The sequence below is a fragment of the Bradyrhizobium mercantei genome (assembly GCF_001982635.1).
Taxonomy (GTDB): domain Bacteria; phylum Pseudomonadota; class Alphaproteobacteria; order Rhizobiales; family Xanthobacteraceae; genus Bradyrhizobium; species Bradyrhizobium mercantei.
Map to the genome: position 1 here is coordinate 1 of NZ_MKFI01000004.1, position 56,860 is coordinate 56,860.

Consider the following 56,860-nt stretch of genomic DNA (forward strand, 5'->3'; position numbering starts at 1 on the left):
CGCGCGTTTATGTCGAGGCCATTGCGCCCTTCGAATACGCTCCGACCGACATTGTTCGCCGTGTCCAGGAGGGTGGCCACGTCAGCTTCCTTGGCCGCGCCGTCAGGCTGCCGAAGGCCTTCCGCGGCAAGGCGGTCGCGTTCCGCCCAACTGTACAGGATGGCGTATTCGACGCCGTGTTCAGAACCCAGATGATAGCAACTATCGACATCCGGCCCCTCGCCCGCGGAGCTGAAAGTGTCCACGATGTCTCCGAACACCCGTCCACCATCTCCCCGGTCTGAACACCCGCAAGGGGAGAGGGAGCCTGGCCACAGTGCTCACCTGACTGGATGAGCCACCTCCGTCGACCTATCCCGGCATGAACCCGAACGCCTTCTCGAACCTTCTCGCATAGACCGGCCAGACCTCGGGATTGATGATGCGCGGCGGGCGCTTGCCGTCGAGCGCGTCGAGGATCTGTTCCGCCGCGATCCGGCCCATGTTCATGCGCGCTTCGCGGGTGACGCCGGCGGTGTGCGGGCTCGCCAGCACATTGTCGAACTGCAGCAGCGGATGATCCGGCGGCGGCGGCTCCTTGGCCCAGACGTCGAGGCCGGCGCCGGCAATGCGTTTTTCACGCAGCGCGTCCTCGAGCGCCTTCTCGTCGTGGATGAAGCCGCGCGCTGTTGTAACGAAGTAAGCGTGCGGCTGCATCAGCGCGAACTCGCGTGCGCCGATCATGCCCCGGCTCTTGTTGTCGAGCGGACAGGAGATCGAGACGAAATCGGCGCGACGCAGGAGATCGTCGAGCTCGACCTTCTCCCCGCCCCGCTTCGCCATCTCGTCGGCTGTGAGATAGGGATCGTAGGCGATCACCTTCATGTGCAGCAGGCCCTTGCACAGCTCGGCGATGCGGCGGCCGACATTGCCGAGACCGACGATGCCGACGGTCTTCTCCTTCAGCTCGTTGCCGATCAGGTCGTTGCGGTTGACATTGGCCTCGCGCCGCAGCCTGCGGTCGGACTGGATGATCCGCTTCGACAGCGTCAGCATCATGCCGAGCGCGTGCTCGGCGACCGAGTTGGCGTTACCGCCGGATTGGTTGACGACCAGCACGCCCGCCGCGGTGCAGGCCTCGACATCGACGGGGTCGAAGCCCGCGCCGTTCGACGACACGATCAGAAGGTTCGGCGCGCGCTTCAGCAATTCGGCATGGGCATGGAAGTGCGGCGCCAGCTCGTCGCGGGCCGCGCCGATCTGGTAGGCATGCGCATCGGCGAGAACGGGTGCAAACGCGGCCTCGGGCGTCTCGTTCTCCAATCGATCGAGCCGGACATCCGGCCGCTTCTTCAGGATATCGACGTAGATCTCGTGGGCGAGGTATTTGACGTAGAACACGCGCTTGTTGTTGACGGTCATGTCTTCGAGCAGCTTTCAGTTGGGGAAGCCATAGAGTCGTGCGGGATTGTCGACCAGGATGCGGTGGCGGGTGGCCGCATCCGGCGTCCATTCGTGAAACAGGTCGAGCAGGTGGCCGGCGTCGGGCATCTCGCCCTCGACCCGCGGATGCGGCCAGTCGCCGCCCCACACCAGCCGTTCAGGGTTGGCCGAGACCAGCGCCTCGTGGAACGGCCGCGCATCCGGATAATCCGGCGCGCGCTGGCTCAAGCGATGCGCACCGGACAGCTTGGCCCAGCACCAGCCCTCGTCCACCGCACGCAGCAGGCTCTGGAAGCCGGCGGTGTTGATCCCGGCGCCGGCATCGGTGCGGCCCATGTGATCGACCACGACCGGCAGGCCCAGCGCCTTCAGTGCCGGGATCGTGTCGGGCAGATCCTTGACGTCGATCCAGAGCTGCAGATGCCAGCCGAGCTCGGCCATCACGGGAGCATGCGTCCCGGCAACGCCAAGCGGAATGCCGCCGCGATAGTGCAGCTGTCCGCCGCGGAAGAAATGGTTGAAGCGCAGACCGCGCACGCCAAGCACGTGCCATTGCCGCAGCGTGCCGGCCGCGACGTCGGCATCGGCGACCGCGACACCGCGCAGCCGCGCCGGCTCGCGCTGCAAGGCGTCCAGCATCGCCGAATTGTCGTGGCCATGCGCACTGCCCTGCACCAGCACGCCGCGGGCAAAGCCGAGCGCATCGAGCATGCCGAGATAGCTCGCAAGCGGCGCGTCGGGCGGCGTGTAGCTGCGATCGGCTGCATAGGGAAAGCGATCCGCCGGGCCGAACACATGCGCGTGCGTATCGCAGGCCTTTGGCGGCAGTTTCTCTCTTGGCGGCGTCACCGGACGCGGCGGCAGGCAGGCGGGAATCTCTGACGCGGCCATCGTCTACTCCGCCTTCATGCCGGCGGCCTTGATGATCGGCCCCCATTTGTCGTAGTCGGCCTTGATCTTGGCGGCGAATTTATCGGGCGTGGAGCCGATCGGGATCGCGCCGAGCTTGCCGAGCCGCTGCTTCACATCATCGGTGCTCACCGCCGCGACGAAATCGTGTGAGATCTTCGCGACAAGATCTGCGGGCATGTTGCCGGGCCCGAGCAGTCCCCACCACACCTCGGTGTCGTAGCCCGGCACGGTCTCCGACATGCTGGGCACCTCAGGCAGGAACGGCGCGCGCGAGGCGGTCGTCACCGCCAGCGCGCGGACGGTGCCGGCCTGCAACTGCCCGACCGATTCCGGCCCGTTGTTGAACGACATCGGAATCTGCCCGCCGAGCAGATCATTGATTGCGGGCGCGCCGCCCTTGTAGGGGATCGCGCTGATCTCGATCTTGGCGAGATTGTTGAGCAGCTCGCCGGCCAGGTGGGTCGAGGTGCCGTTGCCGGCATGGGCGAACGACAGGCTGCCCGGCTTCGCCTTCGCCGCCGCGATGACGTCGGCGACCGACTTGAACGGCGAGTCCGCGCGCACCAGCAGCACGTTCGGCGACGACGCGAGCAGCGAGATCGGCGAAAAGTCCTTGAACGTGTCGTAGGGCAGCTTTGGATAGAGGAACGGATTGGTGGCGTGGCCGCTCGCCACCATGATCAAATTGTAGCCGTCGGGCGCTGATGTCACGATCGCCTGCGAGGCGATCACCCCGCCGGCGCCCGGCCGGTTCTCGACCACGATCGACTGCATCCAGGATTTCGAGACCACTTCGGCCAGCGTCCGCGTCAGCACGTCGACGCCGCCGCCGGGTGGATATGGAACGAGAATATGAACGGCCTTTGCCGGATACGGCTGCGCGGACGCAAGGCCGGCCGCAACCATGGCCGCTGCCGCAATGGCGGTCCGCCAGACCCATCCGGCCATCGACGCCTCCCGTCCCTTTGTCGTTTCGTCCCTTTGTCGTTACCGCCTGTATCGCACGCCGGTCCGGCGCTGCGATGGCCGAATTCCGCAGATCGCGTTGCGGCCGCGGCATGTTGACAATCGCAGGCACCGCGTCAAGTTTCGATCCGCAAGCGAACATCAGCGTCGCATAGGCAGGGAGAACAGGATGGCGGCCGCGGAACAAGCCTCGTCCCAGAAGTCGGCGAGCACCTGGCACGGCATCGTGCTGCAGACGCTGAAACGGAACGAGATCAAGCTCGTGCCCTATGTGCCCGACCGGGTGCTGACCACACTGATCAAGGACCTGCACGCCGATCCCTATTTCACGACATTTCCGACCGCGCGCGAGGAAGAGGCCGTCGGCATCGTCTCCGGCGCCTGGATGGCCGGCATGCGCGGCGCCGTGCTGATGCAGACCTCGGGCTTTGCCACGCTCGCCAACGTGCTCGCCTCGCTCGCGGTGCCCTACCAGATCCCGCTGATCATGTTCGTCTCCGAGCGCGGCACGCTCGGCGAATTCAACTACGGCCAGGCGCTGGTCTGCCGCACCATGCGTCCGGTCTTGGATTCGCTGGCGATGGAACACCACACCATCACACGACTCGACGAGCTCGAATTCATCGCCGACCGCTCGATCAAGCAGGCCGTCACCACCCAGGCGCCGGTGGCGCTGATCCTCTCGCCGCTGTTGACCGGCGGCAAGACCTTCGACAAGTGAGATCAGCCATGACCAGCACCCACGCGCGCAACACCAAGGTGATGAACCGCTTCGACCTCACCCGGCGCCTCGTCGCCGGACTGAAGGACGAGGCCGTGATCGGCGGCATCGGCAACACCAACTTCGATCTTTGGGCCGCCGGACACCGGCCCGAGAATTTCTACATGCTGGGCAGCATGGGGCTGGCGTTTCCGATCGCGCTCGGCGTGGCGCTGGCGCAGCCGAAACGCCGCGTGTTCGCGCTCGAAGGCGACGGCTCGCTGCTGATGCAGCTGGGCTGCCTCTCGACCATCGCGACGCTGGCGCCCAAGAATCTCACCATGGTGGTGATGGACAACGGCATCTATCAGATCACCGGCAGCCAGCCGACCCCGGCTGCCGGCCATACCGATATCGTCCAGGTCGCAATCGCCAGCGGCCTCGCCAACAGCTCCTGGGCAGCCGACGAGGACGATTTCGAGCGGCTGATCGAGCAATCGAAACAGGCCGCTGGCCCGACGCTGATCGGCGTGCGCATCGACGACAAGCCCGGCACCGGCACGACAAGGCGCGACCCCGTGCAGATCCGCGAGCGGTTCATGAACGGGATGGGCGTGCGGCAGTTGCTGTAGGTGCAGCGACCGCCGCGCTCAATTCATCCGCAGCTCGGTGATGTGCCGGGGATCCGGCTTCAGCTCGCCGCGTTCGACGCGCTTGACGATGTCGGTCAGCGCGGCGTTGGCGTTGCAGGCGATGCCGAGCTTCTCGCCCTCGCGCACCACTAAACCGTTGAGGAATTCGATCTCGGTGCGGCGGCCCTTCTGCATGTCCTGGCCCATCGAGGGGCGCTGCGCCGATGAGGTGCGCCTGGCATCCTTGAAGCGCTGCTCGTCGCAGGCGCGCGTTGCGGCCTCGTCGCCCTCGCCGGCACGGGCGATCGTCTCGGGCGGCAGATGCAAGATCTCTTCCAGCTGATAGCCCTGCGCCTGGCCGACGCGGATCGCCTCGCTGCCGAGCCGAGTGGAGAAGCGGCGCAGCGGTTCGCTTTGCAGCACCTCGCCGCCCGCTAGTCCAGTGCAGGCCGACAGCCCGTTGCCCATCACATTGGCGACCAGCTTGGACCAGCGCTCGCCCCAGAGATTGGCGGTCACCTTGGCGCTGTCGGAAAAGCCGACCAGCCGGCACACCTCCTCCGCCCGCGCGGTGATGCGGCCATGCACCTCGCCGGCGCGAAACACGGTGTGGGCGGCTCCGCCCTTGCCGGCGCCGCGGTGGATATGGCCGGGCTCGGGCAGATTGACGGTGATGCTGCTCGCGATGCAGCCGAGCGTCTTGCCCCAGCCGACGATGCCGGCGATCGTCTCCTCGTTCATGCAGTTCTGCAGCGAGACGACGTAGCCGTCGGCCGCCAGATATTGCCGGATCAGCATGGTGGCCCAGGCCGTGTCGTAGGATTTCATGCAGACGAAGGCGATGTCGACCGGCGTTTCCTTGGCCAGTTGCTGCGCGTCGGTGACATCAAGCGCGCGCACCGACACCGAGAATTCCGCGACATCCATCGCGTGTGTGACGCGCAGCCCGTGCTTGCGCATATGCTCGACATGCGCGGGCCAGGGATCGATGAAGGTGACGTCCTCACCCGCCTGCACCATATGCGCACCGGCGTAGCCGCCGACCGCACCCGCGCCGACGATCGCGATCTTCCGACCCATGTTTCCATCCCCTGGTCTTGTCCGAGGCAGACGCTTGCCGCGTCCGTTGCCGGGCAGTCTAGGGGATCGGCCGCTCAGGCCAACGGCCCGCTTCATGAAAAAAGCGCGCCCGTGCCATGCCGGTATTCATGGGACCTAGGGAAATCCCCGCGGGCGATCGGCCCGCGGGGATGTCACAGTCAGAAATCCCGGCGATCAGTCGATGATCTTGACGATCCGGCGGGTGCGCGGCTCGACGATCACGCGGCGGTCATTGACGACCGCATAGCGATACTCAGTGTAGCGCGGCACCGGGTGCAGCACGACGGTGTCGGGCAGCGGCTCGCCGACCACGACGCGCTCGCGCACCACGACCGACGGCTCGCCGCGCGGGATCGACGTGATCACCGCATTCGGAATCTCGAGGCCGGCGCCGACCGCAGCACCAACCGTGCCGCCGACGATCTCGCCGACCGGGCCTGCAATCTCGCCGCCGGTCCGCGCACCGTTCGCGGCGCCCGCGGCAGTAGTGGACTGCGCGAAGGCCGAACCGGACGCGAGCAGCGACGCAGCAGCGACAAGGGAAACAGCAAAACGCTTGTTCATCATTCTCCTCCTCCGAGTTGATCGACGCACCTCAACATCGCGGGGAATGAGAACGTTCCAGTTCCAGCGCAGCAACTTGCGCGCAAATATCAGTTCCGCCGCAACTCGCTGCAGTTCCGGCAACATGAGAATTCCGCTCGCGACACTGTCCGAAGCGGCATTCATCGCCGGTTCATTTTCAGAGCCAGGATGCGGTCATCGTCGGCAAGGCTTCGAGCCCCCAGTTGAGGAGTTTGAATCACGGGCGTCCGGCCAAACCGCAACACCTCCGGCGCGGCCCGGTTCGGCGCTTACGCGCAGAAGCGGACATCAACCTGCCGAGAATCCCTGATGAATCCGTCGAAAATACCCCCAAGCGGATGCGTTTGAGGGGCGAGACGTTGCCATTTCGACGAGAATTCGCGTATGCATGACGAGTAGGATCGTAGTGTGAGGAATTCAAATGACGATGGAGCTGAAGGGCGCAAGTGGCGAGGGATTTGCGACGATCGCCGCTGATGGTCGCGTGCTGGATTGCTGGTTTCTTCGGCTAGGCCTGGTTGAGGCGGCCGACAAGGCGGCAACGGTGCGGCTGACGAGCGACGAGATCAGCAAGACGTTGGGTGAATCGGCGGACGGATTTGCGCGGCACGACGACATCCGCAATGTCGACATCGTTCCCATTCGTACGGAAATCGGCTCCCTAGCATCTGCGCCGACCGATGTGCACGACGCATATCTTCGGCTCCATCTCCTGAGCCACCGGCTCGTCCAGCCCAATTGCCAGAACCTTGATGGAATTTTTGGTCTGCTGCCCAACGTTGCCTGGACGACACTCGGTCCCTGTGAACCCTCTCGTGTCCCGGAAGCGCGGATGCTGGCGCGAAAGCGTGGCCTTCCTTTCGAGGTGACGGGCGTGGATAAGTTTCCGCGCATGACTGATTACGTCACGCATGCGGACGTGAGAATTGCAGATGCGGATCGCGTCAGGCTCGGAGCCCATTTGGCTCCAGGCACCACCGTCATGCATGAGGGCTTCTGCAATTTCAATGCGGGCACGCTCGGTCCCTGCATGGTCGAAGGCCGGATCAGCGCCGGTGTGGTTGTGGGACGCGGCAGCGACATTGGCGGCGGAGCGTCGATCATGGGCACTCTGTCCGGCGGAGGCAAAGAGAGGATCACGGTTGGCGAGCGCTGCCTGATCGGAGCCAACGCCGGTATCGGCATTTCATTGGGTGACGATTGTATCGTCGAAGCGGGCTGCTATGTCACGGCAGGCGCGCGCATCCTTCTGGAAGACGGCCGGGTCCTGAAAGCCAAAGAACTCTCGGGCCACAGGGGCCTTCTGTTTCGTCGTAATTCCCAGAGCGGCGCGCTTGAGGCGACCCGACGCAAAGGAAATTGGGACGGCCTCAACGCGCAACTTCACGGCTAGCGCCTTGGTTTAAGGCTGGCGCGCGCCGCTCATTGCGGCGGCTTTCGCGCGGCGCGCCGTCTTGGCGGCGGCGCAGCCACAGGCTTGATGCGGGTTCGCGTCGTCCCGCCCTTGGACTCGATCTCGAAAGCATTGGTCCTGCGCACCAGCTCGCTCAAGGTGCGGAAGCCGTATGTCCTTTGATCGAAATCCGACGCGACATTGGCAAGCTGGCGTCCAACCTCGCCGAGCGTCACCCAGCCGTCTTCGCTGGCCATCTGGCTGATGACCTTCTTGAGGATCGGCGTGGCAGCCTCAGGGGGCTGCAACGGCTGGGAACGCGCGGCCGCATCCTGATTGCTGGTCACGCCGCCGCGCAAATTCTCGGTGTAGACGAACCTGCGGCAGGCCTGCCGGAAACTCTCCGGCGTCTTCTGCTCGCCGAACCCGAACACGTCGATGCCGTGCTCGCGGATGCGGGCGGCCAGACGGGTGAAATCGCTGTCCGACGACACCAGGCAGAAGCCATCGAATCGGCCGCTGTGCAGCAGGTCCATCGCGTCAATCACGAGCGTGATGTCGGATGCATTCTTGCCGGTCGTGTAGGCGAACTGCTGCTGGGGGATGATGGCGTGCTTGGACAGAATGTCGGCCCAGGCCCTGGACCTGGGATTGGAGAAGTCGCCGTAGATGCGGCGCACGCTGGCTTCGCCGATCTTGGCAATCTCCTCGAACAGCCCATCGGCGATCTTCGCAGATGCATTGTCGGCGTCGATCAGGACGGCGAGACGGGGCGAACGGAGTTCGGACGGCATGGCTGTTCTCGGCTGGGCGGCGATGGATCAAGACTCGCACATCGCGCGTCCCACGCATAGACCGGCTGCCGGACGAACGTCACGGCAGCCTCGAGGCGGCGTGGATCAGATCACCTCGCCGAGGTCGATCGCGCGCCTGGCGAACTCGATGGCCTTCTCGGCGGTGATCGCGTCCGCCGTCGTCGTCGCCTCGTCGCGTACCGACGGCGGAGAAGCGATCCGGATCTTCTTGCCGTTCGACCGGCGAATCGTCGCGCGCCAGCGGTCGACGTCACGCCGGTAGGCATCGATGACAAAATCCCGATAGGTGACGCCGCTCATCAGCGGTTGAATCGACGGCGTTTCGTACGCCGGCGGCCGGCTTGCGATGTCGCGCACCATCTCGACGATCGTCTCGACAGCATGCTCACGCGCGACGCCGGTCGCGTCCCTGAGCAGATAGTTCACCGCCGCGCCGATCTGCGCCCTGGCGCGATCGTCGCTCGCAAAATCCGAATCGAGCTGAATTGACATGATGGGGAAAGCGCCTCCGTGCAACCTGAAGACGTTTAGTCGGCCTCCCATTAAGGCCGGATTATCGGTTAGCCCCCGATTTCTCGGATGCCGTTAACCGGGTTTTGATGCCGCTCCGGAACCCGTCCGGAGCGGCATCAAGCGTCGGATCAGATCACAGCAGGCCCGCGCCGCGCGCCCACTTGTACTTGGCGCCCAGCACCTCGACCGGCAGTTCGGTCGAATAGGCGTAAGCCGGGATGCCGTTCTGGTAGAGATACTCAGCGGCTTCCTCGACCTCGACGTCGCCGGCGAGCGAGGCCACGATCGGCTTCACGAAGCCCTTGGCCTCCATCTCCTTCTTCACCTCGACCATGTTGCGCGCGAACACCATCGGCGGCGTCACGATGGTGTGCCAGTAGCCGAGGATCAGCGCGTGGATGCGCTCGTCCGACAGGCCGAGCTTCACGGTGTTGACATAGGTGATCGGCGGCTCGCCGCCGGTGATATCCACAGGATTTCCAGCCGCGCCGAACGGCGGGATGAACTTGCGGAACGCCGCGTCGAGATCCGGCGGCATCTGCATCAGCGACAGGCCGTTGTCGACCACGGAGTCCGAGAGCAGCACGCCGGAGCCGCCGGCACCGGTGATGATCAGCACGTTCTCGCCCTTCGGGGTCGGCAGCACCGGCACGCCGCGGGCGAACTCCAGCAGCTGCCGGAGCGAACGCGCGCGGATCACGCCGGACTGCTTGAACACGTCCTCGTAGATCTTGTCGTTGCCGGCAAGCGCGCCGGTGTGCGACGACGCCGCCTTCGCGCCGGCCGAGGTGCGGCCGGCCTTGAGCACGACCACCGGCTTCTTCTTGGAGACGCGCTTGGCGGCCTCCGCAAAGGCGCGACCGTCCTTCAGGTCCTCGCAATGCTGCGCGATCAAGTTGGTGTTGGGATCCTGCTCGAAGAAGGCCAGCAGATCGTCCTCGTCGATGTCGGACTTGTTGCCGAGGCCGACGATCGCCGACACGCCCATCTTCGCCGAGCGCGAGAAGCCGATGATCGCCATGCCGATGCCGCCCGACTGCGACGACAGCGCGGCGTGGCCCTTGACGTCATAGGCGGTGCAGAACGTGGCGCAGAGATTGGCCGGCGTGTAGTAGAAGCCGTAGATGTTCGGCCCCATCAGGCGGATATTGTACTTTTTGCCGACCTCAACGATCTCGGCCTGCAATTCCGGCGCGCCGGCTTCGGCAAAGCCCGAGGGAATCAGCACCGCACCCGGGATTTTCTTCTCGCCGCATTCGGCGAGCGCGCCGGCGACGAACTTCGCCGGGATCGCGAACACCGCAGTGTCGATCACGCCGGGCACGTCCTTGACGCTCTTGTAGGCCTTGTAGCCGAGAATCTCCGCGGCCTTCGGATGGATCGGATAGATCTCGCCCTTGTAGCCGCCGTTGATGAGGTTCTTCATCACGGAGTTGCCGATCTTGCCGTCCTCGGCGGAGGCGCCGATCACGGCGACGCCCTTCGGCTGCATGATGCGGCTCATCGCCGCGACGATCTCTTCGGTCGGACGCGGCGCCGGGCGCGGCTTGTAGTTGAAGTCGACCACGATGCGGACGTCGGCCGCGATCGCGTTCTTGCTGGTGGCGAACACCGGATTGAGGTCGAGCTCGACGATCTCGGGGAAATCGCTGACCAGCTGCGACACCTTGACGATGACGTCGGCGAGCGCCTCGCGGTTGACGGGGTCGCCGCCACGCACGCCCTTCAGCATCTCATGGGCCTGGATGCCGTCGAGCATCGACAGCGCGTCTTCCTTGGTCGCGGGCGCCAGGCGGAAGGTGATGTCCTTGAGGATCTCGACGAGCACGCCGCCGAGGCCGAAGGCCACCAGCTTGCCGAACGAGCCGTCGGTGATGGAGCCGACGATCACCTCGGTGCCGCCGCCCAGCATTTGCTGGACCTGGATGCCCTCGATCTTGGCGTCGGCCTTGTACTTCTTGGCGTTGGCCAGAATGGTCTCGTAGCTCTTCTCGGCATCGGCCGCGCTCTTGACGCCGACCACCACGCCGCCGGCCTCGGTCTTGTGGAGGATGTCGGGCGAGACGATCTTCATCACCACCGGGAAGCCCATGTCGGAGGCGACACGGGCGGCCTCGGCCGCGGACTTGGCGACGCCTTCCTTCGGCACCGGAATGCCGTAGGCATCGCAAACCACCTTGCCTTCGGGCGCGGTGAGGCTCGTACGCTTGTCGGCCTTGACCGCATCGAGAATTTTGCGGACCGCATCCTTAGAATTTGACATTGGCTTCCTCCTGGGACAATTTCGTGGCATTTGGTATGCCAAAAACGTAATTGTCAAGGTGGGTCGTCCCCCAAAAATGCCGAAAAATAAGCACGTCTTGACATCCTGGTATTTGGCATGCCAAAAATCTAGGGTAATTTCTTCTGCTAAGAAGACGTCTCCAAGAGGAGGAGACGAGTCGTGCCAGAACCGAAACAGACCAAGGCGTCGCCCACCATGGCTGACACAGATATCGCCATCGTCCGGATCGCGCCGGAGACGAGCTTCAAGAACAAGGCCTATGAAGCCTTGAAGGAAGCGATCCTGAAGATGGACATCTACGCGACGCCGGAGCCCGTGATGCTCGACGAGCGCGCATTGTCCGAGCGCCTCGGCGTCAGCCGCACGCCGATCCGCGAAGCGATCGCGATGCTCGAGCAGGACGGCTTCGTGAAGACCGTGCCGCGCCGCGGCATCGTCGTGGTCCGCCGCACCAAGGCGGAAATCGTCGACATGATCCGCGCCTGGGCGGCGCTGGAGAGCATGGCGGCGCGCCTGATCACGACCACCGCGCGCAAGAAGGACATCTCGTCGCTGCGCGACTTCTTCAAGGACTTCAGCGACGACCGCCTGCCGCAGGACAACATCGAGGAATATTCCAGGGCCAACATCGCCTTCCACCAGGCGCTGATCTCGCTGTCGGAATCGCCTGTGCTGGTCGATCTCACCAATGACCTGCTGCTGCACGTGCGCGGCTATCGCCAGCTCACGATCGGCCGCAAGGACCGCACCGCGACCTCGCTGCCCGAGCATCTCGGGATCATCGAGGCACTGGAAGCGCGCGACACCGAGCTCGCCGAAAAGCGCGCCCGCGATCACACACTTGGGCTTGCCGCCTATGTCGAGGCGCACGGCCAAGAACTGTTCACTTAGAGAGCACTGTTCACTTAGGTTTTAGAGTTCACTCACGCTTCAGACGACGAATAGATCGTCCGAACAAGAACGATCAGGGAGATGATGCCGATGCTGAATACCGCTGTGAAGTCCGAGGCACCGGGCACCGAGCAAGAGCTGACGGATGGCTTCCATCTCGTCATCGATGCGCTCAAGCTCAACGGCATCGACACCGTTTATGGTGTGCCGGGTATCCCGATCACGGACCTGGGCCGCATGGCCCAGGCGGAGGGCATTCGCGTGCTTTCGTTCCGCCACGAGCAGAACGCCGGCTACGCGGCCTCGATCGCCGGCTTCCTGACCAAGCGCCCCGGCGTCTGCCTCACGGTGTCGGCGCCCGGCTTCCTCAACGGCCTCACCGCGCTCGCGCATGCCACCACCAACTGCTTCCCGATGATCCTGGTCTCGGGCTCGTCCGAGCGCGAGATCGTCGACCTGCAGCAGGGCGACTATGAGGAGATGGACCAGCTCGCGATCGCCAAGCCGCTGTGCAAGGCCGCGTTCCGCGTGCTGCACGCCCAGGACATCGGCATCGGCCTTGCGCGCGCGATCCGCGCCGCGGTGTCGGGCCGTCCGGGCGGCGTCTATCTCGACCTGCCGGCAAAGCTGTTCTCGCAGGTGATGAACGCCGATGCCGGCCAGAAGTCGCTGGTCAAGGTGGTCGACGCGGCGCCGGAGCAGATCCCCTCCCCGTCTTCGGTCAAGCGCGCGCTCGACGTGCTGAAGAGCGCAAAGCGTCCGCTGATCATCCTCGGCAAGGGCGCGGCCTATGCGCAGGCCGACGAGGCGATCAAGAATTTCGTCGAGAAGAGCGGCGTGCCGTTCCTGCCGATGAGCATGGCCAAGGGCCTCTTGCCCGACCTGCACCCGCAATGCGCGGGTGCGGCGCGCTCCACCGTGCTGAAGGAAGCCGACGTCGTGATGCTGATCGGCGCCCGCCTCAACTGGCTGCTGTCACACGGCAAGGGCAAGACCTGGGGCGAAGCTCCGAAGAAATTCATCCAGGTCGATATCGAGCCGAAGGAAATGGACTCCAACGTCGAGATCGTCGCCCCCGTGGTCGGCGACATCGGCTCCTGCGTCTCCGCGTTCCTCGATGCGATGGGGGCGAACTGGTCGGCCGCACCGAGCGACTGGCTCGCCACGGTCGCCAAGAAGCGCGATGACAACGTCGCCAAGATGGCGCCGAAGCTGATGAGCAACGCTTCGCCGATGGACTATCACGGTGCGCTCGGCGCGCTGCGCGCGATCATCGCGGAGCGTCCGGACACCATCTTCGTCAACGAGGGCGCCAACACGCTCGACCTCGCCCGCGGCGTCGTCGACATGCACAAGCCGCGCAAGCGGCTTGACGTCGGCACCTGGGGCGTGATGGGCATCGGCATGGGCTATTCGATCGCGGCTGCGGTCGAGACCGGCCTGCCCGTGCTCGCGGTCGAAGGCGACAGTGCGTTCGGCTTCTCGGGCATGGAGGTCGAGACCATCTGCCGCTACAAGCTACCGATCTGCGTCGTGATCTTCAACAATGACGGCATCTATCGCGGCACCGACGTCAACGGCGTCAGCGACGATCCGGCGACCACCGTGTTCGTCAAGGGCTCGCGCTACGACAAGATGATGGAAGCCTTCGGCGGCGTCGGCGTCAACGCCACCTCCCCCGACGAGTTGAAGCGCGCGGTCAACGCGGCGCTGGATAGCGGCAAGCCGACGCTGATCAACGCCGTGATCGATCCGGCGGCGGGCTCGGAGAGCGGCCGCATCGGCAACCTCAATCCGCAGAGCGTTCTGCAGAAGAAGAAGTAAGGCATGATCCGGAAAAGTGCGAAGCGGTTTTCCGAAAAGATCATGCGCAAGCAAAACGCTGAAGCGCGGCACGCGCTTTAGTCCCCTTCAACCCATTTTCCCTGCGGGTGCAGGGGTAGACCAGAGTACGGAGCAAACATTATGACCAAGGCGCTCAAGGGCGTTCGCATTCTCGATTTCACCCACGTCCAGTCGGGTCCGACCTGCACGCAATTGCTGGCCTGGTTCGGCGCCGACGTGATCAAGGTCGAGCGCCCCGGCGTCGGCGACATCACGCGTGGCCAGTTGCAGGACATCCCGAACGTGGACAGCCTGTATTTCACCATGCTGAACCACAACAAGCGCTCGATCACGCTCGACACCAAGAACCCGAAGGGCAAGGAAGTGCTGACCGCGCTGATCAAGCAGTGCGACGTGCTGGTGGAGAATTTCGGCCCCGGCGTGCTGGATCGCATGGGCTTCCCCTGGGAGAAGATCCAGGCCATCAACCCGAAGATGATCGTCGCCTCGATCAAGGGTTTCGGCCCCGGCCCGTATGAGGACTGCAAGGTCTACGAGAACGTCGCGCAGTGCACCGGCGGCGCCGCCTCGACCACCGGCTTCCGCGACGGCCTGCCGCTGGTCACCGGCGCGCAGATCGGCGACAGCGGCACCGGCCTCCACCTCGCGCTCGGTATCGTCACCGCGCTCTATCAGCGCACCCATTCGGGCAAGGGCCAGCGCGTCACCGCGGCGATGCAGGACGGTGTCTTGAATCTCGCGCGCGTAAAACTGCGCGACCAGCAGCGCCTCGCCCACGGTCCGCTCAAGGAATACAGCCAGTTCGGCGAAGGCATTCCGTTCGGCGATGCCGTGCCGCGCGCCGGCAACGATTCCGGCGGCGGCCAGCCCGGCCGCATCCTGAAGTGCAAGGGCTGGGAGACCGACCCGAACGCCTACATCTACTTCATCACCCAGGCCCCGGTCTGGGAGAAGATCTGCGACGTGATCGGCGAGCCGACCTGGAAGACCGATCCGAACTACGCCAAGCCGCCGGCCCGCCTGCCGCGGCTGAACGAGATCTTCGCCCGCATCGAGCAGTGGACGATGACCAAGACCAAGTTCGAGGCGATGGAAATCCTCAACAAGGACGACATCCCCTGCGGTCCGATCCTGTCGATGAAGGAGATCGCCGAGGACCAGTCGCTGCGCGCGACCGGCACCGTGGTCGAGGTCGATCACCCGACCCGCGGCAAGTACATCTCGGTCGGCAACCCGATCAAGCTGTCGGATTCGCCGAGCGACGTGCAGCGCTCGCCGCTGCTCGGCGAGCACACCGACGAGATCCTGCGCGAAGTGCTCGGCTTCTCTGATCATCAGGTCGCCGAAATCCACGACTCCGGCGCACTCGATCCGCCGCGCAAGCAGGCGGCCGAGTAAGGGCCACCATCTATCAAGAAGCACGAATGGCCGCGGGCAACCGCGGCCATTTTTTTGTGTCGGCAGCTCTCCCGCCAAGTGAGCGACTCCGATGGGCCCGAGGCACGATGTCTGCCGGCAACCGGAAGCCGACAATCCCGTCTCAGTGGTCGTAATGCAGCAGCATCTCGACGGACGCACCGTTTTCGTGTGCGGTGATGCAGTCGGCGCTTTGACGGAGCAGATAGCCGGCAAGCAGCCGCTCGCCCTGCTCGCTCTCCACGATCTCCCTTGGCGTTGGCTTGCGCTCGGGAATGGTCAGGAGCGCGCCGACGTAGCGGATTCGTATATCGAGGTCGAATTCGTCGAAGCTTGCCTCGATCTCGACGCCACCGGGGGGATCGCCGACCACTTCGAGCACCTGGACCACACCGAAGATTGCCCGGCGCATGATGTCCCGTCGCGCGGCCCAGCGCGCGCCTTGTTCCGACAGGAACCGCTCCACGGCTTCGCGATTGATGCCGCCCGGCGGCAGCTTGATCGAAACCTGCTGACGCACGCCAATGCGCATGATCAGGTTCAGCACGACGGCACAGACCGTGCCCAGCACCAGCCCGTTGCCAAAGATCGGCTGCAGAACATTCGGCACTTCCGTCAGTGCCTCGTGATAGAGGTCGGCGACGACCGCCATCGCAAAGGAGAAGCCGATGACCAGCGTCTTGCGAGCATCGAGCATCCGCGCCGTGATCATCTGCAGGCCACTGGTGAACACGAAGGCGGCCGTGAAAAACAGCGCAGCACCCATCACCGGCAACGGCATCGCCGCGAGCACCAGGGCCAGCGGCGGAATGAACGCAAGCGCGCAGAATCCTACTCCGATCGCGTAGCCGACACTGCGGCTGGTCACGCCGGTCGCACCGGACAATCCGATGGTCGAACTGTACGTATTGATGCCGCAACCGCCAACCAGTCCACAAAAGATGACCGCCACGCCGTTGGCCGAGACGCCGCCCGCGAGCGAGGCGAAGTTGGGGCGAACCCAATCGGCATCGTTGATGCGCTGCGCGTTCGAAACATCCCCCATTGCGCGGAGGGTGGCGGCAAGCGATGCAACCACAAAGGGGGCGACCAGCACCGGATCGAACGACCATCCCACATGCTGAATTCGCGGCAGGCGTACCACGCTCAATCCCCCTTCCGGGACGATCCCGGCAAGATCGAAGATCCCGAGGCCGGCGCTGACGACGTATCCGACCACCATCCCGATCAGCACGCAGAACATCCTGCCATAACCCTTTGACCAGACGTTCAGGACGGTCATAGTGACCAGCGAGATGCCGGCCACGATCATATAATCGGGATTGATCTTCTGCTGCTGCGGGCTGATGCCGAGCCCATAGCGCACGCCGAGCCCCGCCAGAGTGAGACCGACCACCGCAATCACGAGGCCGGCGATTTCGGAAGGCAGCAGCGCCCGCAATCGGTGCAGCAACGGCGCCAAGGCGACCTGCACGATCCCCCCAACTACCGTCATGCCGAAAACCAGCGCAAGTCCACCCCGTTGCAGTGCGAACAGCGAAGGGCCGAGAAAGATCGCCGTATAGGCGGCTCCGCAAAGATAGCCGGATCCGATCAATCGCGTTCGAATGCAGAAGCATATGTTGGCGACGCCAAGTCCGAGCATCGACAGCGAGATCAGATCGAGAAACTGTATTCTGGAAAGGTTGGCCTCGCGCGCGAGGATGATCGGAAAGATCAGCGTGATCGCCATGAGCCCGATATGCTGCAACGCCGAGACGATCAGGATCGCCCGTGGCGGGGTTTCATCGACCGCGTAGATGAGACCGGGCGGACGGGTCATGGCGCGCGCGGTCCACCGAGCTGCTTCAACGCGTCCTCACGCGAGTTGTGAATTGCGAACACGTCGAGCAGCCCGCCCATCTCGAACAGCTCACGCACGTGCCCGGCAAGGTTGCACAGCGCAAGTTTGGCCGCTCGGCGCTCGGCTTCGTCAGTTGCGACCAGCAGCGCGCGGAAAGCGGCGCTGGTGAGATACAGCACGGCGCCCAGATCGACCAGGATGGACTTTTCGCCCGACGAGATCAGGCGCGTGAGCTCGGCCATCACGTCGCTGGCACTCGTGCTGTCGATCCGCCCCGATAGCGTCACGATACAGACGCCTCCGGCTCGCGTCTGGCCGATACTGAGGGCATTCATTTCTCACTCCTCTGGACTGCCGACCTCGCATGTCTTGCTCAATGTGGTGTGGTTGCGCCCGTCAACGCGCTCGTAGTCGAAACGATCGACCAGATGTTTGATCATATGAATGCCGAGCCCGCCGGGCCGAGGCCGCCCCTCGGGCGCATGGTTGGGGAGAAACGCTGTCATCGGATCGAACTCCGTGCCGTCGTCGAAAATCTCCAGATCCACCCTGTCGGGTTGCACCGTGATCCGGACGAGGAACTCGTGCCGCGCCCCGTCGTCCCAGGAATATTTGATCACGTTACTGACGATTTCGTCGAGCGCTACCTGCAATTGCGTCAGGGCGCGGTTCGGGATGCGGAACTCGCGGGCGAGATTATCCAGGGTGTCGCGAACGATGCCTATGTCCGAGATGTCGTTGTGGAGCCGGACATCGACGACGTGGGTCATGGCCGTCACGAGATCGGGTGGGCAGCGGCCGTCCCGGCAGGCCGCCACCGCAACGCCAGCGCCGTCAGATCGTCTGTCCTCGGCGCTCCGCCCGTGAAAGCGTCGACGGCGTCCCTGATCATGCGAACTATCTCCAGCGGCTCGGCCGCATGGGCTTGAGCCAGGAGTTGTCCCATGCGTTCGATGGAGAACAGATCTGCGTTGCCGTTCATCGCCTCGAACACGCCGTCCGAGCAGACAAACAGCGCATCGCCCGGCAATATCTGAAGGGCCCGCGTCTGGAACCGGGCCTCGCGCCGAACGCCAAGCGGCAACGCCGGCTTCCCGTCGATTTGCTTGGTCTCGCCGGTGCTCGAAATCAGATGGGGCCGCGGATGACCGGCATTCACGAACGACACGAGCCCGCTGCGCGTATCGATCGACCCCAGAAACATCGTGACGAACATGCAATCGTCGTTGTCCTGGCACAGCTCGCGGTTGACCGCTCCCAGCAACTCTCCGGGATCAATGCCGTCGGTGCGCCATTCCTGCCACAGATCAACCGTGATGCGCACGAGACTGCGGGCGCGCGCCATGAACATCGCCGCGGAAGCGCCCTTGCCGCAGACGTCGCCGACCAGAAAGCAGAACGTGTGCTCGCCGGCATAGAAGCAGTCGTACAGGTCACCGCCGACTTCCCTTGCCGGCTCCATGACGGCGTGAACCGCGATCGGATGCGAGGGCGAGCAGGCCGGGAACTGCCGCGGCAGCATGGCAAGCTGCAATGCGCGCGCGGCCTCCAATTCCTGCATCAGCCGGTTCATGTTCCTGCGAACCTCGTCACGCAGGCTTTTCTTTTCGAGCGATGCGCCGACACGCGCACGAAGCAGCGTCGGATCGAACGGCTTGTTGAGGTAGTCCTCGGCACCGAGCTCGATGCAGCGTACGACGCTTTCGATTTCGTCGAGCGACGAGATCATGATGATTGGAATGTCGCGCAGCGCCGGCGTGGCCTTCACCTGCTCGAGGACCTCGTAGCCGTTCATGTCGGGCATCATGATGTCGAGCAGGACGAGATCGAAAGGTTGCGCCTTCAGCCTGTCGAGCGCCTCCCGCCCGTTGGTCGTCATTGTGAGGTTCTCGTAGCCCTCACGCCTGAGACGGCGCGCCAGCGTGTATCGGTTGTCCTCATTGTCGTCGACGACCAGAAGAGCGGCCTCGGCGGCGATCACGACACGCGGCCTTTCCCGACCAGCGACTGGATCTTGTCGATCAACCGGGCGATCTCCACCGGCTTGGTATCGAAGTCGTCGCAGCCGGCGGCCAGCGCCTGTTCCCGGTCTCCGGTCATGGCGTGGGCGGTCAGTGCAATGACCGGAATATGTCGGGTTCCCTCGCCGGCCTTAATGCGGCGCGTGGCCTCCCAGCCGTCGAGCACCGGCAAGCTCAGGTCCATCAGGATGATCTCCGGCTGTTCAGTCGCGGCCATCGACACGCCCTGGGCTCCGTCGGAGGCGATCAGGACGGTGTAGCCCTTGCGCGCCAGCCGGCTCTTCAGCACATAGACGTTGTCTTCGTTGTCTTCCACATACAGGACCTTGGTCATGACACGGCAACGCTTTCCCCGCGACGGCGTTCGATGCATCGGTCAAGAACGTCGAGGACCTCGCGCAGCAATTCCTGCCGATCGCGCTTCTGAAGTACGCGCTCGATTCCGACGTTGAGGCGGACCCGATCGTCGTCCGTCAGATCCTTGGCGGTCAGAACCAGTACCGGGATATCGCGCCATGCGGCGTTGCTCCGCAACGCGTCCAGCAGCTCGAAGCCGTCCATTTCGGGCATCAGGAGATCGACCACGATCACGTCGGGACGCTGCTCGGCGAGGCGCGCCAGCGCGACACGCCCGTTCTCCGCTTCCGACACCTTCCAGCCGTCTTCGTGCAGCGCGCGCCGCAAACCGGAGCGCATCATGTCGTCATCATCGACGACCAGCACGCCCCGCCCGGCGGACTTGCATATGTTGCGCAATACGCGGGCCAGCCCGCTCCACTCGACCGGTTTCACCATGTAATCGGCGGCGCCCAGCGAATAACCACGGTTCTTCTCGTCCACGATGGTCATCAGGATCACTGGAATCGCCGCCGTTGCGGGGTCGCCCTTGATCGCGGCAAGGACGGTCCAGCCATCGAGATCGGGCATCGCGATATCCAGCGTGATTGCATCCGGCTGCAGCTCACGCGCGAGCCGAAGCCCCTCCTGTCCACCGCTTGCCGTCGTCACGACAAACCCTTCGCGGGTCAGGAAGTGCGTTGTCACCTCCCGCACCGAGTCGTCGTCATCGATCACCAGAATGAGCGGAGCGCGGTGAGGCACTGCGGTGCGCGCCATTGGCGGCGGGCTCTTGGATGGCCCCTTGGACGGCGCTTTGGGCAGTTCCGGCGGCTGTGGCGACACGCCCTCAGCCGGCAAGCGGATCGTGAAGGTCGAGCCCCGCCCGGGTTCGCTTTCGACCGCGATGTCGCCCCCCATCATCTGGCAAAAGCGCCGGCTGATCGCGAGCCCAAGCCCTGTACCCCCGTACTTGCGGGTTGTCGAAGCATCAGCCTGGACAAAGTCCTGAAACAGCCGTCCCTGCTGCTCGGCTGTCAGGCCGATGCCGGTATCGGCAACAGAGATGACAATCCACTCGGTGGCGTCTGCGAATGCGCGACGGGCGCTGACCGTGATCGTGCCGTTCTCGGTAAATTTGGCCGCGTTGCTGACGAGATTGAGCAGCGCCTGGCGAATCCTCGTCTGATCCGCACACATGGATCCGATCTCGGGCGGACATTGGAGCTTGAGCACGTTCTGGTTCTTGGCAGCAAGCGTCCCGACCGTGTTGACCACGTCCTGGACAACGGGCGCGATCGCGAAGGACCCGACTTGAAGGTCCATTTTTCCGGCCTCGATTTTCGACAGGTCGAGGATGTCGTTGATGACGGCCAGCAAATGACGGGCCGCGCGCACGACGCGGCCGAGCGGTTCGGAATCGCTGTCGCGGTTGGCGTCGCGGGCATCTTCCTGCAGCATCTCGGTGATGCCGATGATCGCATTCAACGGCGTGCGCAGCTCGTGCGACATATTGGCGAGAAACTGGGATTTGTGCTGGCTCGCAAGCTTAAGGGCGTCTTCGGAACGCCGCCGCTCGATGACGCGTCCGAGCTGACTGCCGACATGAGCCATGATCGTGAGCACGGCGTCATCCGGCTCCGCAGGCTCGTCGGAGAAAAACTCCATGACGGCAGCGACCTCTTCCCCGACCAGCACCGGAAAGGCGAAACCGGCTCTCAGACCGGTGTCCTGCGCTGCCTTCGACCGGGGGAAATTGGCGTCCTTGGTCACGTCGACGATCCACGCGGGTTTCCTCTGCTGGAGAACGCGACCGGGCAAGCCCGCGCTCGGTGCAAACGTCACGGCCTCGGTCGCGCTCTGGAACGCCTTGTATCGCTCGGGAGTGTCGAGATGCCACAGGTTCGTCGATACGAGCACCCCCGCCGAGTCCTTGAGATGAACATGCCCGACCGGCCACCGTGTATGGGCGCACACCCCATCGAGCGCGGTTCGCATGGCTTGTTCCACTGTCGACGCCTCGTTCGCGGCGACAGTGATCAGCTGCAGCAGTTCAATTTCCTTCTTCTTCGTGTACAGCTCACTCAGCGCCTTCTCGGCGATCGCCTCGCTTTCAGCCCGTGCCCGCTGCTCCCGGTCGAGCCACTTCTTCAACCGGGCGAGCTGGACATCGGCATCATTGAGGCTCTCCATCGGTCAGCCTTTCGGTTTCCTGACGGACACGCGCAGCACACATCTGTCGTCTCCTCGCTTCATGCATTCCGGTTGGTCCAGTGAGACCTCTTCGGCGTAGTAGCCGGCGGTTGCCTCGATGAATCCCTCCGCGAGCGCACAGAGCTTGCGCGGCGATCTGTAGTGCATCAGGAGAACTTCCGGCGAGGACGTGTCGTAGGTGAAAACCGGCACATCGGCTCCGGGATATAGCTTGCGCACCTCGGCGTGGATGACGTCGTTCAGGGTAAGAAGAAACGGGCGTGTCGACTTATGCGATGCAAAAAAATGTGGATGCTTCTCCGCAAGGAGCGGCAAGGCGTTTCGGCCGAACCAGCGAACAACGTCATCGGGGGGCATCTTGAGCGCAGATGATGCCGCACCGACCAGCTTCATCAGCTCGTCATCCGGATAATTGCCAAGCGAGCTATATGCACCATGGGAGCCGGCCGCATCGAGCAATGTTTCCCACATATCGTCACCGTAGTCGCGGCGGATGACGGCCTCGAGCAAGTTGAACACAACGCCCTTCATTGCGTATTCCTTGTACTCAAAAACGAACTGGTCGGCCTGGCAGCGGTCTTATTTCTGCAGTGATGACTGCGGAGCCAGGCAGCGGTCCGTGGTGCTGGAGCCGGCACCGGGCTCGTCCTTCGGCACGTCAACATTGAACAGCGGCGAAGAAGAAAATCCAATTGCCTTCACCGCGCAATACTCTGCGGAACAATCCATGCCGGCGAGCCGCCGACAGTTCGGCGAATACCTCGAACGCATTCAGCGCTTCAAACCTATCCTAACCGAGATTGAGGGCCCCTGACCAGCGCCCCGCGGGGCGACCAAGCGCCTCGTTGCTCGGGAACGAATGACGGAACCTGCGGCCTCGCTCACCGCCCCAAACGCCGCTGCTCGGCGAGCACACCGACGAGATCCTGCGCGAGATGCTCGGCTTCTCTGATCACCAGGTCGCCGAAATCCACGACTCCGGCGCCCTCGACCCGCCGCGCAAGCAGGCGGCCGAGTAAGCGAGCCACTCAACCAGAACACCAATGGCCACTGGCGACCGCGGCCAGTTTTGTTTGGTCGAAGGAGGCGTTGCCCCGCGGACCGCCCAAAAAGAAGAAAATCGCAGGTATCGCAACGCAAACGATAGAGACGCTTCCCAAGTCACCTCGAGAACAGCACCAACGCGCTGACCAGCCCGGCGTAAGATGCGCGAGGAAACGAAGGGGGCGGCGCCATGAATGTTCACGCGGGTCTCTTGGAGGCGATTGGCAATACGCCCCTGATCAAGCTCCGCGGACCGTCGGAAGCCACCGGCTGCGACATTTACGGCAAGGCCGAATTTCTCAATCCGGGCGGCTCGATCAAGGACCGTGCGGCTCTGGCGATCATCAACGACGCCGAGCAGCGTGGCGAACTCAAGCCGGGCGGCACCATTGTCGAAGGCACGGCCGGCAATGTCGGCATCGGCATTGCGCTGGTGGCCAATGCCCGCGGCTATCGTTCCGTGATCGTGATGCCCGACACGCAAAGCCAGGAAAAGCAGGACCTGCTGCGGCTCTACGGCGCCGATCTGCGCCTGATACCAGCGGTGCCCTATTCCAACCCGAGCCACTATGCGCGCTATTCCGCGCGCCTCGCCGCGGAACTGGGCGCATTTTGGGCGAACCAGTTCGACAACGTCGCCAACGGCGAAGGCCACTATCGCACGACCGGCCGCGAGATCTGGGAGCAGACCGGCGGCAAGATCGACGGCTTCACCTGTGCCGTCGGCAGTGGCGGCACCCTGGGCGGCGTTGCGCGCGCCCTCAAGGAACGCAATCCGAACGTGAAGATTGCGCTCAGCGATCCGATGGGCGCCGCCCTCTACAACTGGTTTACCAAGGGCGAGCTGACGACAGAAGGCGACTCGATCACGGAGGGCATCGGCCAGGTCCGCGTGACGAAGAACCTTGAAGGCGCGCCGATCGACATGGCCTACCAGATCACGGATGAGGAGGCGCTACCGGTCTTGTTCGACCTGATAGAACATGAGGGGTTGGTGCTCGGCGGTTCGAGCGCGATCAACATCGTCGGAGCGATGCGGCTTGCGCGCGACCTCGGCCCCGGCAAGACCATTGTCACCATCCTCGCCGACGGCGGCCAGCGCTACCAGTCCAAGCTCTTCAATCCGGATTTCCTGCGCAAGAAAAACCTGCCGCTACCTCGCTGGATGAATTGAGGCGGCCGGTCGCCCTCGCCCCCGCCGAGGAAGCAGGCGGCGGAGCAACCTCACTCAACTCGGCAAACAAACCACAAGCGACCGATGAACGTTTTGCAGGGCCAATGTCACTAAGCTCAAGACGAGCGCCTCCCCAGGGGCTCTCGTCGCGACCTCGTGCACATTGGATCCGGCGATGAAGCGTCGAACGAAAGTTGTTTTGGTCATCGCCTGCCTGGCCGTCGTGACGACGGCGGCGACGGTCGTCGCGCTGACGGCGGCGCTGGCGCGGGCGGTGGATCCCCATGAATATTGTACTACCGGCTTTTCGCCGCTGGTCAGCTGCAAGCTCGGATGGTCGTCGAGAAGCATCGGTCATTCGGACCCGATCTTCGCCGCCGCTTCGGGCGCGCCAGACGCCACGTCGAGCCCGCGTCCTGCATTGCAGCCGACGTCCGTCGACGTCACGTCATGGGCGATCGCCGATTGTCCCGTGAGCAGCATCGGCAGGCGCCTGCTCTGTCCCGTTCCTTCGGCCGAGACATCGGTGGAGGCTGCGAGCGACGATCTCGCGACCGGTCTGCCCAGGCCCAAACCGTGGCTGCTCACGACGGCGAGGAATTCACCGTTCCTCGAGGCGGTTCGCGTCGAGACGCCGCTTGGTCTCGCGGCTGCGCTCGGCTTCTATCGTGGCGAACTCGGCAAGCGCGGCTGGACCGAGGACGGCGTTGCGGTCGTCGAGCCCGACAGCGCCGAGGTCGCGTTCACGACATCGAGCGGACCCGCGCTGCTCCGGCTCATTCGTCGGAATGACAGGACGGTCGCCGAATTATCGCTGCGCAAATCTGCTGCCGCGAATGCCGAGCTCCAGCCGGCGCAGGGGCAGGTGCGGCTCCTGTTCGGCAACACCACCGACGCGGCGGCCGTCATCACCATCAACGCGCAGACCTTCAAGCTGGAGGCGCGCGCCGGACGTCATTTGACCGAAAACGCCGAAAGCGGACGCAAAGCGCCGGACGGTGCGGAAATCAATCTGCCGCCGGGCAAGTACAAAGTCGCGCTCCAGGTCGCAGGCGGCGCGGCGCAGACCTCGGAATTCGCGGTTGCCGCCGACGAGACCTGGGGCCTGCTCGTCGGTCCGGACGGCGTCGCCCTTCCGATGCGCCTCTATTGAATTCGTCGCCACGCGCGTGAATGCGCGTCCGGTCAACCGCCCTCGCCACCCTCGGCATCGCCCTCGTCGCCAGGCACATATTCCAGAATATCGCCCGGCCGGCAGTCCAGCTCGCGGCAGATCGCCGACAGCGTCGAGAAGCGCATCGCCTTCGCCTTGCCGGTCTTCAGGATCGACAGATTCTGAATCGAAATGCCGATCGCGTCCGCGAGGTCGCCGAGGCGGCGCTTGCGCTTTGCGAGCATGACATCGAGGTTCACCACGATCGGCACCAGCATCGCCCTCAGATCGTGAGCTCGTTTTCGGACTGCAACAGGATGGCGTGCTCGATCACGAATTTCAGCGCCATCAGGAAGAAGCCGCCTGCGATGGTGCTGATATCGACGTTGTAGTTCGGCAGAAAAAACTTGATGTCGCCGAGCTGATACAGGGCATAGGTCACCGCGTTGGTCGTGATCGTATCCACAAACGGCCAGACCACCAGGTAGATCCCGATCCACCAGACGCCCTGCAACGTTTCGGAGACGAAGATCCGCCCGTTGGCGAATCGGTTCACCATGCGATGAAGGATGCCGATCAACACGGCGTAAAACGATACCCCAAGCGCGAATAACGACCAGAACAGCGTCTTGCCGGTGGCCGACATGGTGAGCGGGTTGGCGACGATGGCGGCACACTTCGCCTGCTCGCCAATCAGGCTTTCGGCAATCGTCGCCGAGGCTGTCGTGGTGCGGTAATAGGCCAGCCACAGCACCACCGGTAGCGCCGCCCAGATCACCCAGAACGCCCGATCGAGCCTTCGAAACCAAAGCTGGCGCTGCTCGCGAACCGACTTCCCCATTTCATCCATCCAAATTTTTTTGCCAAACAGGCCGTTACGGCCGGATTGCATCATGCCCCGGCAATGTCATTGACTCAACCTTAAACGTGATTTATTTCATGTTTATCATGAAATTTTTCATGAAGAAGGTGGATGATGACGGTAATCCCAGACCATGACGGCCTGCGTAAGGCCCTGAAGCAGTTGATCCACGCTCACCTCACCCGCCGCCTGATCGTGGCCGCGTTCCACATCCCGCTGCTCGGCGGCACCGCGGAGGCCGCCAAGGCCACCGACAAGGCCAACGATCCGGCCGGCGTCTGGCTGACCCAGTCCGGCGACGCCAGGATCAAGGTGCACCGCTGCGGCGCCGCGCTCTGCGGCCGCGTCGTCTGGCTGAAGGAGCCGACGGACAAGGCCACCGGCAAGCCGCAGCTCGACGACAAGAATACCGATCCCGCGCAGCGAAATCGCCCGGTGATGGGCATGTCGCTCTTCATCAACATGCAGCCCGCCGGCCCGAACAAATGGGCCGGCCGGATCTACAACGCCGATGACGGCAAGACCTATGAGAGCTCGGTGACGCTGGTGTCGTCGGGCACGCTGAACGTTCGCGGCTGCATGGGCACGCTATGCGCCGGCGAAGACTGGACGCGGTGAAGGGATCTGGCCCCGACCCTTCATCGGCCAAGAAGAAAAGCAAACCCGCTCACTCGAGGCCGCCCACCTGGGCGGCCTTCCTTTATGACGGCTGTTGCCGCCCCGGCCGCATCCAGTTCGCGCGTTCGGCAAGATTCTGGGCCTGGACAGATGGCCCGGACCCGACCGGGACTTTGCGACCGGCCCAAGGCCGGATTTCGACGCCGGGTTCCAAGGCCATCCGCCGGGTTCCAAGGTCCATTCAACGTCCTGGTTTCGTGCCCCTTTCCCCTCCAATCTGGGATGCCAATCAGCCCGTTATGCTGCATTGCACAGTGGTGAATGCTGCTATGCAAACAAGTCCGTTGCGTCTGGCATCTGGTATACATAATTTGGCTGCAGATGATGAGCCGGCCCGTTGCTGGCCCTCCAGTGAAAGGGGACACCAATGTCCAAGACTGCCGCCATTACCCTCGCGCCCTCCTCCACCCTGTTCGGCCGCCTGCTGGCCTCGATCGACCGCCTGCTGATGAAGAGCGCGGAGATCTCCAACCGCAATGGCGACCTGCCGCGCTTCGGCCTGTAAGCCGAGAGAATTCCGGGCGCTCTTCGCCGAGACTGTTTCGGCGCAAGATGCCGACCTGACATTGAACCTTCGACCAATGGCCCCGATTTTCGGGGCCATTTCTTTGCGTGCTGAATTAGTCTTCCGCGATGCGCGCTGAGTCCTGTGCGGCATAAGCGCACGCCGCAACTGCGACAGCTTGAACCTTGGCATATCGGATACCAAGATGGCCATCGCGCGCTCATAAGCAACGACAAGGGGCGCACTGGGAGGATCAATGTCGGACATGGTTCAGGCAACTGCGGCCCCGGCGGCCGCGCGTGTCAGCGACACCTATCGCTGGACGCAACTTGCGATCGGCGTCGCCGCGATGGTGATGATCGCAAACTATCAATACGGGTGGACGTTCTTCGTCCCGGACATCCAGAAGAAGTTCGGATGGGATCGCGCATCGATCCAGTGGGCCTTTACACTCTTCGTGCTGTTCGAGACCTGGCTGGTGCCGGTCGAGGGCTGGTTCGTCGATAAATACGGTCCGCGCCTCGTCGTGCTGATCGGCGGCATCCTCTGCGCGATCGGGTGGGCGATCAACGCGCAGGCGACCTCGCTCAACGGCTACTATCTCGGCATGATCATCGCCGGCATCGGCGCCGGCGGCGTCTACGGCACCTGTGTCGGCAACGCGCTGAAATGGTTTCCCGACAAGCGCGGCCTCGCCGCAGGCATCACCGCAGCAGGATTCGGCGCGGGCTCGGCGCTCACGGTGGCGCCGATCCAGGCGATGATCAAGGACTCCGGCTTCCAGACCACCTTCCTGTATTTCGGTCTCGGCCAGGGCATCATCATCGTGCTGCTCGCCTTCTTCCTGCTCGCGCCGAAAGCGGGCCAGGTGCCGGCCGTCGTGCAGAATGCCAACATCATCCAGACCAGACGCAACTATCAGCCGACCGAAGTGCTGCGGCAGCCGATCTTCTGGCTGATGTACTTCATGTTCGTGATCGTCGGCGCCGGCGGCTTGATGGTGACGGCGAACCTGAAGCCGATCGCGGTCGACTGGAAGGTCGATAGCGTGCCGGTGACGCTGATGGCGGTGACGATGACGGCGGTGACCTTCGCGGCAACCATCGATCGCGTCCTCAACGGCTTGACGCGTCCGTTCTTCGGCTGGATCTCCGACATGATCGGCCGCGAGAACACGATGTTCATCGCCTTCGGCATGGAAGGCTTCGGCATCTGGATGCTCTACCTCTGGGGCCACGACCCGGTCTGGTTCGTGCTGCTCTCGGGCTTCGTGTTCTTTGCGTGGGGCGAGATCTACTCGCTGTTCCCCTCGACTTGCACCGACACGTTCGGCGCCAAGTTCGCGACCACCAACGCCGGCCTGCTCTACACCGCGAAAGGCACCGCCGCGCTGCTGGTGCCGATCGCCAACTACATGCAGCAATCGTCGGGCAATTGGGACAGCGTGTTCATCATTGCGGCGGGCGCCAACATCCTGGCCTCCCTGCTCGCAATCGCGTTGCTCAAGCCGTGGCGGAAAATCGTGGTCGCGAAATCGGCTGTTGCTTAAGGCAACAGCCCGCACCACCGCTCACGAAAACGCCCGGCCAAAGCCGGGCGTTTTTCATTTCCGTAAGCTCAGGCTTAAGCCGAAAGTCGGGGCTCTGTATGCCAGTTTTGCTGCGACGCAGCAGAAAGATCAGCTTGCTTTCTGGAATATAGTATACCAACCTCTGCCGAGCGCTTGCGACGATACGCCACAATAATTGCGACACTGGGTCTCACGAAGACCAGGCGCGCTCGGGAGGATTTGATGGTTTCCAGCAATACTGCCGCAACACAAGCTCAACCTTCGTCCAGTGGTTTCCGCTGGCTGCAGCTCGCGATGGGCATCGTCTGCATGGCGATGATCGCGAACCTGCAATACGGCTGGACGCTGTTCGTCGACCCGATCGACGGCACCCATCATTGGGGCCGCGCGGCGATCCAGTTCGCGTTCACGATCTTCGTCGTGACCGAGACCTGGCTGGTGCCGGTCGAGGCCTGGTTCGTCGACAAATACGGCCCGCGGATCGTCATCATGTTCGGCGGCGTCATGATCACGCTGTCCTGGGTACTGAACTCCTACGCTGATTCACTCACCCTGCTCTACACCGCCGCCGTGTTCGGCGGCATCGGCGCGGGTGCGGTGTACGGCACCTGCGTCGGCAACGCGTTGAAGTGGTTTCCCGATCGCCGCGGCCTGGCCGCCGGCGCAACCGCTGCCGGCTTCGGTGCCGGCGCTGCGCTGACCGTGGTGCCGATCGCCAAGATGATCGCCTCGAGCGGTTATCAGACCGCGTTCTTCGATTTCGGCATCGGGCAAGGCGTGATCGTGTTCCTGCTCGCCTTCTTCATCCGGCCGCCCACCGTCTTGCTTGCGCCGAAGAAGAAGCAGCTCAATCTGCCGCAGACCAAGATCGATTTCACGCCGCCGCAGGTGCTGCGCAGCCCGATCTTCTGGGTGATGTATCTGGTGTTCGTGATGGTGGCCTCCGGCGGCCTGATGGCGGCGGCACAGATCGCGCCGATCGCGCACGACTACAAGATCGCCAACACGCCGGTCTCACTCGCCGGCTTCCAGATGGCCGCGCTGACCTTTGCGATCTCGCTCGACCGCATCTTCGACGGTTTCGGACGGCCGTTCTTCGGCTGGGTCTCCGACACGATCGGCCGCGAGCACACCATGTTCATCGCTTTCGGCACCGGCGCGCTGATGCTGCTGACGCTCTCGACCTGGGGTCACAACCCGGTGGTGTTCGTGCTGGCGACCGCGGTCTATTTCGGCGTGTTCGGCGAGATCTACTCGCTGTTCCCGGCGACCTGCGGCGACACCTTCGGCTCGAAGTTCGCGACCACCAACAACGGCATGCTCTACACCGCGAAGGGCACGGCTTCGCTCCTGGTGCCGGCGGCCAGCATCGTCGCCACCAATTATGGCTGGCACGCGGTGTTCGTGATCGCGGTCGCGCTCAACGCCACCGCGGCGCTGATGGCACTGTTCGTGATCAAGCCGATGCGCCGCGCCTTCATCCACGGCAACGAGGCCGCCGCTGAGGCCGAGACCGCGGCGAGCGCCAAAACGGCCTGATCGAGACGGCCTGATCCTTCCTCCCCGGACCGATGGAGGCGCACTTCGGTGCGCCTCTTTTTTTGGCTCCCGGCGCCACAGGAATACCAGATACCAGAGACGCCGAATGGCCTACCGAGCTCGGCGCCCACGCCCGCTCAACAATCGTCTGAAATGTCAGCGATCCTGCCTATTTCAGCGATTTCCTGGTGGTAGATTCCCGCAACAGCCGCGTTGACAATTGGCATTTTGTATACCAGAATCCTGCCAACGATAACCAAGGAGGTTGCCATGCAAGTCGGAGATATCCTGCGCAAGAAGACCCCTCGCGTCGCAACGGTTCGCATGAACGAGACCGTGGCGATCGCCGCGCAATTGATGCGCGCCAGCAATATCAGCGCGCTCGTGGTCAAGGATGTCGTTCGCACCGAGGGCAACACCGCCGTCGGCATGTTCACCGAGCGCGACGTGGTGCGCGCGATCGCCGAGCACGGCGCGGCCGGCGCCGGCATGAAGGTGTCGCAGTTCGTCTCGGTGCAGCAGCTCGTGTCGTGCACATCGAGCGACACGCTCGAGCACATCCGTCACCTGATGACCAAGCACCATATTCGCCACGTGCCTGTGATCGACAATTACAGCCTGATCGGCGTCGTCAGCATGCGCGACATCGCGGCCGCGTTCGACGAGGAAACCTCCGCGTCGAGGCAGGCTGTGCCTGCGTAACACGCTTCTTCTCCGCCTTGCCTGACGCCAGGCGCTGCGTGTCGATCACCAGCGCCTGAGCAAATAACAAAAGATTTCTGTCCCGCCCTCGCCTGACCGCCGCGGCCCGTCATTTCCGCATGGGCGCGCCGCAGGTCGCCGGTAGACATTTGCCGGACAGGACTGCATCCTTCCCTCGACATCCAAAAACAACTCCGTGCGCGGCCGTCCGCGTCGCGGAAAATTCCGATGGAAACGAGGGCAGAATGATCAAGACACGCTTCACCGAAATGTTCGGCGTCGACCACCCGATCGTGCAAGGCGGCATGCAATGGGTCGGGCGCGCCGAGCTGGTTGCCGCCGTCGCCAATGCCGGCGCGCTCGGCATGATCACCGCGCTGACGCAGCCGACGCCGGACGATCTGCGCAAGGAGATCGCGCGCTGCCGCGAGCTGACCGACAAGCCGTTCGGCGTCAACCTGACCATCCTGCCCGCGATCAAGCCGCCGCCCTACGCCGAGTATCGCCAAGCCATCATCGAGAGCGGCATCAAGATCGTCGAGACCGCCGGCAACAAGCCGCAGGAGCATGTCGACGAATTCAAGAAGCACGGCATCAAGGTGCTGCACAAATGCACCAGCGTGCGCCACGCGCTGTCCGCCGAACGGATGGGCGCCGACGCGATCTCGATCGACGGCTTTGAATGCGCCGGCCATCCCGGCGAGGACGACACGCCCGGCCTGATCCTGATCCCCGCTGCCGCCGACAAGGTGAAGATCCCGATGATCGCCTCCGGCGGCTTCGGCGATGCGCGCGGCCTGGTTGCCGCGCTCGCGCTCGGCGCCGAAGGCATCAACATGGGCACGCGCTTCATGTGCACCAAGGAAAGCCCGATCCATCAGCTGGTGAAGGAGCGCATCGTCGCCAATGACGAGCGCGAGACCGAGCTGATCTTCCGCACCATGCGCAACACCTCGCGCGTCGCCAAGAATGCGATCTCGACCAAGGTCGTTGCGATGGAGAAGGAAGGCGCCAAGTTCGAGGACGTCCGCGAACTGGTCGCCGGCGCCCGCGGCAAGATGGTCTACGCGTCAGGCGACGCCGACGAAGGCATCTGGTCGGCCGGCCAGGTACAGGGCCTGATCCACGACATTCCGACCTGCGGCGAGTTGATCTCGCGCATCGTCCATGAGGCGGAGGCGATCATCCGCGAGCGGCTGGAAGCGATGATGTCCGGCGCTAAGCGCCAGGCTGCGGAGTAGACCTCGACTAGTGATCCGTCACCCTGAGGTGGCCGCTCCTTCAGCGGCCCTCGAAGGGTCGACGGCCCGACTGGGACCGCGCATCCTTCGCGGCTCGCCCAGCGGCGAAATTGCGCCGCAAGGCTCGCACCTCCAGCGACAAAGGCGAAGCCTTTGCGCGGGGATGACGGAACGATCGCTTCGCTATCATGGTCTTCGAAACAGCCGGCGGGAGTTAGCATGCGTCTCTTCAAGACGGCTGTTGCGGTCACGCTCTGCCTGTCGGCCGCCAGCGTCCAGGCGGCCGGCCTGCGGCTCGTCAAGGTGCAGTCCGATGGCGCCGAACCGCTGCAGATCGCGGTGTGGTCGCCCTGCGCCGCGCCCGCAGGCGAAGTGAAGCTGCCGACCACGACGCTGCCCGGAACCGCGGATTGCCCTGTTGCCGGTGACAAGCTGCCGCTGATCCTGATCTCGCACGGTTTCGGCGGCAGCTTCACCGGACATCACGACACCGCCGAGACGCTCGCCGATGCCGGCTTCGTCGTGGTTGCCGTCAATCATCCCGTCGACACCGGCGCCGGCGACATGAGTAGGGCCGATACGCTGGCCGCGCTGGTCGAGCGTTCCGCCGACATCAAGCGCGCGATCGACTACATGCTCGGCGCATGGCCGGATCGCAGCAAGCTCGATCCCGGCAGGATCGGTTTCTTCGGCTTTTCGCGCGGCGGTTACACCGGCCTCGTCGTCGCCGGAGCCAATCCGGATATCCGCAAGGCCACGGCCTTCTGCGACGTGCCCTATCGCAAGCCGAGCTGCGAGGAACTGCAACGCAACGAAATTCCGTCGCAGGCCGTGGTGCACGACCTGCGCGTGAAAGCGATGGCGATTGCCGATCCGGCATTCGGTCCGTTGTTCGATCGCGACGCGTTAAAGGATGTGACGATCCCGACCCAGCTCTGGGCCTCGGAGCTCAGCGGCGAGGATGGGATCACCGAGATCAATCCCGGCTATGTCATGGCGATCAATCAGGAACTACCGGTCAAGACCGACTATCATGTGGTCCGCAACGCCGGGCACTTCGTGTTCCTGGTGCCCTGCTCTGCAACGCTGGCGGCCAAGCGGCCGAAGATCTGCACGGACCGGCCGGGCTTCGACCGCGTTGCCTTCCACAAGGAGTTGAACGCCGACATCCTCGCCTTCTTCCGCAAGCAGCTGGACGTCCATCAGCCCTGACATCACATCACCGAGTGCGTGACGTGCCAAAAAACTTTGACCTAAGACACGCCTCGGCCAAGTTGGAGAGAACCATGAAAGCCTATGTCTACGGAGCCAATGGCCCTGAAATCACCGACGTCGCGAAGCCCACCCCGAAGGGCACCCAGGTTCTGGTCAAGGTTCACGCCTGCGGGCTGAACCGCGCCGATCTCGGCATGACCAAGGGCCACGCCCACGGCGCGGCCGGCGGCGTCGGCACCGTGCTCGGCATGGAATGGGCCGGCGAAGTCGCCGAGCTCGGCCCCGACGCCAAGGGCGTCAAGGTCGGCGACAAGATCATGGGCTCCGGCGGCGCGGCATTCGCCGAGTACACGCTCGCCGACCACGGCAGGCTGTTTCGCGCGCCATCGAACATGAACTTCGACGAGGCCGCGACGCTGCCCGTCGCGCTCACCACCATGCACAACGCGGTTGTCACCAACGGCGCGCTGCAAGCGGGCCAGACCGTGCTGATCCAGGGGGCAAGCTCCGGCGTCGGCCTGATGGCGATGCAGATTGCAAAACTGAAGGGCGCGAAGCTCGTGGTGGGTTCGTCAACCGACGCGATGCGCCGCGGCCGCTTGACGGAATTTGGCGCCGACCTCGCGGTGGATTCCAGGGATCCCGGCTGGGTCGACCAGGTGTTGCAGGCGACATCAGGCGAAGGCGTCGACCTGATCGTCGATCAGGTTTCCGGATCGGTCGCGAACCAGAATCTGAAGGCGACCAAGGTCAAGGGCCGCATCGTCAATGTCGGCCGGCTCGGCGGTACCCATGGTGACTTCAACTTCGACCTGCACGCGGCGCGCCGCATCCAGTATATCGGCGTTACCTTCCGCACCCGCTCGATCGAGGAGATCCGAGAGATCTTCGAGGAGGTGCGCAAGGACATCTGGCCCGCGGTCGAAGCGCGCAAGTTGCAGCTTCCGATCGACCAGGTCTACAAGTTCGCCGACATCGGCAAGGCCTTCGAACAGATGGAAGCCAACAAGCATCTCGGCAAGATCGTGGTGACGTTGTAGCGGGTGATGCGACGTTGCGTAGGGCGGATTAGCGCAAGCGTAATCCGCCATCTTCTGCCGGATGCAACGGCGGATTACGCCTTCGGCTAATCCGCCCTACGGGCTTCCAGAAGGGCCATGCCCTGGCTCTTTCGCGCGCGACGTTCAGCCAACGGGTCCGGGAGTCCAGTAATCCCCCGCAAGCGGACTAACCTTTACGTCGCCAATGACTCCGAGCTCCAGGCTCGGATCGAAATAGCGCATCGTCCGCTCATTGAGGTCAATGATGCGGCCAGGCCTTAGCGGCCCCACATCATTGATCTTGACGATGACCTTCTTGCCTACAGCCTCGACCAGGGCATATTTCGGCCTCGCGCCAAATTCGACCCCACCGAACTTCCCACGCAGGCTTGTCTTGATGGCGGCCGCCCAGACCCAGCGATCATAGCGTTCGCCGGAGGCCGTGCTCGGACCGCCCTCCTCCTTGCCGGGCTTGAACGGATTGTACATGGATGCCGCGCCAACGATTGCATCCCCACACGCGGCATTGACGACAGCGCTTGAATGAACTTTCTCGATTTCATTTCCAGCAGCGGGGCCAAAAATGGCGAGCGCAACCACGGCGCCGCAAACTGCGGCGCTCGAGCCGAACAGCATCATAACTCCTTGATTGATTTTTTCGTTCGTTCGGTTCCCGATTCCGCAAAGCATGGTCGAGCGAACGTGGAGCCGTTAACTCGAGCTGATTCTCTGCGGATTCGTGCCAATTCGGGCGACGGAACCATTGTGGGAACTGCGTCGGTCCCACACAGTGTTTTTAGTTCTCGCCCGACTAAGACAGAGAATGCGTCAGCAAAATGACTGACCAGAACTTCTTCGACGATGCGTCAACAGTGACTCGGCGTCACGTTCCGCAGCCGCCCGATCGAGGAAATCCGCGAAATCTTCGAGGAGGTGCGCAAGGGCATCTGGCTCGCGGTCGAAACGCGCAAGCTGCAACTGCCGATCGGCCAGTCTAATTCGCCGACATCGGCAAGGCGTTCGAACACATGGAAGCCAACAAGCAGCTCGGCAAGATCGTGGTGACGCTTTGGCGACCAGCTCTGGCGACCAATATCGTCATTGCGAGCGAAGCGAAGCAATCCATCGCGCCACTTGCTGAGACATGGATTGCTGATGCACTGTCGCCGGATGAGATCCGACGATCACCGCATCGACGGCTACCAGTCGTCGTAGAGCCACTCCCTTGGCGGCATTCGAGGCGGCGCTCTCGCGTAGGGCGGCTCATATGTCCGCTGGGGCTTGCGCGGAGTCGGAGCCGGCTGCGTCGGCGGCGCTGACGCCTTCTGCTCGGAAACCTTCGCGAGCGTCCGCTTCAATTCCTCCTGGCTTGCCTTGAGGTCCTCGATGGCTTTGGAGTTCTCGCGGGCCGTTTGCTGCTGGTCCGCCTTGAGCTGTTCGATGTTTCGCTGCATGGTCGCGAGATCGCGCGCGATGGTTTGCAGCAGCTCGGTTTGATCGGGAGGCGCCGCAGGAGCCGGCGGCGCGGTATTCTGCGTTGCCTTCGGCGCGGCCTCCGGCGTTGCGGGCGACGGCGCGGGTGTCGGTTGTGGCGGTGCGGCTTCCGCTGCGGCAACTTGAACGGCGGATGGACCGGGCTGCGCGGGAAGCGGCGGATCAACCGGAGGCGATGATGGAGCCGAAGCGAGTTGTGGCACCCAGCGGGCGGCAACCAGCTTGGCTCTCGCACCATACCACGACTGCGACGCCAGGATAGCGACAACGACACACGCCGCCAGCAACAAGGCGGCAACGGCTCGGAAAGTCGGCTTTCCCGACGATGATTGCGAGCCAGGTCCGGACGAAGCGGGTCTGGACGAAGCGGGTCCGGACGAAGCAGCAGCTCCGGACGAAGCAGCAGGTTCGACCGAGGGCGGGACAGGTGCAGCCGACGATCGGGGCGCGGCATCGCGCTCCATCTTTGCAAGCCGCTCGCTCAAGCGCGTGAGCTCTTCATCCGCGCGGACGATCTGCTTGTGGGCTTCCGCCAGCCGTTCATCGGCGCTCGCGGCCGGGCCCTCGCCGGGCTCACCTGCATTCGGAGTGGGTGTGGAGTTCATTGGCGTGTCCCTCTTCCGTCCAATGTCATCCAAGACTGCCGTCTCGGTTATCGGTCAGGGCCTCAGCCTCTCGTTCGGTCTTGTCCAAGCAATGGCATGATAGCGTGCTTGACGTCTGATGATAAGCAGGATTGCCCTCCCGCTTTGGCGCCGACGACCGGACCCCGGCTACGCGATCAGCATTTGGGCTCCACATTGCCGCCGCAGGCAATGACCCATAGTCGGGCGTGCTTCTTGGCAACGACGCCTGCCAGAACTGCCCCCAACGCGATCGCTCCACTCGGCTCAACCTGGATGCCGCAAACGTCGCGCAGGAGCCAACGTGCGGCCTCCACCAACTTGTCGCTGACCGCGCACACCCGGACTTCCGATTGCTCCAGAATTGCGAACGCACGTGCGCCAATCTTGCGAGACCGCAAGGCATCGCATGAGGTGTCGCCAACGGGGTCGATCCCGATGGGCGCGCCCAGCGCACGCGCGCGTGCATATCGTGGGTGCGTTTCCGGCTCGACAACATAGATCTCCGCAGAAACAGAGCTGGAGCGCAGGGCCAGCGCTACGCCCGCCGCCAATCCGCCGCCGCCACAGGCCACGACGACGGCGTCAGATGTCGAATGACTGGCGTCGATCGCAGCGGCGATCTCCGAGCCCAGCGTGAAGCTGCCTGCAATCATCTCCATATCTTCGAAGGCGTGGAGGTTACGCCAACTGCGCTTTCGTGCCTCGACTTCGGCGCGCTCTGCCAACTCCGAGCGTTCCGCGAGATGTATCTCTGCTCCAGTTCTTCGAGCCTGCTCCAGTTTGAAGACCGGTGCATCGCTTGGCATAATCAGACAAGCGGGCTTGCAAAGCGTTTGCGCCGCCAGGCCAACCGCAATTGGGAAGTTTCCGGCTCCCGCGGCGACGACGCCCTGTGAGGCATTGCGGACTCCCAGTATTGCGCCCCGATACTTGAACGATCCACTGCGTTGGACGGTTTCATCCTTAACGTGGACCGTGTATCCGATCCGAGCATTCAACTCGGACGACGATCGCATGGGAGTCCTGCACGCTTGGCGCGCAATGAATTCGAGGTCTCGCGGCAGCAGATCAAGGGATTGACCAAGCATCGTTACCTTCCGTGAACACGGCAAGGCAGCCTAGACAAATATCGGGCGTGCTCAAATCTATGCCGGGTCAATTATTGTGACTGTTCGATTCAATTGGCATGTGGCGCGTAGAATGGGTAAGCGCAGCGAAGCCCATGGTCTCGCACCGCTTGATCACAATTCATGGGTTTCGCTTCGCTCTACCCGTCGCCGAGTGTCGCCCTGGCGAAAGCCAGGACCCATTACCCAGAATGCCAGTTATTGCGCGATGCAGTTGCTACTGCTCACTCCAACAAGAAGACTCTGTGGATATGGGTCGCCTGCTCTCCTGGCTTTCGCCAGGACGGCGGTCTTGCGCAGGGCACGTCTTGAGATTCGGAATAGTTCGCAACAACTCCGCGACTGAAACGCGCTCTTGCAAGTGAGTTGCGATTGCGCATGGCAAACGACGGCTGACACTTGATGTTCACCGACTCCCTGCTAAACCCCGGCCCATGAGCAGCGCACCCTCCAGCAAGACATCCGTCGCGGCGATCTCGATCCTCGCCAGTGGCACCATGGCCCTGTCGAAATTCGTGGTCGGCATCGCCATCGGATCGCTGGCGCTGATATCGGAGGCGCTGCACTCCTCGATCGATCTGGTCGCCACCATCATCACCTGGGCGGTGGTGCGGGTGTCGGACCAGCCGGCCGACGCCGAGCATCATTACGGCCATGGCAAGTTCGAGAGCGTCTCGGCGCTCTTCATCATCGCCCTGCTCTATGTGCTGGCCGGCGGCATTCTGGTGCAGGCCTACAGCCATTTGCGCGAGGGCGCCCCGCCGCCGTCGATCTCGGCCATCCCCTTCATCGTCCTCGTCGTCGATATCGGCGTCAATCTGTGGCGCGCCCGCGCGCTGCATCGCGCCGCGCGCGCCACCAAGAGCCAGGCGCTGGCCGCCGACGCGCTGCATTTCGCCTCCGACGTGATGGGCTCGACCGCGGTCATCGTCGGCCTGGTACTGGCGGGCTTCGGCTTCTGGTGGGGCGACGCCGCGGCGGCGATCGCGGTCGCCGTGATGATCGCCCTGCTCGGCCTGCGCATGGCACGCGAGACGGTCGAGACCCTGCTCGACCGCGCGCCCGAAGGCGCGCTGGAAAAGGCCACCGCGGCCATCAAGGCGGTGCCCGGCGTAGTCGACGTCGACCGGCTGCGGGTCCGCATGGTCGGCGCGACGCACTTCATCGATGCGATCGCCAAAGTGCCGCGCACCTACCCGATCGACCGCGTCGAGGACATCAAGCGCCGGGCGCAGGAGGCTGTCAGCAAGACGTTCGGCGACGCCGACCTCACCTTCACCGCGGTTCCGGTGGCGCGCGACAATGAGAGCGTGCGCGAGCGCATCATGGTGATCGCGCGCAACTCCGGTCTCGCCATCCACCATGTTACCGTTCACGACATCGGCGGGAAGCTGATCGTCGGCATCGACCTCGAGGTCGACAGCGACATGGCGCTGGACGCCGCGCACGACATCGCCCATGAGCTCGAACGCGCGATCCGCGAGGATTTCGGCGAGGACGTCGAGGTCGACACCCATATCGAGCCGCTCGAGCCGGAACTGCCCTGGGGAACCGACGCCGCGCCCGACCGTGTCGAGGCGATCAAGACCGCGCTGACCGGATTTGCCGATGGCGGCGCGATCCATGACATCCACAATGTGCGGGTCCGCAACACCGACGCCGGCGAGATCGTCAACTTCCATTGCCGCGCCGAGCCCTCGATGAGTGTGATCAAGGTGCACGAGAGCGTCGACGAGATCGAACGCAAACTGCGCCGCGCATTTCCCACTGTGAAGCGTGTGATCAGTCACGCAGAACCGACGCGCGCGTAATTCTACGGAGTCGTTCCTGTTTCGGACTCGCTTTGCGCGGACCGATTCTGTTTTGGGCAAGATTTATTTCGCATTAACGAATCGTTGACTCTCGACAGTCCCGGAAATCTGGATTCAAATGATCATGATTCGGATGCATCGTGGGGAGCATCCGAACCGGGTAAAAATCAGCTTAGAGCGGGGGTCTAAGGCATGGCGCGCGCGCATGCAGCGAACGCGTGCGTCCAATCCGATTCGATCAAGGGATTGGCGCAGTCGATCGCGAAACCGGCCTATCACAGGCTCCTGACGGCCGAGCCTGCACTGCGCCGCGCTGTGCCCACTCTCATCATCGCCTTCCTGATCACCATCTGCCTCGGCGCCTTCGTCCAGGTGATCGACCAGAACCGGCAGAAGCGCGGCGCGATGAAGCGCGACCTCGCCGCGCTCTCCGACATTCTCGCCGAACGTCTCGATCGCCTCACCTCGGTACGGCGTGACCGGCTCGCCAATATCGAGCGGATGCAGGAACTGCTGCCGGACCTGATTCCGTCCTGGGGCATCGCCTACGGCCGCCACGTCATCATCACCAGCGCCGATCACCGCGTGCTGGCGCGGGTGCCGATCGACGGCAGCGGCGAAACCGATCGCGTCCTCGACATCGTCTCCACCGCGCAGCTCCTGATCGCGCCGGGCCAGCAGGGCGCGGTCAGCGACATGACGCTGCCGAACGGCACCGGCGCGCTGGCGATCTCGCAGCTCGTCAAGTCACTGCCCGGCCAGGTCGTCGTCATCCAGGAGATGAACGAGCCGATCTGGGGTTCGGACGCCGCGCTCTCGGTGACGCTGTCGGCGACCACGAGCTTCGTGGTGTTGATCCTCGGCTTCGCCTTCCACTGGCAATCGACCCGCGCCCGCGAGGGCGACCTGATCAACGACGCGGTGCGCGGCCGGATCGACACCGCGCTCAATCGCGGCCGCTGCGGATTGTGGGACTGGGACCTGTCGCGCGGCCGGATCTTCTGGTCGCAGTCGATGTTCACCCTGCTCGGCCTCGATAGCCGCAACGACCTGCTCACCTTCGGTGAGGTCAACGCGCTGGTGAATTCCGACGACATCAACCTGTTCGACTTCGCCGACCAGCTGATCGCAGGCAAGATCGATCACATCGACCAGAGCTTCCGCATGCGCCATGTCGGCGGCCACTGGATCTGGCTGCGCGTGCGCTGCGAGCTCAGCCACGCCGCCGCCGACGGCGGCCTGCACCTGATCGGCATCGCGGTCGACGTCACCGAGCAGAAGAGCCTCGCCGAGAAGTCGGTGGAAGCCGACCTCCGGCTGCGCGACGCCATCGAGACCATTCCGGAAGCCTTCGTGCTCTGGGATGCCGACGACCGCCTCGTGCTCTGCAACTCGCACTTCCAGCGGCTGCACAAGCTGCCCGATACCGCCGTCAGCCCCGGCACCTCCTATGAGACCGTGATCGAGGTCGGCAGCATGCCCGAGGTGCGCACCCGCCTGCACGAGAGCGGCGTGCCGGCGCCGGGCGCCCGCACATTCGAGGCCCAGCTCGACGACGGCAGCTGGCTGCACATCAGCGAGCGCCGCACCAAGGACGGCGGCTACGTCTCGGTCGGCACCGACATCACCCGCATCAAGGCGCACGAGCAGAAGCTGGTCGACAACGATCTGCGCCTGCGCGCAACCGTGATCGACCTGCAGCGCTCGCAATCCGAGCTGGAGCGGCAGGCCGTCGAGCTCGCCGACCTCGCCGAAAAATACTCGCAGGAGAAGACCCGCGCCGAGGACGCCAACGCCGCGAAGTCGAAGTTCCTCGCCAACATGAGCCACGAGCTGCGCACGCCGCTCAACGCCATCATCGGCTTCTCCGAGATCATGGGCTCAGGCCTGTTCGGCACGCTCGGCTCGGACAAGTACGAGGAGTACTGCCACGACATCCTGACCTCGGGGAAATACCTGCTCGAGGTCATCAACGACATCCTCGATATGTCGAAGATCGAGGCCGGCCGCATGAAGTTCGACATGGAGCCGCTCGACCTTTCCGGCATCCTCGCGGAATCCCTCCGGGTGGTCTCCGGCCGCGCCGAGCACAAGGGGCTGTCGCTGGAGTCCGATATCGAAAGCACGATCTCGGTTGTCGCCGACCGCCGCTCGGTCAAGCAGATCATCGTCAACCTGCTCTCCAACGCCGTGAAGTTCACACCGGACCACGGCCGCGTGCTGGTGCGCGGCCAGATGCTGGACGACTCGATCGTCCTCCTGATCGCCGACAGCGGCATCGGCATCGCGCCGGACTCGCTGCGGCGGCTCGGCAAGCCGTTCGAGCAGGTCGAGAGCCAGCTCACCAAGAGCTACCAGGGCTCGGGCCTCGGACTTGCGATCGCCCGCTCCCTCACCAACCTGCACGGCGGCTCGATGAAGCTGCGCTCCAAGCTCGGCGTCGGCACCGTGGTCCGCGTCACGCTGCCGCGCGATCCGCGCTCGCTGCAGACCAGGCTGCCGCAGGCGGCCTGAGCCACGCGCTACGCTGTCTCCAGCTTCGGTGCAACCTCGCGCGCGACCTGCACCAGGGCTGCGATCAAGGGCGTCATCGGATCGCGCTGCGGGATCACGAGCCCGATGCTGTAGTCCACGACCGGATCGACGATCGGAATGCTGCGCACGGCATCCGCAAGCCCGAGCGTCTCGGCGAGCTTGGCCGGCATCACGCTGGCCCAGCGGCCGGTCTTCACATGGGTGTAGAGCACGAGCAGCGAATTCGAGGTCAGCGTCGGCGTCGCCTCGGCGCCGACCGAGGTCAGCGCGCGATCGATGATGCGGCGGTTCTGCATGTCGGGCGTCAGCAGGCAGAGCGGCACGGTGCCGACTTCCTTCCACGTCACCTGCTTGCGGTCGCCGAACATCGCATCCGGCGCCGTCAGCAAACGATAGCTCTCATTGTAGAGCGGGATGGTGCGCACCTTGCCGATCGGTTCGTTCTCGATGTAGGTCAGCCCGGCATCGACCTCGAGATTCTCAAGCAGCCCGAGCACGTCGGCCGACGTGCAGGACTGGATGCGGAAGCGCACATCGGGATGGCGTGCGCGAAACGGCGTGGTGAGCGAGGCCACCATGCCGAGCGCGGTCGGGATCGCCGCGATCCGGATCTCACCCGACAGCTTGTCCTTGAGGCTGTTGATCTCCTGCTTCATCGCCCGCGCATCGCCGACGATGCGCCGCGCCCAGTCCAGCGTCCGTTCGCCTTCCGGCGTAAAACCCTGAAAGCGCGATCCGCGCTGCACCAGCATGACGCCGAGGATTTCCTCGAGCTGCTTGAGGCTGGTCGACATGGTCGGCTGGGTGACGCCGCAGGCCTCCGCAGCCCGGCCGAAATGCCGCTCCTTGGCCAGCGCCAGCAGAAGTTCCAGCTTGTCGATCAAGGTTCAAACCCCTTCGGAAAACGGTGCCCCAAGCGGCAGCCCGACGCGTCCATAGGTAGCACGATCCGGGTGCGATTCCGAAATCCAAAGCGTCCCGGAAGTGCGTGATTCCAGACCATTATTGCGATCCTAAATCGTCCCATCGCACAACGCTATTAATCGCGTTTCGCAATCGCCGCATGAGACAGCTTTATTGATGTTTCGAACGATTCCAACTCAGATGCGCGCAGCAAAAAACGGATCGTGAGAAGCGCTGATGACGGTGGGATACGAACCTTGGGACACGGCGCGCGGCGCCGAGATCATCGCCGAGCATGCCGGCCTTGAAGGCGCGACGCTGGTGATCCTGCACGCGCTGCAGGAAGCCTTCGGCTACGTGCCGGAGCCGGCGATCCCGATGGTCGCGGAGGCGCTCAACCTGTCCCGCGCCGAAGTGCACGGCGTGTTCACTTTCTACCACGATTTCCGGAAGCAACCTGCCGGACGCCATGTCCTCAAGCTGTGCCGCGCCGAGGCCTGCCAGGCCGCCGGCGGCGATGCGCTGGCAGCGCGGGCAGAGGCCAAACTGGGCGTCTCGCTCGGACATACCACGGCGGATGAGCGCGTGACGCTGGAGCCGATCTACTGCCTCGGGCTCTGCGCCACGGCGCCGTCGGCGATGCTGGATGGCCGCGTGGTCGGCCGGCTCGACGAAGCGCGCATCGACGCGCTGGTCGCGGAGGCCCAGCGATGACGATGCGGATCTTCATTCCCCGCGACGCCGGAGCGGTTGCCGTCGGCGCCGACGACGTCGCCCTCGCCTTCGAGCAGGCCGCAGCCGCGCGCGGCGCACCAGTCGAGATCGTCAGGACCGGCTCGCGCGGGCTGTACTGGCTCGAGCCGCTGGTCGAGCTCGCGACGGCGCAGGGCCGCATCGGATTCGGCCCGGTGACGCCGGGCGACGTTCCGTCCCTGCTTGATGCGATGGCCGGCAACGGCCAGCACACGCTGCGGCTTGGTGTCACAGACGAGATTCCTTGGCTGAAACGCCAGACCCGCCTCACCTTCGCCCGCTGCGGCGTGATCGACCCGCGCTCGGTCGACGACTACCGCGCCCATGGCGGCTACAAGGGCCTGGAGCGGGCGCTGACGCTGACCTCCGACCAGATCCTTGCCGACGTCACCACGTCCGGCCTGCGCGGCCGCGGCGGCGCCGGCTTCCCCACCGGCATCAAGTGGAAGACGGTGGCGCAGGCCAGCGCCGACCGCAAATACATCGTCTGCAACGCCGACGAAGGCGACAGCGGCACCTTCGCCGACCGCATGATCATGGAGGGCGACCCCTTCGTCGTGATCGAAGGCATGACGATCGCAGGCATCACGGTCGGCGCCACCAAGGGCTACATCTACATCCGCTCGGAATATCCGCACGCGGTCGAGGCGATGAACGCGGCGATCGCAGCCGCCCGCCGCGCCGGCCTGCTCGGCAAGCGCATCGGCGGCTCGGCGCATGAGTTCGATCTCGAGGTGCGGGTCGGCGCCGGTGCCTATGTCTGCGGCGAAGAGACCTCGCTGCTGGAGAGCCTCGAGGGCCGCCGCGGCATCGTCCGCGCCAAGCCGCCGCTGCCCGCGCACAAGGGCCTGTTCGGCCGTCCGAGCGTCATCAACAACGTGCTGTCGTTCGCAGCGATCCCCTTCATTCTCGACAACGGCGCCAAGGCCTACGCCGATTTCGGCATGGGTCGCTCGCGCGGCACGATGCCGATCCAGCTCGCCGGCAACATCAGATATGGCGGGCTGTTCGAGACCGCGTTCGGCGTCACGCTCGGCGAGCTCGTCGACGAGATCGGCGGCGGCACCTTCACCGGACGCGAGGTGCGCGCGGTGCAGGTCGGCGGTCCGCTCGGGGCCTACTTCCCCCGTGCGCTGTTCGACACGCCGTTCGACTATGAGGCGTTCGCCGCGCGCGACGGCCTGATCGGGCATGGCGGCATCGTGGTGTTCGACGACACCGTCGACATGGTCAAGCAGGCGCGCTTCGCGATGGAGTTCTGCGCGATCGAATCCTGCGGCAAGTGCACGCCGTGCCGGATCGGCTCGACCCGCGGCGTCGAGACCATCAACAAGATCATCAACGGCGAGCGCGTCGCGGAAAACCTCGCCGTGATCGAAGACCTCTGCAACACCATGAAGTTCGGCTCGCTCTGCGCGCTCGGCGGCTTCACGCCCTACCCCGTGATGAGCGCACTGAAACACTTCCGGGAAGACTTCGGTCCCGCACCGGCCCGGCTGCAGGCCGCGGAATAGCAAGGAAATCACGATGTCGCTGATCCAGGAAACCGATTTCGGCACGCCCAAATCCAAATCCGAGGCGATGGTCACGCTGACCATCGACGGCAACCAGATCACGGTGCCCGAGGGCACCTCGATCATGCGCGCGGCGATGGAAGCCGGCACCCAGATTCCAAAGCTCTGCGCGACCGACATGGTCGACGCCTTCGGCTCCTGCCGGCTCTGCCTGGTCGAGATCGAGGGCCGCGCCGGCACGCCCGCCTCCTGCACCACGCCGGTCATGCCCGGCCTCGTGGTGCACACCCAGAGCGAGCGGCTGAAGAAGCTGCGCAAGGGCGTGATGGAGCTCTACATCTCCGACCATCCGCTGGACTGCCTGACCTGCGCCGCGAACGGCGACTGCGAATTGCAGGACATGGCGGGCGCCGTCGGCCTGCGCGACGTGCGCTACGGCTATGAGGGCGAGAACCACGTTTTCGCCAAATCGCACGGCTGCGAAAACGACAACTGGATGCCGAAGGACGAATCCAATCCGTACTTCACCTACGACCCCTCGAAGTGCATCGTCTGCTCGCGCTGCGTCCGCGCCTGCGAGGAGGTGCAAGGCACCTTCGCGCTGACGATTTCCGGCCGCGGCTTCGACAGCCGCGTCTCGCCCGGCATGAACGAGAGCTTCCTCGGCTCCGAATGCGTGTCCTGCGGCGCCTGCGTGCAGGCCTGCCCGACCGCGACGCTGACCGAGAAATCCGTGATCGAGATCGGCCAGCCCGAGCATTCGGTCGTCACCACCTGCGCCTATTGCGGCGTCGGCTGCGCCTTCAAGGCCGAGATGCGCGGTGAGGAAGTGGTACGCATGGTGCCGTGGAAGGACGGGAAGGCCAATCGCGGCCATTCCTGCGTCAAGGGCCGCTTCGCCTGGGGGTACACTACCCACAAGGAGCGCATCCTGAAGCCGATGATCCGCGAGCGGATCGAGGATCCCTGGCAGGAAGTGTCGTGGGACGAGGCGTTCAATTTCGCCGCCGCGAAGTTCAAGGGCATCCAGCAGAAATACGGCCGCGACTCGGTCGGCGGCATCACCTCGTCGCGCTGCACCAATGAAGAGACCTATCTGGTGCAGAAGCTGATCCGCGCCGGCTTCGGCAACAACAATGTCGACACCTGCGCCCGCGTCTGCCATTCGCCGACCGGTTACGGCCTGTCGCAGACCTTCGGCACCTCGGCCGGCACGCAGGATTTCGACTCGGTGGAGGACACCGATGTCGTGCTGATCATCGGCGCCAATCCGGCCTCGGCCCACCCGGTGTTCGCCTCGCGGCTGAAGAAGCGGCTGCGCCAGGGCGCCAAGCTGATCGTGATCGATCCCCGCCGCACCGAGATGGTGGAATCGCCGCACGTGAAGGCGCTGCATCTGCCGCTGATGCCGGGCACCAACGTCGCGGTGCTGACCGCGCTCGCCCATGTCATCGTCACCGAAGGGCTCGCCAACGAGGCCTTCGTGCGCGAGCGCTGCGACTGGAGCGAGTTCGAGGACTGGGCCGCCTTCGTCTCCCAAGACAAGCACAGCCCGGAAGCCACCGCGATCATGACAGGCGTCGATCCGAAGGCGCTGCGCGAAGCGGCGCGGATCTATGCCACCGGCGGCAACGGCGCGATCTACTACGGGCTCGGCGTCACCGAGCACAGCCAGGGCTCGACCACGGTGATCGCGATCGCCAATCTCGCGATGGTCACCGGCAATATCGGCCGGCCCGGCGTCGGCGTGAACCCGCTGCGCGGCCAGAACAACGTGCAGGGCTCCTGTGACATGGGCTCGTTCCCGCACGAGCTGCCCGGCTACCGCCACATCGCGGGCGACGCGGTGCGCGAGCAGTTCGAGGCGATGTGGAACGTCAAGCTCAACAACGAGCCAGGCCTGCGCATCCCCAACATGTTCGACGCCGCGATCGAGGGCTCGTTCATGGGGCTCTACGTGCAGGGCGAGGACATCCTGCAATCCGACCCGAACACCAAGCATGTGGTGGCGGCACTTTCGGCGATGGAATGCGTCATCGTCCATGACCTCTTCCTGAACGAGACCGCGAACTACGCCCATGTCTTCCTGCCCGGCTCGACCTTCCTCGAGAAAGACGGTACCTTCACCAATGCCGAACGCCGCATCCAGCGCGTCCGCAAGGTGATGACGCCGCTCAACGGCTATGCCGACTGGGAAGTGACGATCATGCTTGGCAAGGCGATGGGCTTTGAGATGAACTACTCTCATCCGTCCGAGATCATGGACGAGATCGCCGCGCTGACGCCGACCTTCGCTGGCGTGTCCTATGCCAGGCTCGACGAGCTCGGCTCGGTGCAGTGGCCCTGCAACGAGAAGGCGCCGGAAGGCACGCCGGTGATGCATATCGGCGGCTTCGTGCGCGGCAAGGGCAAGTTCATCCTCACCGAATATATCGCGACCGACGAACGCACCGGGCCGCGCTACCCGCTGCTGCTGACCACCGGCCGCATCCTCAGCCAGTACAATGTCGGCGCGCAGACCCGCCGCACCGAGAACGTGGTGTGGCACGCCGAGGACCGGCTGGAGATCCATCCGCACGACGCCGAGCAGCGCGGCGTGCGCGACGGCGACTGGGTGCGGCTGACGAGCCGCGCCGGCGAGACCACGCTGCGCGCCGAGATCACCGACCGCGTGGCGCCGGGCGTCGTCTACACCACGTTCCACCATCCGGACACCCAGGCCAACGTCATCACGACCGACTTCTCGGACTGGGCGACCAACTGTCCGGAATACAAGGTCACCGCGGTGCAGATCTCGCCGTCGAACGGTCCGTCCGACTGGCAGAAGGCCTATGACGAACAGGCGCGCAACTCCCGCCGCATCGCGCCTATCGTGGAAGCTGCGGAGTAGCGATGCGCGAGCCCGTCCACAAGGCGATCCGGAAGGTCTGGCGCGACGGCGTCTTCAGCGACGGCGCGCGCCTGATCCCGGAGGAGACGCCGCTCGCGCTGACCTATAACGGCGGCACCTACGCCGTGATGATGGGCTCGCCCGAGGATCTCGGCGACTTCGCCATCGGCTTCAGCCTGAGCGAAGGCATCGTTCAATCGGTCGACGAGATCGAGACGCTCGACATCGTCGAGCTCGATGACGGCATCGAGCTTCGGATGTGGCTGAAGCCCGACAAGGCCGAGCGGATCGCCGAGCGGCGGCGCAACATCGCCGGCCCGACCGGCTGTGGCCTGTGCGGATTGGATTCCATCAGCGAGGCAGTCCGGCCGGCCGCGGTCGTGCCGGCGGGCCGCGTCTTCTCGCCCCGCGAGATCATGGCTGCGGTGGCGGCCGTCGCGCCGCTGCAGGAGATCAACCACCAGACCCGCGCCGTGCACGCCGCCGCGTTCTGGACGGCCACACGCGGCATCGTGGCGCTGCGCGAGGATGTCGGCCGCCACAATGCGCTCGACAAGCTCGCCGGCGCGCTGGCCCGCGACAAGGTGGTCACGAGCGACGGCATGGTGCTGCTGACCAGCCGCGTCTCGGTCGAAATGGTGCAGAAGACCGCCGCGATCGGCGCGCCGCTGATCGCCGCCGTGTCGGCGCCGACCGCGCTTGCGGTGCGGATGGCGGATGCCGCCGGCATTACGCTGGCCGCGATCGCCCGTGCCGATGGATTTGAAATCTTTACGCATCCGGAACGCGTCACAGGCGCGGTGCCCGGCAAGGAGTCCGCTTATGTCGTCGTCGCCTGACAAACTGGTCTATATGGCGAACCAGATCGGAAAATTCTTCCAGAGCCAGGGGCACGACCGCTCCGTGCAGGGCATTTCCGAGCACATCTGGAAGTTCTGGGACCCGCGGATGCGCAAGCAGATCTTCGCCCATCTCGATGCCGGCGGCGCCGGCCTCGAACCCGACGTCCGCGACGCGCTGCTCAAACTGAGGCAGCAGGCGTAGTCGGCCCTACCCTGCTCTATCACCGTCACCCTGAGGAGCCGCGCAGCGGCGTCTCGAAGGGTCGACGGCCCGGCTGGTGGCCGTGCATCCTTCGAGGCTCGCTGCGCTCGCACCTCAGGATGACGGGATTCAATTCGTAGGGTGGGTTAGCGAAGCGTAACCCACCATCTTGCGCCCAGGTGAGACCGGCGGTGGGTTACGCCTTCGGCTAACCCACCCTATGCAGTCGCGCTAACCGACGATCGCGTTGAACACGCGGCGGACCTCGCCCTGGGTCTCGCGCAGGCGCGCTTCGAGGGCGGAGAAATCCGGCGTGTCGCCGGCCCGCGCCATCACGCGCAGCAGGTCTTCGCCCGCGGTCTCCGGATTGAACTTGCCGGTCACGCACAGCCGCAGGATCTGTGTCAGGTCGTGATAGAGCCGCGCCGCCGAGCGCAGGATCTCGGCTTCGGACTGGCCGAGCAGGCCGAGCTTGGCGGCATGGTCGAGCACCTGCAACGTGGAGACGCTGAGTATCTCCGGCTTCACCGAGGCGTGCGCGAGCTGGAGATATTGCGCGATGAAATCGATGTCGACGAGCCCGCCGGCGGCGAGCTTGAGATCCCAGACATCGTCCTCGCCCTTCTCCAGCGCGATCGCCCGCCGCATGTCGGCAACGTCGGCCGCGGTCGACGCGGCGTCGCGCGGCCGGGTCAGCACGCTCTTGATGATCGCCTCGATCTTCTGGCGGAACTCCGGCGACGACGAGATCACGCGGGCGCGCGTCAGCGCCATGTGCTCCCAGGTCCACGCCTCGCGCTCCTGGTAGTCGGCGAACGCGTCGATCCGCGAGGCGACCGGGCCCGCGCGCCCCGACGGACGCAACCGCATGTCGACCTCATAGAGCACGCCGTAATTGGTGCGGGTCGTGAACGCGCTGATCAGGCGCTGGGTGAAGCGGGCAAAATACTGCGCGCCGTGCAGCGATCGCTCGCCGTCGGAGTCCGGCGCCTCGCTGTCGAAATCGTAGAGCGTGATCAGGTCGAGGTCGGAGGACGCCGTCATCTCGCGGCTGCCGAGCCGGCCCATTGCGATGATCGCGGTCTCCTGCCCCTTGATCCGGCCGTATTGCGCGGCGAACTGGTCGGTGACGAGGCCGTGCACGGTGTGCACGATGCCCTCGGCGACATCGGCAAAGGCCGTGCTGGCGTGCTGCGCCGACACCGTGCCGGACAGGATCCGCGTGCCGATCAGGAACAGGCTCTCCTGGCCGAACAATCTCAGACGATCGAGGAAATCCTCATAGGACGACGCATCTTGCAGCGTGGTGGCAAGCCGCTCGGACAGCTCCTTCTTGTCCGGCATCGCGCCGAAGAAGCGCGGGTCGATCAGGCCATCCATGATCTGCGGCTGCCGCGCCAGCATGTCGCCGAGCCGCGGCGCCGCGCCGAGGATCAGCGCCACCAGCGCGACGAAATCGCGGTTCTGGCTGAGCAGCGAGATCAGCCGCCCGCCGCGCTGCAGCGCGCCGAGGAAACGGTCGAATGCGGCCACCGCATCGTCCGGCTCCTCGGCATGGGCGAGGCCGTCGATCAGGCCGGGAATGAATTCGAGGAACGCCGTCCGCGTCGCTTCGACGCGCAGCGCGCGATAATCGCCCGCGATCCACTGCTGCACGGTGCCGGCCACCGTGATCGGCTTCTTGAAGCCGAGATGAGCGAGATGCTCGATCAGGCGGGCGTCTTCGGGCCCGGCACCATAGTCGATATCCGGCAGCTTTGCGGTGCCGGTCGGATCGTCGCCCTCGAACAGCTTGCCGTAGTGGTTCTGCACGATCTTGAGCTGGCCGAGCAGGTCCTTCGCGAAGGCCTCGCGGTTCTCGTAGCCGAAGAAATGCGCGAAGCGCTCGACGTCCTCAGGCGCCTCGGGCAGCGAATGGGTCTGCTCGTCGGCGATCATCTGCAACCGGTGCTCGACCCGGCGCAGGAATTCGTAGGCCGTCGTCAGTTCGTCGCGCGCCTCGTAGGTGATCCAGTTGCTGTCGGCGAGCACGTTGAGCGCCTCCAGTGTCGGCCGCACCCGCAACTCCGGATGGCGGCCGCCGGCGATCAGCTGCTGGGTCTGAGCGAAGAACTCGATCTCGCGGATGCCGCCGCGGCCGACCTTGACGTTGTGGCCCTCGACCGAGATCTCGCTCTGGCCGCGATAGGTCTGCATCTGCCGCTTCATGTCGTGGACGTCGGCGAGCGCCGCGAAGTCGAGATGCTTGCGCCAGACGAACGGCGCGAGCTCGGCAATCAGCGCCTCGCCCGCCCTGGGATCGCCGGCGCAGGGCCGCGCCTTGATCATCGCGGCGCGCTCCCAGGTGCGTCCCTCGCGCTCGTAGTAATGCAAGGCGGCGTCGGTCGAGATCGCGACTTGGGTCGAGGCCGGATCGGGGCGCAGCCTGAGATCGACCCGGAACACATAACCCTCGCCCGAGCGCTGCTGCAGCATCCGCGCCATCGCCTGGGTGACGCGCACGAAGAACGGCTGCGGCTCGATGTCCTCGGCGAGCGAGGTCGCCGCGCGATCGAAGAACACGATCAGGTCGATGTCGCTGGAATAGTTCAGCTCGCCCGCGCCCATCTTGCCCATCGCGAGCACGATGAGGCCCGAGCCGATCTCGGGATGGTCGGGGTCGGCGGCGGTCATCCGGCCGCGGGCGACTTCCTGCCGGAACAGATAGCGCAGCGCCGATTGCACCGAATTCACCGCAATATCGGTCAGCGCCGCCGTCACCCGCATCACCGGCCAGACGCCGCCGATGTCGCACAGCGCGATCATCAGCGCGGCCTCCGCCTTCATGCGGCGAAGCAGGACCATCACGTCGGCCTCGCTGCCGGCGGCGAGCACCTCGCGCGAGGTCGTCTCGATCAGGCCGGCGAGATGCTGTTCCGGGTCGCATGACAGGATCCGGATCAGCCGCGCGGCGTCGGCACGCGCGAGCTCGAACAGATAGGGCGAGAACTCGGCGATGCCGCGCAGGATGTCGCGTGCGAACGGATGTTCCAGCAACGCTTCGAGCGCGGCCGATTGCGCCGGCTCGAGCTCGGCGAACCAGTCAGTCAGGCGCTGATCGGCGGATTCGGGCGCGGCGACACGGGGTCCGTCCGCGAACCGCGCGGCCAGACGATGTCGATCCGCGTTTCCCGGCGCGGCGGCATTCATGCCGCCTTCTGTGGCACATCCTGCGTTTGAGCCGCAAGCCTGTCACTGCCGCCTGCCCGCGCGGGCAGCACCAGGGTGGCCACCAGCCCGGGATGGGCATCGCCGAGCCTGAGCTCGCCGCCATGGAGCGTGGCGACCGCCGACGCAAGGCTGAGGCCGAGACCGGAACCGGGTAAGGTGCGGCTCGCCTCGAGCCGCACGAACCGCTCCACCGCATGCTTGCGGTCACCCTCGGGGATGCCCGGACCGTGGTCGGTGACGCTGAGCAGGACCTGATCGCCCTCGCGCCGCGCCTCGATCAGGATCTCCCGCGCATCCGCCTTCATCGGCTCGACGCCCGCGTCGGGCTTGCCATATTTGATAGCGTTCTCGACCAGGTTGGCGACCGCCTGGCTGATCAATTCGCGGTTGCCGTGAATCGGCGCCGGCGCGGTTTTCACCTGCAACGTCATGCCGTCGTCCTCGGCCAGCGGCTCGTACAGTTCGTGGATGCCGTTGGCGACGTCGGCGCCGTCGAAATCGTCCATGTTGCCGCGCGCCTGGCCGGACTCGGCGCGTGCGATCATCAGCAGCGCGTTGAAGGTGCGGATCAAGCCGTCGGACTCCTCGATCGTCCGCTCCAGCGCCGCGCGATAGTCGGCCTCGGAGCCCGACCGCGCCAACGCCTCCTCGGCACGGTTGCGGAGCCGCGTCAGCGGCGTCTTGAGATCGTGGGCGATGTTGTCGGAGACTTCCTTCAGCCCCGTCATCAGCGCCTCGATGCGCTCCAGCATGGCATTGAGATTTTCCGCGAGGCGGTCGAGCTCGTCGCCGCTGCGGCCGACCGGCAGCCGGCCGGACAGATCGCCCGCCATGATGCGCTTGGTGGTGCCGGTCATGGCGTCGATCCGGTGCAGCACGCGGCGGGCGACGAAGATACCGCCGCCGATGCCGAGCACGACGACGACGAGGATCGACCATTGCGCGGCCTTGGCGACGATGCCGAACAGCCGCCGCCGCTCCTCGAGGTCGCGCCCGACCAGGAGGCGGAAACCGTTATCCATCTGGGTGACCCGCACCAGCGCGCGGTGATCGGTCTTGTCCTGGTCGTCCATCCGGCGATAGGCGGTCTCGCTCCAGCCCGGGACGCTCATCACGCCCGGCGCCAGCGAGCCGACATTGCCGGCCAGCGCCTGCCCGTTCGGCGCCGTCAGGAGGTAGAGGTTGGCGCCCGGCCGCAGCGCACGATTGCCCATGGTGGTCAGCAGGCCGTGCAGGCCGCGACGGTTATAGATCGCGGTGATCTCGCTGATCTCGACATTGACGGTCGTCGAGATCTGCTCGGTGATCAGCCGGCGCGTGTTCCAGGCGAAGTAAGCCAGCAGCGAGGCGGCAAACAGCGCGAACAGGAACAGATAGACCAGCGTCAGCCGAAACGCCGTGGTCCGGATCAGTTTACCGAATGCCGTCACGGATCATATACCCCGCGCCGCGGATGGTATGCAGCAGCGGCCGCTCGAAACCCTTGTCGATCTTGGAGCGCAGCCGCGAGATGTGCACGTCGATGACGTTGGTCTGCGGATCGAAATGATAATCCCAGACATTCTCGAGCAGCATCGTGCGCGTCACCACCTGGCCCGCATGCTTCATGAGATATTCGAGCAGGCGGAACTCGCGCGGCTGCAAGGTCAGCTCGTCCTTGCCGCGGGCGACGCGATGCGACAGCCGATCGAGCTCGAGGTCGCCGACCTTGTAGGTGGTCTCCTCGGCCGGCCCGACATTGCGCCGCGACAGCACCTCGATGCGCGCGAGCAGCTCGGCGAACGAATAGGGCTTCGGCAGATAGTCGTCGCCGCCGGCGCGCAGACCCTTGATGCGGTCGTCGACCTGGCCGAGCGCCGAGAGGATCAGGACCGGCGTCCGGTTGCCCTTGTCGCGCAGGCTGCCGATCAGCGACAGGCCGTCCCGCTTCGGCAGCATGCGATCCACCACCAGCACGTCGTAGTCGCCGGTCTCGGCCATCGACAGGCCTTCCTCGCCGTCGGAGGCGAGATCGGCGATATAGCCGACTTCACGGAATGCCTTAACCAGATAGTCGGCTGACTCGCGGTCGTCTTCGATGATCAGGATGCGCATTTGCGGAGCGGTTGCGGTCACGGGAATGGGCCCTCTGTCAGCATGGCGCGGCCGGCCTGCACATGCAAGACGACCGCGCGCAATCTCGAAACGTTGGGAAAAAGTGGGCGGTGAAGCTGGGGGACTTCACCGCCCTGAGACCTTCCGACGGAGGGGGGCATATTCCATCGAAAGGCAACATAGGGAGCGAGCAAGGGGCCCGCCCCCCGGAACGCGCCGTCGGCGGGGGCGACTAATGCCGGCGACGCGTTCCAACTCATAGATAGTTATCCCTTGGCCAGCGGCACTGCCACAAAGCGCGACGAACCGCCGCTCTTTACGCGCATGAGAACGCTGTTCTTGCTGTCATTGCGCGCCGCGGTGATCGCATCACGCACCTCACCGGCGGTGCCGACGGTCTTGCCGGCGACCTCGAGGATCACGTCGCCTTCCTTGAAGCCCCGCTCGGCGGCAGCACTCTTGGGATCGACTTCGGTCACGACCACGCCTTCCTTGCCGGCGCCGGCGACGCTGTTGGCAGGCGCCACAGTGAGGCCGAGCTTCGGCACGTCGGTGCCACGGGACGAGTTACCCTTGTCGCCGTCGTTGTTGGTGTCAGCCTTGGCTTCCAGGCTGTTCGGCAACTGGCCGAGCGTGAGGTTGACGGTCTTGTCCTGACCCTTGTGCAGCACGTTCAGCTTGACGGCGTTGCCGGGCGCGAGGCCGCCGATGGTGCGGGCGAGTTCGCGCGCATCCTTGACCGTTTCGCCGTTGACGGCGGTGATGACGTCACCAGACTCGATGCCGGCCTTGGCCGCGGGGCCATTGGCCTGCGGTTCGGCAACCAGCGCGCCTTCGGCCTTCTTCATGCCGAGGCTGTCGGCGATGTCGGAGGTCACCGGCTGGATCTGGACGCCGATCCAGCCGCGGCTGACCGAGCCCTTGTCCTTCAACTGGGCAACGACGCTCTTGACGGTCTGGGCCGGGATCGAGAACGCGATGCCGACGCTGCCGCCGGACGGCGAGTAGATCGCGGTGTTGACGCCCATCACCTCACCGGACACGTCGAACGCCGGGCCACCCGAATTGCCCTTGTTCACGGGCGCATCGATCTGGATGAAGTCGTCATACGGGCCGTTGCCGATGTCGCGGCCTGAGGCCGAGACGATGCCCGCGGTCACGGTGCCGCCGAGGCCGAACGGATTGCCGACCGCCAGCACCCAGTCGCCGATGCGCGGCTTGGTGTCGGAGAGCTTGGCGAACTGGAAGTTGGAGCCGCCCTCGACCTTGATCAGCGCGAGGTCGGTGCGCGGATCGGTGCCGATCACCTTGGCCGAGTAGGTCTTGCCGTCGTCGGTCGTGACTTCGACCTTGTCGGCGCCGTCGACGACGTGATTGTTGGTCACGGCATAGCCGTCAGCCGAGATGAAGAAGCCGGAGCCCTGGCCCGTCACCACGCCACCGCCACGCGGTCCACCGCGCAGGCCCGGGGGCAAGCCATCCGGACCGCCGAAGCGGCGGAAGAAGCGCTCCATCGGCGACCCCGGCTGGAACGGCGAATCGTCATTGTTGCCGTCGTCCTTCGCGACCTTCTCGCGAATGTTGACCTTGACCGAGATCACCGACGGCTTGACGCGCTCGACGATGTCGGCAAACCCGACCGGCTGCTGAACCTTCTTGACCTCGTTATTGACCTGCGCATGCGCGGGGGTCGTGAACAGGTCGGCGGGGTTGTGGGTGGGGCTGAAGCCATAGGTGGCGGCACCGAGGCCGGCCACGACCGACGCCATCAGCGCGAGTTTGCGGGCAGAGAACAGCGAGCGCTTCGGCGCCTTGTAGGACGGAAGGGACGAGAGGTCGGGACGATCAGTCATGTCTTGAAATCTCCAGGGCCAGAATCATTGGTGCCGGGGCAAGCACCTGATGGGTCTGAACATGGGGTCATCAGCCTTACAGCGCGCTGGCTGCGGAATTAAACTTTGGTAATTGAGCCGGGCGGCGCTGCGGCAGAATAGCGCAGGCAAATAAAGGGCTTAGAAAGGAACTAAAGCGGCTTGTCCGGCGCGGATTCCGCCGCCAGCAGCCGTTCCAGGCGGGCCTCCTCGTCGGAGCTCAATCCGGGCGTGGAATCGTCCCCGCCGGCAGCCGGATTGCCCTTGCGCCGGCCGAGCCGCCAGAGCGCAAAACCGCCCAATAGAAGCGCCAGCGGCGGGGTCAGCCACAGCACCAGCGTGTGCTCGTTGAGGCGCGGCTTCAGCAGGACGAATT

General features: G+C 64.6%; 52 protein-coding genes and 1 pseudogene (1 of these 53 cut by a window edge). 25 read left to right on the top strand and 28 right to left on the bottom strand.

Going from position 1 to position 56,860, the window contains the following annotated elements; translation table 11 throughout:
* The 4 genes from BI327_RS41795 to BI327_RS18310 all read right to left on the bottom strand — a co-directional run.
* A partial coding sequence (locus tag BI327_RS41795; protein WP_143271651.1) for a hypothetical protein occupies positions 1-245 on the bottom strand: 245 nt, incomplete at its 3' end.
* Between the two features lie 106 nt (positions 246-351).
* Complete coding sequence (locus tag BI327_RS18300; protein WP_076862215.1) at positions 352-1,401, bottom strand: hydroxyacid dehydrogenase; 1,050 nt, start codon at positions 1,399-1,401, stop codon at positions 352-354.
* A gap of 15 nt (positions 1,402-1,416) precedes the next feature.
* Positions 1,417-2,313: an amidohydrolase family protein gene (locus BI327_RS18305; RefSeq protein WP_076862216.1), complete on the bottom strand. Its 897-nt coding sequence runs from the start codon at positions 2,311-2,313 to the stop codon at positions 1,417-1,419.
* 3 nt (positions 2,314-2,316) lie between these two features.
* Entirely contained in the window at positions 2,317-3,282 is a 966-nt protein-coding gene (locus BI327_RS18310) for a Bug family tripartite tricarboxylate transporter substrate binding protein (RefSeq protein WP_076862217.1), read from the bottom strand.
* Positions 3,283-3,469: 187 nt separating this feature from the next.
* On the opposite strand from BI327_RS18310, the gene BI327_RS18315 reads away from it, so the two are divergent.
* Positions 3,470-4,021 carry a thiamine pyrophosphate-binding protein gene (locus tag BI327_RS18315; RefSeq protein ID WP_076862218.1) on the top strand — a complete coding sequence of 184 codons (552 nt, stop codon included), beginning with the start codon at positions 3,470-3,472 and terminating at the stop codon, positions 4,019-4,021.
* An 8-nt stretch (positions 4,022-4,029) separates the two neighbouring features.
* Positions 4,030-4,632 (top strand): thiamine pyrophosphate-dependent enzyme, encoded by a 603-nt coding sequence (locus tag BI327_RS18320; RefSeq protein ID WP_076862219.1) that lies wholly within the window; start codon positions 4,030-4,032, stop codon positions 4,630-4,632.
* 18 nt (positions 4,633-4,650) lie between these two features.
* On the opposite strand, the gene BI327_RS18325 is transcribed toward BI327_RS18320, so the two are convergent.
* Complete coding sequence (locus tag BI327_RS18325) at positions 4,651-5,712, bottom strand: ketopantoate reductase family protein (RefSeq protein ID WP_076862220.1); 1,062 nt, start codon at positions 5,710-5,712, stop codon at positions 4,651-4,653.
* A 195-nt stretch (positions 5,713-5,907) separates the two neighbouring features.
* The gene (locus BI327_RS18330; protein ID WP_076863025.1) at positions 5,908-6,297 is read right to left on the bottom strand and encodes a DUF1236 domain-containing protein; all 390 of its coding nucleotides are present in this window, start codon (positions 6,295-6,297) and stop codon (positions 5,908-5,910) included.
* A 442-nt stretch (positions 6,298-6,739) separates the two neighbouring features.
* Here BI327_RS18330 and dapD point away from each other — a divergent pair, with 442 nt between their 5' ends.
* Positions 6,740-7,711 carry a 2,3,4,5-tetrahydropyridine-2,6-dicarboxylate N-succinyltransferase gene (gene dapD, locus BI327_RS18335; RefSeq protein WP_076862221.1) on the top strand — a complete coding sequence of 324 codons (972 nt, stop codon included), beginning with the start codon at positions 6,740-6,742 and terminating at the stop codon, positions 7,709-7,711.
* Positions 7,712-7,740: 29 nt separating this feature from the next.
* Here dapD and BI327_RS18340 read toward each other — a convergent pair whose 3' ends face one another.
* The 3 genes from BI327_RS18340 to BI327_RS18350 form a co-directional block, all read right to left on the bottom strand.
* On the bottom strand, positions 7,741-8,505 hold the full coding sequence (locus tag BI327_RS18340) for an NYN domain-containing protein (protein ID WP_076862222.1): 765 nt from the start codon (positions 8,503-8,505) through the stop codon (positions 7,741-7,743).
* Between the two features lie 105 nt (positions 8,506-8,610).
* On the bottom strand, positions 8,611-9,018 hold the full coding sequence (locus tag BI327_RS18345; protein WP_076862223.1) for a hypothetical protein: 408 nt from the start codon (positions 9,016-9,018) through the stop codon (positions 8,611-8,613).
* A gap of 154 nt (positions 9,019-9,172) precedes the next feature.
* Entirely contained in the window at positions 9,173-11,302 is a 2,130-nt protein-coding gene (locus BI327_RS18350) for an acetate--CoA ligase family protein (RefSeq protein ID WP_076862224.1), read from the bottom strand.
* A 216-nt stretch (positions 11,303-11,518) separates the two neighbouring features.
* Here BI327_RS18350 and BI327_RS18355 point away from each other — a divergent pair, with 216 nt between their 5' ends.
* The 3 genes from BI327_RS18355 to frc all read left to right on the top strand — a co-directional run bounded on the left by BI327_RS18355 (position 11,519) and on the right by frc (position 15,457).
* Entirely contained in the window at positions 11,519-12,214 is a 696-nt protein-coding gene (locus BI327_RS18355) for a GntR family transcriptional regulator (RefSeq protein ID WP_076862225.1), read from the top strand.
* Positions 12,215-12,304: 90 nt separating this feature from the next.
* On the top strand, positions 12,305-14,038 hold the full coding sequence (gene oxc, locus BI327_RS18360) for an oxalyl-CoA decarboxylase (RefSeq protein ID WP_076863027.1): 1,734 nt from the start codon (positions 12,305-12,307) through the stop codon (positions 14,036-14,038).
* A 141-nt stretch (positions 14,039-14,179) separates the two neighbouring features.
* The gene (gene frc, locus BI327_RS18365; protein ID WP_076862226.1) at positions 14,180-15,457 is read left to right on the top strand and encodes a formyl-CoA transferase; all 1,278 of its coding nucleotides are present in this window, start codon (positions 14,180-14,182) and stop codon (positions 15,455-15,457) included.
* Positions 15,458-15,599: 142 nt separating this feature from the next.
* On the opposite strand, the gene BI327_RS18370 is transcribed toward frc, so the two are convergent.
* Genes BI327_RS18370 through BI327_RS18400 form a run of 7 tightly spaced genes read right to left on the bottom strand, consistent with a single transcriptional unit; the run spans position 15,600 to position 22,420 of the window.
* Complete coding sequence (locus tag BI327_RS18370) at positions 15,600-17,297, bottom strand: uracil-xanthine permease family protein (protein WP_076862227.1); 1,698 nt, start codon at positions 17,295-17,297, stop codon at positions 15,600-15,602.
* Positions 17,294-17,653: an STAS domain-containing protein gene (locus BI327_RS18375; protein ID WP_076862228.1), complete on the bottom strand. Its 360-nt coding sequence runs from the start codon at positions 17,651-17,653 to the stop codon at positions 17,294-17,296. Before BI327_RS18375 ends, BI327_RS18370 begins: the two co-directional genes overlap by 4 nt.
* A 3-nt stretch (positions 17,654-17,656) precedes the next feature.
* Positions 17,657-18,088 (bottom strand): ATP-binding protein, encoded by a 432-nt coding sequence (locus BI327_RS18380; RefSeq protein ID WP_143271652.1) that lies wholly within the window; start codon positions 18,086-18,088, stop codon positions 17,657-17,659.
* A gap of 5 nt (positions 18,089-18,093) precedes the next feature.
* Complete coding sequence (locus tag BI327_RS18385) at positions 18,094-19,299, bottom strand: PP2C family protein-serine/threonine phosphatase (RefSeq protein ID WP_076862230.1); 1,206 nt, start codon at positions 19,297-19,299, stop codon at positions 18,094-18,096.
* Positions 19,296-19,673, bottom strand: coding sequence for a response regulator (locus tag BI327_RS18390; protein ID WP_076862231.1), 378 nt, complete (start codon positions 19,671-19,673; stop codon positions 19,296-19,298). The genes BI327_RS18385 and BI327_RS18390 overlap by 4 nt, the downstream gene beginning before the upstream one ends.
* Positions 19,670-21,868, bottom strand: a complete 2,199-nt coding sequence (locus BI327_RS18395; RefSeq protein ID WP_076862232.1) for a response regulator — start codon at positions 21,866-21,868, stop codon at positions 19,670-19,672. The genes BI327_RS18390 and BI327_RS18395 overlap by 4 nt, the downstream gene beginning before the upstream one ends.
* 3 nt (positions 21,869-21,871) lie before the next feature.
* A complete protein-coding gene (locus BI327_RS18400; RefSeq protein ID WP_076862233.1) occupies positions 21,872-22,420 on the bottom strand; it encodes a heme NO-binding domain-containing protein in 549 nt (182 codons plus the stop codon).
* 88 nt (positions 22,421-22,508) lie between these two features.
* Here BI327_RS18400 and BI327_RS41800 point away from each other — a divergent pair, with 88 nt between their 5' ends.
* Positions 22,509-22,703 (top strand): hypothetical protein, encoded by a 195-nt coding sequence (locus BI327_RS41800; protein WP_143271653.1) that lies wholly within the window; start codon positions 22,509-22,511, stop codon positions 22,701-22,703.
* A 67-nt stretch (positions 22,704-22,770) separates the two neighbouring features.
* Here the strand turns inward: BI327_RS41800 and BI327_RS43780 are convergent, their stop codons facing one another.
* A complete protein-coding gene (locus tag BI327_RS43780) occupies positions 22,771-22,917 on the bottom strand; it encodes a hypothetical protein (RefSeq protein ID WP_159450472.1) in 147 nt (48 codons plus the stop codon).
* 206 nt (positions 22,918-23,123) lie between these two features.
* Here BI327_RS43780 and BI327_RS18405 point away from each other — a divergent pair, with 206 nt between their 5' ends.
* Both BI327_RS18405 and BI327_RS18410 read left to right on the top strand, forming a co-directional pair.
* A complete protein-coding gene (locus BI327_RS18405) occupies positions 23,124-24,107 on the top strand; it encodes a cysteine synthase A (protein WP_076862234.1) in 984 nt (327 codons plus the stop codon).
* A gap of 175 nt (positions 24,108-24,282) precedes the next feature.
* Positions 24,283-25,260: a hypothetical protein gene (locus tag BI327_RS18410; RefSeq protein ID WP_143271654.1), complete on the top strand. Its 978-nt coding sequence runs from the start codon at positions 24,283-24,285 to the stop codon at positions 25,258-25,260.
* Positions 25,261-25,292: 32 nt separating this feature from the next.
* On the opposite strand, the gene BI327_RS18415 is transcribed toward BI327_RS18410, so the two are convergent.
* Together BI327_RS18415 and BI327_RS18420 are read right to left on the bottom strand one after the other, a co-directional pair.
* Complete coding sequence (locus tag BI327_RS18415; protein ID WP_076863029.1) at positions 25,293-25,532, bottom strand: helix-turn-helix domain-containing protein; 240 nt, start codon at positions 25,530-25,532, stop codon at positions 25,293-25,295.
* Between the two features lie 11 nt (positions 25,533-25,543).
* Positions 25,544-26,155, bottom strand: coding sequence for a DUF2975 domain-containing protein (locus BI327_RS18420; protein WP_083742149.1), 612 nt, complete (start codon positions 26,153-26,155; stop codon positions 25,544-25,546).
* Positions 26,156-26,233: 78 nt separating this feature from the next.
* On the opposite strand from BI327_RS18420, the gene BI327_RS18425 reads away from it, so the two are divergent.
* The 8 genes from BI327_RS18425 to BI327_RS18455 all read left to right on the top strand — a co-directional run bounded on the left by BI327_RS18425 (position 26,234) and on the right by BI327_RS18455 (position 34,612).
* Complete coding sequence (locus tag BI327_RS18425; protein ID WP_083742150.1) at positions 26,234-26,740, top strand: DUF2147 domain-containing protein; 507 nt, start codon at positions 26,234-26,236, stop codon at positions 26,738-26,740.
* Between the two features lie 427 nt (positions 26,741-27,167).
* The gene (locus BI327_RS42760) at positions 27,168-27,305 is read left to right on the top strand and encodes a hypothetical protein (RefSeq protein WP_167386895.1); all 138 of its coding nucleotides are present in this window, start codon (positions 27,168-27,170) and stop codon (positions 27,303-27,305) included.
* Positions 27,306-27,561: 256 nt separating this feature from the next.
* A complete protein-coding gene (gene oxlT, locus BI327_RS18430; protein ID WP_076862237.1) occupies positions 27,562-28,854 on the top strand; it encodes an oxalate/formate MFS antiporter in 1,293 nt (430 codons plus the stop codon).
* 243 nt (positions 28,855-29,097) lie between these two features.
* Complete coding sequence (oxlT, locus tag BI327_RS18435) at positions 29,098-30,414, top strand: oxalate/formate MFS antiporter (RefSeq protein WP_076862238.1); 1,317 nt, start codon at positions 29,098-29,100, stop codon at positions 30,412-30,414.
* A 270-nt stretch (positions 30,415-30,684) separates the two neighbouring features.
* Positions 30,685-31,116, top strand: coding sequence for a CBS domain-containing protein (locus BI327_RS18440; RefSeq protein ID WP_076862239.1), 432 nt, complete (start codon positions 30,685-30,687; stop codon positions 31,114-31,116).
* A 245-nt stretch (positions 31,117-31,361) separates the two neighbouring features.
* Positions 31,362-32,357, top strand: a complete 996-nt coding sequence (locus BI327_RS18445; RefSeq protein WP_076862240.1) for an NAD(P)H-dependent flavin oxidoreductase — start codon at positions 31,362-31,364, stop codon at positions 32,355-32,357.
* Positions 32,358-32,576: 219 nt separating this feature from the next.
* Positions 32,577-33,569, top strand: coding sequence for an alpha/beta hydrolase family protein (locus BI327_RS18450; RefSeq protein WP_076862241.1), 993 nt, complete (start codon positions 32,577-32,579; stop codon positions 33,567-33,569).
* Between the two features lie 74 nt (positions 33,570-33,643).
* Complete coding sequence (locus BI327_RS18455; RefSeq protein WP_076862242.1) at positions 33,644-34,612, top strand: zinc-binding dehydrogenase; 969 nt, start codon at positions 33,644-33,646, stop codon at positions 34,610-34,612.
* Between the two features lie 144 nt (positions 34,613-34,756).
* Here the strand turns inward: BI327_RS18455 and BI327_RS18460 are convergent, their stop codons facing one another.
* The gene (locus BI327_RS18460) at positions 34,757-35,251 is read right to left on the bottom strand and encodes an RlpA-like double-psi beta-barrel domain-containing protein (RefSeq protein ID WP_174683051.1); all 495 of its coding nucleotides are present in this window, start codon (positions 35,249-35,251) and stop codon (positions 34,757-34,759) included.
* Between the two features lie 237 nt (positions 35,252-35,488).
* On the opposite strand from BI327_RS18460, the pseudogene BI327_RS43235 reads away from it, so the two are divergent.
* A pseudogene (locus tag BI327_RS43235) lies at positions 35,489-35,682 on the top strand (quinone oxidoreductase); the annotation flags it as partial.
* A gap of 129 nt (positions 35,683-35,811) precedes the next feature.
* Here the strand turns inward: BI327_RS43235 and BI327_RS41805 are convergent.
* Positions 35,812-36,066: a hypothetical protein gene (locus BI327_RS41805; RefSeq protein WP_076862244.1), complete on the bottom strand. Its 255-nt coding sequence runs from the start codon at positions 36,064-36,066 to the stop codon at positions 35,812-35,814.
* Positions 36,067-36,887: 821 nt separating this feature from the next.
* The gene (locus tag BI327_RS18475) at positions 36,888-37,820 is read right to left on the bottom strand and encodes a pyridoxal-phosphate dependent enzyme (RefSeq protein WP_083742151.1); all 933 of its coding nucleotides are present in this window, start codon (positions 37,818-37,820) and stop codon (positions 36,888-36,890) included.
* Positions 37,821-38,293: 473 nt separating this feature from the next.
* On the opposite strand from BI327_RS18475, the gene BI327_RS18480 reads away from it, so the two are divergent.
* Both BI327_RS18480 and BI327_RS18485 read left to right on the top strand, forming a co-directional pair.
* A complete protein-coding gene (locus BI327_RS18480) occupies positions 38,294-39,670 on the top strand; it encodes a cation-efflux pump (RefSeq protein ID WP_076862246.1) in 1,377 nt (458 codons plus the stop codon).
* A gap of 192 nt (positions 39,671-39,862) precedes the next feature.
* On the top strand, positions 39,863-42,184 hold the full coding sequence (locus tag BI327_RS18485; RefSeq protein ID WP_076862247.1) for a sensor histidine kinase: 2,322 nt from the start codon (positions 39,863-39,865) through the stop codon (positions 42,182-42,184).
* 8 nt (positions 42,185-42,192) lie between these two features.
* Here BI327_RS18485 and BI327_RS18490 read toward each other — a convergent pair whose 3' ends face one another.
* On the bottom strand, positions 42,193-43,089 hold the full coding sequence (locus BI327_RS18490; RefSeq protein WP_076862248.1) for a LysR family transcriptional regulator: 897 nt from the start codon (positions 43,087-43,089) through the stop codon (positions 42,193-42,195).
* 256 nt (positions 43,090-43,345) lie between these two features.
* Here BI327_RS18490 and BI327_RS18495 point away from each other — a divergent pair, with 256 nt between their 5' ends.
* The 5 genes from BI327_RS18495 to BI327_RS18515 are packed head-to-tail and all read left to right on the top strand — an operon-like array spanning position 43,346 to position 49,309.
* The gene (locus BI327_RS18495; protein ID WP_076862249.1) at positions 43,346-43,822 is read left to right on the top strand and encodes a formate dehydrogenase subunit gamma; all 477 of its coding nucleotides are present in this window, start codon (positions 43,346-43,348) and stop codon (positions 43,820-43,822) included.
* On the top strand, positions 43,819-45,375 hold the full coding sequence (locus BI327_RS18500) for a formate dehydrogenase beta subunit (protein ID WP_076862250.1): 1,557 nt from the start codon (positions 43,819-43,821) through the stop codon (positions 45,373-45,375). Before BI327_RS18495 ends, BI327_RS18500 begins: the two co-directional genes overlap by 4 nt.
* Positions 45,376-45,388: 13 nt before the next feature.
* Complete coding sequence (fdhF, locus tag BI327_RS18505) at positions 45,389-48,265, top strand: formate dehydrogenase subunit alpha (RefSeq protein ID WP_076862251.1); 2,877 nt, start codon at positions 45,389-45,391, stop codon at positions 48,263-48,265.
* A gap of 2 nt (positions 48,266-48,267) precedes the next feature.
* The gene (fdhD, locus tag BI327_RS18510) at positions 48,268-49,104 is read left to right on the top strand and encodes a formate dehydrogenase accessory sulfurtransferase FdhD (RefSeq protein WP_076862252.1); all 837 of its coding nucleotides are present in this window, start codon (positions 48,268-48,270) and stop codon (positions 49,102-49,104) included.
* Positions 49,088-49,309 (top strand): formate dehydrogenase subunit delta, encoded by a 222-nt coding sequence (locus tag BI327_RS18515; RefSeq protein ID WP_076862253.1) that lies wholly within the window; start codon positions 49,088-49,090, stop codon positions 49,307-49,309. The genes fdhD and BI327_RS18515 overlap by 17 nt, the downstream gene beginning before the upstream one ends.
* A gap of 231 nt (positions 49,310-49,540) precedes the next feature.
* Here BI327_RS18515 and BI327_RS18520 read toward each other — a convergent pair whose 3' ends face one another.
* From BI327_RS18520 to BI327_RS18540, 5 genes are all read right to left on the bottom strand, one after another.
* On the bottom strand, positions 49,541-52,498 hold the full coding sequence (locus BI327_RS18520; protein WP_076862254.1) for a bifunctional [glutamine synthetase] adenylyltransferase/[glutamine synthetase]-adenylyl-L-tyrosine phosphorylase: 2,958 nt from the start codon (positions 52,496-52,498) through the stop codon (positions 49,541-49,543).
* On the bottom strand, positions 52,495-53,949 hold the full coding sequence (locus BI327_RS18525; protein ID WP_076862255.1) for a sensor histidine kinase: 1,455 nt from the start codon (positions 53,947-53,949) through the stop codon (positions 52,495-52,497). Before BI327_RS18525 ends, BI327_RS18520 begins: the two co-directional genes overlap by 4 nt.
* Complete coding sequence (locus BI327_RS18530) at positions 53,933-54,613, bottom strand: response regulator transcription factor (protein ID WP_076862256.1); 681 nt, start codon at positions 54,611-54,613, stop codon at positions 53,933-53,935. Before BI327_RS18530 ends, BI327_RS18525 begins: the two co-directional genes overlap by 17 nt.
* A gap of 266 nt (positions 54,614-54,879) precedes the next feature.
* Entirely contained in the window at positions 54,880-56,466 is a 1,587-nt protein-coding gene (locus BI327_RS18535; RefSeq protein WP_076862257.1) for a Do family serine endopeptidase, read from the bottom strand.
* A 170-nt stretch (positions 56,467-56,636) separates the two neighbouring features.
* Positions 56,637-56,860: the 3' portion of a cytochrome c-type biogenesis protein gene (locus BI327_RS18540; RefSeq protein WP_076862258.1), read on the bottom strand. 283 nt of this gene lie beyond the right edge of the window; 224 of the gene's 507 nt are visible here — the last part of the coding sequence; its start codon lies beyond the right edge, outside the window; the stop codon is at positions 56,637-56,639.

Bases quoted from the DNA above. Each gene is read 5' to 3' on its own strand.
- BI327_RS18395 (WP_076862232.1), bottom strand. From the start codon at position 21,868: ATGGAGAGCCTCAATGATGCCGATGTCCAGCTCGCCCGGTTGAAGAAG.
- BI327_RS18380 (WP_143271652.1), bottom strand. From the start codon at position 18,088: ATGACCCACGTCGTCGATGTCCGGCTCCACAACGACATCTCGGACATA.
- BI327_RS18450 (WP_076862241.1), top strand. From the start codon at position 32,577: ATGCGTCTCTTCAAGACGGCTGTTGCGGTCACGCTCTGCCTGTCGGCC.
- BI327_RS18300 (WP_076862215.1), bottom strand. From the start codon at position 1,401: ATGACCGTCAACAACAAGCGCGTGTTCTACGTCAAATACCTCGCCCAC.
- BI327_RS42760 (WP_167386895.1), top strand. From the start codon at position 27,168: ATGTCCAAGACTGCCGCCATTACCCTCGCGCCCTCCTCCACCCTGTTC.
- BI327_RS18320 (WP_076862219.1), top strand. From the start codon at position 4,030: ATGACCAGCACCCACGCGCGCAACACCAAGGTGATGAACCGCTTCGAC.
- oxc (WP_076863027.1), top strand. From the start codon at position 12,305: ATGCTGAATACCGCTGTGAAGTCCGAGGCACCGGGCACCGAGCAAGAG.
- BI327_RS18315 (WP_076862218.1), top strand. From the start codon at position 3,470: ATGGCGGCCGCGGAACAAGCCTCGTCCCAGAAGTCGGCGAGCACCTGG.
- BI327_RS18425 (WP_083742150.1), top strand. From the start codon at position 26,234: ATGATGACGGTAATCCCAGACCATGACGGCCTGCGTAAGGCCCTGAAG.
- BI327_RS18410 (WP_143271654.1), top strand. From the start codon at position 24,283: ATGAAGCGTCGAACGAAAGTTGTTTTGGTCATCGCCTGCCTGGCCGTC.
- BI327_RS18495 (WP_076862249.1), top strand. From the start codon at position 43,346: ATGACGGTGGGATACGAACCTTGGGACACGGCGCGCGGCGCCGAGATC.
- BI327_RS18345 (WP_076862223.1), bottom strand. From the start codon at position 9,018: ATGTCAATTCAGCTCGATTCGGATTTTGCGAGCGACGATCGCGCCAGG.
- BI327_RS18515 (WP_076862253.1), top strand. From the start codon at position 49,088: ATGTCGTCGTCGCCTGACAAACTGGTCTATATGGCGAACCAGATCGGA.
- BI327_RS18500 (WP_076862250.1), top strand. From the start codon at position 43,819: ATGACGATGCGGATCTTCATTCCCCGCGACGCCGGAGCGGTTGCCGTC.
- BI327_RS18460 (WP_174683051.1), bottom strand. From the start codon at position 35,251: ATGATGCTGTTCGGCTCGAGCGCCGCAGTTTGCGGCGCCGTGGTTGCG.
- BI327_RS18530 (WP_076862256.1), bottom strand. From the start codon at position 54,613: ATGCGCATCCTGATCATCGAAGACGACCGCGAGTCAGCCGACTATCTG.
- BI327_RS18405 (WP_076862234.1), top strand. From the start codon at position 23,124: ATGAATGTTCACGCGGGTCTCTTGGAGGCGATTGGCAATACGCCCCTG.
- BI327_RS18390 (WP_076862231.1), bottom strand. From the start codon at position 19,673: ATGACCAAGGTCCTGTATGTGGAAGACAACGAAGACAACGTCTATGTG.
- BI327_RS41805 (WP_076862244.1), bottom strand. From the start codon at position 36,066: ATGCAGCGAAACATCGAACAGCTCAAGGCGGACCAGCAGCAAACGGCC.
- BI327_RS18305 (WP_076862216.1), bottom strand. From the start codon at position 2,313: ATGGCCGCGTCAGAGATTCCCGCCTGCCTGCCGCCGCGTCCGGTGACG.
- BI327_RS18400 (WP_076862233.1), bottom strand. From the start codon at position 22,420: ATGAAGGGCGTTGTGTTCAACTTGCTCGAGGCCGTCATCCGCCGCGAC.
- BI327_RS18375 (WP_076862228.1), bottom strand. From the start codon at position 17,653: ATGAATGCCCTCAGTATCGGCCAGACGCGAGCCGGAGGCGTCTGTATC.
- BI327_RS18475 (WP_083742151.1), bottom strand. From the start codon at position 37,820: ATGCTTGGTCAATCCCTTGATCTGCTGCCGCGAGACCTCGAATTCATT.
- BI327_RS18485 (WP_076862247.1), top strand. From the start codon at position 39,863: ATGGCGCGCGCGCATGCAGCGAACGCGTGCGTCCAATCCGATTCGATC.
- BI327_RS18480 (WP_076862246.1), top strand. From the start codon at position 38,294: ATGAGCAGCGCACCCTCCAGCAAGACATCCGTCGCGGCGATCTCGATC.
- BI327_RS18520 (WP_076862254.1), bottom strand. From the start codon at position 52,498: ATGAATGCCGCCGCGCCGGGAAACGCGGATCGACATCGTCTGGCCGCG.
- BI327_RS18445 (WP_076862240.1), top strand. From the start codon at position 31,362: ATGATCAAGACACGCTTCACCGAAATGTTCGGCGTCGACCACCCGATC.
- frc (WP_076862226.1), top strand. From the start codon at position 14,180: ATGACCAAGGCGCTCAAGGGCGTTCGCATTCTCGATTTCACCCACGTC.
- BI327_RS18340 (WP_076862222.1), bottom strand. From the start codon at position 8,505: ATGCCGTCCGAACTCCGTTCGCCCCGTCTCGCCGTCCTGATCGACGCC.
- BI327_RS18350 (WP_076862224.1), bottom strand. From the start codon at position 11,302: ATGTCAAATTCTAAGGATGCGGTCCGCAAAATTCTCGATGCGGTCAAG.
- dapD (WP_076862221.1), top strand. From the start codon at position 6,740: ATGACGATGGAGCTGAAGGGCGCAAGTGGCGAGGGATTTGCGACGATC.
- BI327_RS18330 (WP_076863025.1), bottom strand. From the start codon at position 6,297: ATGAACAAGCGTTTTGCTGTTTCCCTTGTCGCTGCTGCGTCGCTGCTC.
- oxlT (WP_076862238.1), top strand. From the start codon at position 29,098: ATGGTTTCCAGCAATACTGCCGCAACACAAGCTCAACCTTCGTCCAGT.
- BI327_RS18535 (WP_076862257.1), bottom strand. From the start codon at position 56,466: ATGACTGATCGTCCCGACCTCTCGTCCCTTCCGTCCTACAAGGCGCCG.
- BI327_RS18355 (WP_076862225.1), top strand. From the start codon at position 11,519: ATGGCTGACACAGATATCGCCATCGTCCGGATCGCGCCGGAGACGAGC.
- fdhD (WP_076862252.1), top strand. From the start codon at position 48,268: ATGCGCGAGCCCGTCCACAAGGCGATCCGGAAGGTCTGGCGCGACGGC.
- BI327_RS18440 (WP_076862239.1), top strand. From the start codon at position 30,685: ATGCAAGTCGGAGATATCCTGCGCAAGAAGACCCCTCGCGTCGCAACG.
- BI327_RS18310 (WP_076862217.1), bottom strand. From the start codon at position 3,282: ATGGCCGGATGGGTCTGGCGGACCGCCATTGCGGCAGCGGCCATGGTT.
- BI327_RS18455 (WP_076862242.1), top strand. From the start codon at position 33,644: ATGAAAGCCTATGTCTACGGAGCCAATGGCCCTGAAATCACCGACGTC.
- BI327_RS18420 (WP_083742149.1), bottom strand. From the start codon at position 26,155: ATGATGCAATCCGGCCGTAACGGCCTGTTTGGCAAAAAAATTTGGATG.
- oxlT (WP_076862237.1), top strand. From the start codon at position 27,562: ATGTCGGACATGGTTCAGGCAACTGCGGCCCCGGCGGCCGCGCGTGTC.
- BI327_RS18325 (WP_076862220.1), bottom strand. From the start codon at position 5,712: ATGGGTCGGAAGATCGCGATCGTCGGCGCGGGTGCGGTCGGCGGCTAC.
- fdhF (WP_076862251.1), top strand. From the start codon at position 45,389: ATGTCGCTGATCCAGGAAACCGATTTCGGCACGCCCAAATCCAAATCC.
- BI327_RS18370 (WP_076862227.1), bottom strand. From the start codon at position 17,297: ATGACCCGTCCGCCCGGTCTCATCTACGCGGTCGATGAAACCCCGCCA.